The following is a 57,671-nucleotide window of genomic DNA, read 5'->3' on the forward strand; positions in this document are numbered from 1 at the left end:
AAATTGGGAGACCTCTACTTCCATGATGCTCCTGCTCTGCAATTAAAAAAATTGCCCGCTTTCGCGAACAACCTGAATGCTAAATAATTCAAATTGCCGGCTGCGCACATCAGCTTGGTTCGCTCCGAATGATCCTTCATCAAGGAGTTTTTTTCGAATGCACCCGGTCACTGCTCCGTGTGGTCATACACTGCGGAGCGATTGGTTTTCCTATATCGTTATCATACCATAAAACAGAACAATTATTCTAATTACAAAATAAGAAATCATTGGTTTACCTACAATGTTTTGTAAATCCTTATGGACATTATCCGAATTTAAATACATAATGGATAGCTAAGATGTAGAAAATCCATTTTGGGCTATAATCCTTTCAGCGCTATTCAGCATCTGTTACCAGGCAATCCAACCATAAACTTGCGATCTTTCCAGATTGCTCCTTTGGGGGCGAATATGACTATTATTATAAACAACCTGGACCGGTTGACTTTTCTTACTCATGGAAAGTAATCATGGACAATCCTTTTTTTAGCCACCCTATCCTTAACTCTCCTTACGAATACCCATCACGGCATTGGGAGCTTGATATGGATGGGCAACCGACTCAGCTGATCATTGAGCACCGTCGCAGCGCTGAGTTTATAACCCCAATTCCAAAACCCAGGAAACGAAAACATTCCACCGCTCCATCAACTGAACAATTGGCAATGATCCTCGATGAGGGGGAAGGACTTTCCACCAGCGAACAGCAGTACGACCCCACGGGAAATATCAATCTCGTCAGGAATTTTGTGGACCAATGGCGGATGATCCCCGACCCCAATGATTGGAAGGTGACCCCCGAGACCGCCCGCCTGCTGCAGCACTGGAGAAAGCACCAGTTCGCGGATATCCGCCCTTTCTTCTGCCAGGTGGAGGCGATCGAAACCCTGATCTGGCTGACCGAGGTTGCCCCCAAGGGAGGAAAGCGCGAGAAAGACCTGCTGGAGAGACTGGCAGCCGCGAGCAATGAAGCCAATCCGGGTCTTGAGCGTATCGCCATAAAGATGGCGACCGGTTCGGGAAAAACAACTGTCATGGCGATGATCATTGCCTGGCAGACGATCAATTCTCTCAGGTACCCCACAAGCAACAAATTCACCCGTGGATTCCTGGTAGTGACACCCGGAATCACCATCCGCGACCGTCTGCGGGTTTTACAACCCAACGACCCCGACAGCTATTACGACAGCCGCGAGCTGGTGCCCAGCGATATGCTACCAGACCTGCTTAATGCCAAGATAGTGATCACCAATTTCCATGCATTCAAACTGCGTGAGCGCATTCCACTCTCCAAGGGCACACGCTCCTTGCTGCAGGGTCGGGATGAAGAGCTGAACACGCTGGAGACCGAAGGCCAGATGCGGCAGCGCGTGATGCCGGAGCTGATGGGAATCAAGAACATCCTGGCTATCAATGATGAGGGACATCACTGTTACCATGAGAAGCCAGGTCCTGAAGAGGAGGAACCACTGACCGGGGATGAGCGCGAGGAAGCAGAAGCGAATAACGAGGCGGCGCGCTTGTGGATAAATGGCTTGAAGACCGTCAGTACCAAGATTGGCTTGCAGCGCGTGCTTGACCTTTCAGCTACCCCATTCTTCCTCAGGGGCTCCGGTTATGCGGAAGGGACGATCTTCCCCTGGACGATGAGCGATTTCTCGCTCATGGATGCCATCGAGTGTGGGATCGTCAAACTGCCGCGGGTTCCTGTGGCGGATAACATCCCCGGGGGTGACATGCCCAAGTTCCGCAATATCTGGGAGCATGTGGGGAAGAAGATGCCCAGGAAAGGTAGGGGAAAATCCAAAGATCTGGACCCGCTCAGCCTGCCGGTGGAGCTGCAGACTGCTCTGGATGCCTTGTATGGTCACTATGAGCAAACCTTCGCTCTCTGGCAGCAAGCCGGCATCAGCACGCCACCCTGCTTTATTATCGTCTGCCAGAACACCTCCATATCCAAACTGGTATATGACTTCATCTCAGGCTTTTTGAGGGAAAACGAAGATGGGTCGTCGGAACTGGTGCCGGGACGATTGGAGTTATTCTGCAATTTTGATGAGTATGGTAATCCATTAGCGCGCCCGAACACCCTGCTGATCGACAGTGAGCAGCTTGAATCGGGTGAAGCATTGGACCCAAACTTCAGGAAGATGGCAAGGGATGAAATTGAGCGTTTCAGGCGTGAGATCCTCCAACGCACCGGTGACCAGCACCAGGCAGAAAACATCACCGACCAGGACCTGCTGCGTGAAGTGATGAACACCGTCGGCAAAATGGATCGTTTGGGAGGTGGCATCCGCTGCGTGGTCTCAGTTTCCATGCTGACCGAAGGTTGGGATGCCAACACCGTCACCCATATCCTGGGGATCAGAGCATTTGGAACCCAATTGCTGTGCGAGCAGGTGGTCGGGCGTGCCTTACGGCGCCAATCTTATGACCTGGATGAGGAAAATCTCTTTAAGGTGGAATACGCCGATATCCTGGGGATTCCGTTCAATTTCACTGCCAAACCGGTCATTTCCAAACCGCAGATACCGCGTCAAAATGTTCATGTGCATGCAATGCGACCGGAAAGGGATGCGCTCGAAATCCAGTTCCCACGCGTGCAGGGCTACCGGGTGGAGCTGCCCAATGAGCGCCTGGAAGCGAAATTTACCGAAGATTCAACCCTGGTGCTAACCCCTGACCTGGTGGGACCATCCATCACCGTAGATGCAGGGATCATCGGTGAAGGAGTGGATTTAACTCTGAAATATTTGGAGGACGTGCGCCAATCGACCATTCTATTTCAACTCACCAAACGCCTGCTGTACACGCACTACCGCGACCCAGATAAGGATCCCGAGCTACACCTATTCGGGCAGCTCAAACGCATCACCAAACTGTGGCTGGATAATCACCTGGTTTGTAAAGGTGGCACCTACCCAGCCCAGCTGATCTACCAGGAATTAGCCGACATGGCATGCCACCGCATCCATACTGCCATTACGCGCCGTTTTGAGGATTCCCAGCCTATCCGGGCCGTGCTTGACCCCTACAACCCAACCGGGTCGAGTATGTTCGTCAACTTTTATACCTCCAAACCCAGCCGCTGGCAGACCGACTCGCGTAAATGCCATGTGAATTGGGTGGTGACCGATAGTGATTGGGAGGCTGAACTGTGCCGAGTGGTTGAGTCGCACCCACGCGTGCGGGCTTATATCAAGAACCAGGGACTTGGGCTGGAAGTGCCTTATCTATACGGCTCGCTGGTACGCAAATACATCCCCGATTTTATCGTTCAGGTGGACGATGGGCACCCAGACCCGTTGAACCTGGTCATCGAGATCAAGGGATACCGGGGAGAGGATGCCAAGGAAAAGAAAGCCACGATGGAGACCTACTGGGTGCCAGGGGTAAACCACCTGGGCACCTATGGGCGCTGGGCGTTCCTGGAGCTCAAGGATGTCTATTTGATAATGGATCAATTTGCCAGCAAGGTTGATGAAGAATTGAATAAAGCCAGCCAAAACACGCTGGTACCGTCATAGAGGTAAATCAATGGCAAGGAATAACCACAAGACGAAAAAATCTGTTGAATCTATCAAACACACCGAGGCTTCACGGACGCACATCCCTACTGCAGAGTTCCAGTCCGTGTTGAGTGAGGAGCTGCAAAGCCCAATCCAGGTTGCTTACCAGCGCCGGAACCCAGACCTGGACCCGCAGCTGGTGTGGCGGGGCAAGGACTTGCAGGATTGGTCTGATCTGGTCGTGCAAGCCCCACCGCTCTATATCCAGGAGAAGATCCAGCCCAAGGTGCTAATTGACGACCTGCTTCGCCATACCGAGAAAGCGGAGAAAGCCGGTATCCCCCAACAGCTGGATATGTTTGCGGATTTCAACGGACTGCCCAGTGAAGCCGCCAAAACCGAGTTCTACCAGCACGAGGCTAACTGGAGCAACCGCATGATCCTGGGTGACAGCTTGCAGATAATGGCATCACTTGCTGAAAGAGAAGGTCTACACGGGAAAGTGCAGTGTATTTATATTGACCCTCCATATGGTATTAAATTCAATTCAAATTTTCAATGGTCAACAACCAGCCGAGATGTGACGGATGGTAAAGCGGATCACATCACCCGCGAACCAGAGCAGGTAAAAGCATTTCGTGATACTTGGCGAGATGGTGTTCACTCTTACCTTACATACCTTCGTGATAGATTGACCATCGGACGTGATTTACTCACCGAATCTGGAAGCCTAATTATTCAAATTGGTGATGAAAATGTACATAATATAAGGGAATTGATGGATGAAGTTTTTGGGACAAGTAATTATGTTGCTACTATTTCATTTACAAAAACTAGTGGTCAAACAAAAACTAGTTATGTACCGATAGCATCTGATTATTTAATTATCTATGCCAAGAATAGCAATGTAATGAAATATCGACAGATTTTTGTTCCCAAAACTCTTGGAGGAGAAGGATCGAAAGAACATAGGAATATTGAGTTAATTGACGGCACAACGCGCTCGACACCAATTACCCAGGATGAAATCAGAGATCTATCTTCCCTACCTATAGGTTCTCGTGTCTATGCAACAGGCCCGATAGTTTCACAGGGATCGTCTAGGGAAGGATCTGCTGATATACAGGTAGAAGCTGATGGTAAAAAATTTGTACTTAGTTGTGGACCTCGACGACATTGGTCAGTCGGTGTAGATGGCACAAAATTATTATGGAAGATTGGACGCCTTGTTCATGCAGAAGGATTACGGATTTTTAAACGGTTTTTCAATGATTTTCCTTATTCACCATTAACGAATGTATGGACAGATACACGTGGTGAAACTGATATGAGTTATGTTGTACAGACATCGACTCGTGTAATTGAACGTTGTATATTAATGTTGACTGATCCAGGCGATCTTGTTCTTGATCCAACTTGTGGCTCTGGAACAACTGCATTTGTAGCAGAGCAGTGGGGAAGAAGATGGATCACAATTGACACATCGCGAGTGGCTCTAGCGTTAGCACGTGCTAGAATTATGGGTTCAGTATTTCCGTATTATATGCTTTCAGATTCACAAATAGGGCAGCAAAAAGAAGCTGAACTTAATCATAAAGGTTTTTCAAATAATCCAACATATGAAAATATCAGGCAAGGTTTTGTATATGAACGTGTTCCCCATATTACATTAAGTTCTATTGCAAACAATAGTGAATTATTTGTGATTTGGGAAGAGTATCAGCATGAATTTAGTTTACTACTCGATCAAATAAATCTGCTCCTACATAAAGGTTGGCATGAGTGGGAAGTGCCTAAAACTGTAAATATTGATTGGCCTCCTCAAGTAAAAAAAATACATGAAAAATGGTGGCAATTGCACGTCGACCGTCGAAAAGCAATCGATGCATCTATTGCTGCTAACACAGATAATGAATACTTATATGATCAACCGTTCCAAGAAAATCGAAAGGTTCGGGTAGCTGGACCTTTTACAATTGAAAGTCTCTCACCTCATCGCGTCCTAGGGGTGGACGAAAATGATGAGCTGATTGATCAAGTAGCGGAGGGGAAAACCGGCTATGCCCCTGGGCAGAGCTTCGAGCAAATGATTCTAGAAAACCTCAAAACTGCCGGTGTGCAGCAAGCGCATAAAGAAGACAAGATCAATTTCTTCTCCCTCACCCCCTGGCCAGGGTATTACATCTCTGCCGAAGGGCGCTACTTCGAGGGTGATGAAGAAAGAGGCCGCGAACGACGGGCAGGGATTTTCATCGGTCCAGAATTTGGCACCGTAGGTCGGCCCGACCTGGTGGCTGCAGCGCGTGAGGCGGGAGATGCCGGCTTCGATGTGCTGGTAGCTTGCGCGTTCAATTATGATGCACGTTCCACCGAGTTCAATAAACTAGGTGCCATCCCGGTGCTCAAAGCGCGCATGAATGCCGATTTACATATGGCGAAGGACTTGAAAAGCACAGGCAAGGGCAACCTGTTCGTCATCTTCGGCGAGCCGGATATCGATATTCTGGAGGCGGAAGATGGGCAGATCCAGGTAAAGATCAATGGGGTAGATGTATTCCACCCCGATACAGGCGAAGTGCGCAGCGATGGCGCTGAAGGAATCGCCTGTTGGTTTATTGACACCGATTACAACGAAGAGAGCTTCTTTGTTCGGCATGCTTATTTCCTGGGTGCCAACGACCCCTATTCCGCCCTAAAGACCACACTCAAAGCTGAGATCAACGAAGAAGCCTGGGAATCACTCCACAGCGACACATCACGTCCCTTTGATCAACCTGCCTCCGGTCGCATCGCGGTCAAAGTCATCAACCACCTGGGGGATGAGGTGATGAAGGTCTTCAAGGTGAGATGATGGAATTCCGCATTGCTGACACGTTCGTCGACAGCCTGGGCAAGCTGAGCAACCCCGAGCAGAAGGTGGTTAAGACCACTGTGTTCGATCTGCAGGTCAATCCCGCCAGCCCGGGTATGAGCTTTCACAGACTGGATCGTGCACAAGACACCAATTTTGCCTCAGTGCGCGTGAGCGATGATATCCGCTTGATCGTCCACCAGGGGGAAAACAGCCTGTTGATCTGTTACGTCGGTCACCATGACAACGCCTACCAGTGGGCGTCCAGGCGCAAGCTCGAAACACATCCAACTACCGGCGCAGCCCAGCTGGTGGAGGTGCGAGAAACCGTTCAGGAGATCATCATCCCCTCTTACGTGGCTGTTGAGATGCCCAAACCTCCACTGTTTGCTGGTAAATCTGAAGCTGAGCTACTTTCCTACGGTGTCCCTCCTGAATGGCTGGAGGATGTGCGCTCTGCCACCGAGGACAACTACCTTGACTTGGCTGATCACCTGCCTGCAGAAGCCGCTGAAGCGCTGCTTGAACTGGCGGTAGGAGGCGAACCTCAACCTTCGCCGGTACCTGCAGCTGTTCTAGATCCCTTCGATCATCCCGATGCACTCAGACGGTTCCGAATCATGAGTGGGATGGACGAACTCCTACGCGCTCTTGAGTATCCCTGGGAAAAATGGACCATCTTCTTGCATCCTGAGCAGCAAAAGATTGTAAGCGGAAATTATAGCGGTCCGGCACGCGTTTCCGGCTCGGCAGGGACCGGCAAGACGGTAGTTGCGCTTCATCGAGCTATCTACCTGGCAAAGATGAATCCTGAGTCAAGGATTCTCCTGGCAACATTTTCCGAGACCCTCGCTAATGCCTTAAAAAATAAAATACGAATGCTGATTCAAAACCAGCCGCGCTTGGCAGACCAGATTGAAGTCTATGCGATGAACGCTCTCGGTGAGCGGCTTTATAAATTAAATTTGGGGAATGTTCAAATTGCTTCCGCTGAAACTATCCAGGCATTATTATCTGAATCTTCGAAAATGGTCGGAGGGCACACCTTCAATCTTCACTTTCTAACTACAGAGTGGAACCAAGTGGTTGATGCATGGCAATTGAATACTTGGGAGGCTTATCGCGATGTTTTACGGCTGGGCCGTAAAACGCGACTCACGGAGCCACACAGAAAAACTCTATGGTCGATATTCGAGCTAACCCGGTCTGCACTGAAGGAACATGTGCTGATTACCAATGCAGAGCTTTTTAGCCAATTGGCAACGTTTTTCTCAGCAGGTCAACGGGCACCCTTTGATTTTATAGTAATCGATGAATCCCAGGATATTAATATTCCTCAGCTCAGGTTGTTAGCAGCGCTTGGTGGCGATCATCCAAATAATCTTTTCTTTGCTGGAGACCTGGGCCAACGAATTTTCCAGCAACCATTTTCATGGTTGGCATTGGGAGTGGATGTGCGTGGCCGATCGAAGACCTTACGTATCAATTATCGCACCTCGCACCAGATTCGCACTCAATCTGACAAACTGCTTGGCCCTGAAATTGCCGATGTGGATGGCATCACTGAAACACGCAGCGGAACGATCTCTGTTTTCAATGGACCACCCCCAACGATTGAGTCATTTGGCGATGAAGCCTCTGAAATAGAAGCGGTCGCAGTCTGGCTTAAAGAGCGTATTGATGATGGTTTACATCCTGAAGAAATCGGGGTTTTTGTTCGATCGGATGCTCAAATTTCAAGGGCAAAAGCTGCGATTGAAAATGCTGAAGTTACCTACAAAGTACTTGACCAGAAGATTGAGACAATGGTTGGACATGCGTCCTTATGTACGATGCATCTGGCAAAAGGTCTTGAGTTCCGGGCAGTGGTTGTAATGGCTTGTGATGATGAAGTCATACCTTTGCAGGATCGGATAGAACAGGTAACGGACACATCGGATCTGGAAGATGTCTATAACACCGAACGGCACTTACTCTATGTAGCATGCACGAGGGCACGCGACCATTTGCTGGTTACCGGCGTGGAGCCAGCATCTGAGTTTTTGGATGATATGAGGATGTAGCCATTCATATGCAAGCAATACGTCTTATTGGCAGGGGTCACCAGCCAGCAATATAATTCACAGATATATGTGGAGCTATGAGCATGTTTCTTATGTACGATAAGTCCGTGAAACCACCTGAAATATATGATGGATTTTAATGGTGTTTATAAAAAACCGGCAGTCAGTTGCAGTTAAATCAGGTAACTCGAACCTAGGCGCAGATCAAGAACCTATCAATGAATCTTTTTCGATAAAGCTAGTAATCTTGAAGCATGTTGGGTATCCATTGGTTCTTCGACATGGTTGTTTTTTATGTTTTTATTGTTGAGAAGCTCCGGATCCAAATTGTGGAGATCCTTACTTATCCTTCTTGGCACGTAGGATTAAATGGCAAGCAAGGACTTCGTCAATGTCACTGCGCTGCTTGCATCCGGCGCATAACCATCTGACCCGAGCTGTTTAGCATATGCTTCATTTAGTGGTGCTCCACCTACAATCACCTTGACCATGCTGCGTTTTCCTGCGGCGGTTAATGCATCGATAATCTCTTTCATATTCGGCATCGTGGTGGTTAACATTGCAGAGAGGGCAATAATATTTACGCTCTCTGCTATTGCAACGAATTCTTCTTTATCAACGTCGGCTCCCAAATCCATTACGTCAAAGCCCGCACCTTCCAGCATTAATGCCACCAAGTTCTTCCCGATGTCGTGCAGGTCACCTTTGACTGTGCCAACGGCAATTATTCCAGTAGCTTTAACACCATCCACGTTCAAACTTGGTTTGAGTGCAGTTAACCCTACCTGCATAGCACGAGCAGCAACTAACATTTCTGGTATGAAGCACTCGCCAGCCTCAAACTGCCGCCCGATTTCAGCCATAGCAGTAATCATACCTTCATCGAGCACTGTCTTTGCTGCGAATCCAGAATCCAGAGCAGAGTGAATGTTTATCACAATTTCATTCTGTTGACCATACAAAATATTCTGATAAATTTCCTTAATTATTGGATACATTTAGAAATCCCTGATTCTATCGATGGCATTTTACACTTGTCCCTCATTTGTTCACACGGCCCAATATTATGATAAATATTTGGGATTTTCTCGGAAATAGTAAAAATTATCAAAATCCTTATCCTGGCTATAAAAAGGGCTGTATTTTCATATCTGACTATAGAAATATTCCTTCACCGGTAATTATGGTTTGGATATTGACAATAACCAACGTAAAGCCAGATCATAATCACACCACTCATGTAGTTGCCAGCGTTCTATTTTCCCGAATTCGGTTATTCCGTGGGTAAATGTATGATTGAATTCTGCAATTGGAGAGGTACTTGAAACTCCCTTAATTAATTGGTACAACCTATAGGAATGAATTGCTTCCTGCTCTGGAACGATCAGGTCCTTTTCACTCCAATACAATAAGATCGGTGTATTCGTCAGGTTACCAAAATAATGTATTGGACTACGTTCATTATATAACTCAGGAACCTTATCTGGAGATCCACCAACTTCGTTAATAATTTTTTGATCGGTACCAAACGCTCGGATGTCTTCAATCTCACTGGTAGCTAATGATCTTTGCCAGAAAGCAAGATCGATAATTGGATTAAATGCCACGACAGCTGCGACAACCTCCGGATGAGCTCCTGCCAGAACCAAAGCCTCCTGCCCTCCCATGCTCAGTCCGCAGGCGTATATTCTGTGGCGATCGATTAATACCCCGATCGCTTCGACCTCATCAATTAATTGAACCATATCGGATATTTGTTCAGGGGAGGCAAGTGAACAAAGCTCAGCTGCCCGGTGATGTCCATGCGGCATCACAATCCCGACCCCGTATTGCTCCGCCATACCGTACCAACCTGAGTGATATCCCCGAGATAACCCTTTCAAACCAATATGGTAATCTTCTCCTGCTGTCCATGTAATCGGATGAGGCGCGAGTACCAATGGAATCTTTTGTGAAAATAATTGCCTGGGAATATACAGATCTGCGATTTGTTTTGAGTGATCTGCCGCGGAAATAAAATTCATCTTTTTTATTATCGAACGATCTGGAGGCAAATCTGTGGGGGTAGGATTATATAACACCATACTCATTAATGATCCAATTTAAAATTCAGAGGAAATCTACCTTTTGTATACACCATATTCATAACATGTATCGAACATAGCCAGGATATTTTCTGCTGGGATCATATTCTGTATATTGTGAACATTTGCAAAAACGTATCCTCCGCCCGGTGCCAACGCATCGATATTCCTTTTAGTATGGTCAATTACTTGCTGTTTTGTTCCAAAAGGTAAGATGGACTGGCAATCACAGGCTCCTCCCCAGAATACGATATCTCTACCAAAATCATGCTTCAAGCCTATTGGATCCATTCCGACCGAAGAGATTTGAATAGGGTTGAGAATATCCACTCCCACCTCGATCAGGGAGGGGATAAATGGTCGAGCTGCTCCGCAACAATGGAAGAATATCTTCGCTTTTGACATGGAATGGACTATGTCAAAAAGCTTCTTGTATAATGGTTGCACAAATCTCTTATACCAATTCGGGCTGATTAATGGTCCATTCTGACTGCTTAGATCATCCCAATAAACATACACATCAAGGATATCACCGATCTCCTCAAGCATACGGATGGTTGTTTGAGAATAAAGCTCATACATCTTGTTTAATACTGTTTCAGAGAATTTTTGATCACTACCGATCCCGGTAAACCATTCAATCATGGGCATGATACGGGCCGGCTGCTCAAATATACCGCCCCCAAACAAGGGACAAACCATAAGGACACGATCTTTGTTTAGGACTTCCAGGCAGTTTTCTCGCAACCCCTTAAAACGTCCTTCGTCGAGAGGATCAGGCCAGGCATCATGCTGAAGGAAATCGTTTAATTCTCCCTTTTGAATCGGAAATTCCCGAAAATCAAAATAATGCCCGCCTTTGGGATGAAACAACCTCGTACCCCACTGATCCAGGTATGTATCGTATTTCTCACCATGCTCAAATTTCAAGGTATATGTATCCGGGTTTCCTAAATTAACCATCGAAGTGTCTGAGTGCATTCTTTCAATTACTGACTCATCTGGAATGGCCAACCCCATGATTGCTGCTCCGCCGAGATCGAAAATTGTCTGTGCGGTCGGTTGGAGGCCAATCAATTTGCGCACTTCGTCATATGCCTGCCAACATATGCCAGAAACGGTTGTCCCGGAGAAATCAATCGGAACGCGATCAGGTTCCTTATGGTCCAAACTGGATATAAGGCGCTCTCTAGAGTTCATCAGGTATTCCTTGAAATAGTCAGGTTAATTTATTATGTCGCGAAATATGTGGTTTTCACTTAACGCGATAAATATCTTCCGATATTTAAGAAATATTTTTTCGTAGATATCAGCATTTTCCTTGATCGGCTCTATGGTTTCCTTTATCTTTACAAAGTTTTGTGAGGCTGCCTGGATGTTCTCATACTCGCCTATGGCTACTGCTCCGCACATGGCTGCTCCCACCAGGGCTGCATCCGTGGTCAATAAGGTCTTGATCGGCTTGTTGAGAATGTCGGTGTGCATCTGGTTCCAAATTCTGTTCTTGGAGCCGCCTCCGACCAAATGGACGGTATCTATTTGTACGCCGGCTTTATTAATTGCGTCAAGAATCCATCGAATTTCTAGAGAGATTCCCTCTAGCAGGGCATGGATCAAATGCTTTCTTTGATGATGGAGATTTAAGCCAACAATGGTGGCCCGGGCATTTTGATCAATTATTGGAGCTATCATCCCATTAAAGGTCGGGTAGAATATCAAGCCATTCGAACCAGGCGGTACATCTTGAGATTCTAGAATGAGAAGATCGAAAGCATCAAGATCCGTTTTTCTTTGCAGCAAGGTTTCCATATCGCCGAGCTGGTCTCTAAGCCATTTGAATGCGATACCTGATGCTTCGGTGTGACCCTCCATCTCCCACCCCTGTGGATCCACATGTGCTGCGCAATTAATGATTCTTAATGGATCCCTTAAGGGACTAGACAGATAGGCTTGAACGCCTGTCCCGGTACCAATATTGACCATCACCGAACCTGGTTCGACGATTCCGCAACCAATTCCGGCACACTGGCCATCCCCACCTCCGGCTACCAGTGGAATTCCAGGAACCAGGTTCATCTCTTGAGCGGTTTGTTTTGATAAATAGCCTACGATCTCGGTTGCATCGACTAACTTTGGCAAATGATCGATAGGAAAGTTCAATCGATTTGCGAGTTCATTGCTCCATTCTTTATGATCAATATCGCATGGGAAAAGGTAGGTTCCGAGGGATCGATCGCACACTAATTCCTCACAGCCCAACCATTTTAACCACAGTGTTTGGGGAGGAGCAATCACCTTCAATTTATTCCATATTTGACCACCCTGCTGCTGGAACCACAACAACTTGCTCACGCCAGTGATATAGGTGATTGGATGGCCGCTGACATCATAATACGGAGCGTTCCCAATCAACTCATTCATTCGGTGGGTTAATTGGACACCTCGTTTGTCCATCCAGACGACTTGATCGCTTAGCGGATTTCCGTCATGATCCAAAGGCACTACGGTTCCTCGCTGGATGCTTAGGCTTATGGCTTTTATCAATCGCGGTTCATACCCAGCCACGCTTTTTTGTACAGCCCGCGTGAGAAGAGACCATGTTTTGTGGGGGCTTTGTTCTACCCGATCTTCCGATAAGAACAATAACTCTTGCTCGCTTGATTCAATGTGGAGCAGTCCACCCTCACTAGAAAACAGGCCTACTTTAAGAGCAGTAGTTCCTATATCAAGCGATAGTATCAACGGCTCTGTGGATTTCATCCTTCACCCCTATAATTTCACCTACACTTCAACTTGACGTAATCGAGTAAATAAGAATCCTGTAAGGATTCCAACGAGAATAACAAATAGAATAGAGGCAGCCGCTGCCTGTCCAAGATTAAGTTTTACAAAACCTAAATAAAAAATATAGAATGCGAATGTCTCGGTAGAAGATCCCGGTCCTCCTCTAGTTAAGATAAAAACCAGATCATATGTTTTAAATAAATCGATCGTCCGTAGGGTGGCAGTAATAACGATCAGTGATGTCATAAATGGCAAAGTCAGGAAACGTATTCTTTGTATACCACTGGCCCCATCGATTGTTGCTGCTTCAAAGGGCTCTTGTGGTAGCGATAGAAGGCCCGCATAAAATAGGATCATCACAAATGGAGTCCATTGCCACACTTCAACAAATATTATCGTTAATAATGCCGTTGAACTATCCGCTAACCAAGGCCGGCCACCGATACCAATAACATTTAGCAAATAATTTACTATGCCTAAATCAGGATGTAATAATAACTTCCAAATAAGACCTACAGCAATAGGTGATATCATCATCGGTATTAATAGTATCGAGACAAATATATTACGAAATTTGGAGATTTTCATCAAGCAAGAAGCCAGGATGAATCCTAATACCAATTCTAGGGAGAGTGCTAAGGCAGTAAATTTTATTGTAGTCCACATCGTGGAATAAATTCTTGGATCCGTCAATACTTCCTTAAAGTTGTTTAATGCGTAAAAAGTCCTTTGATCTGGACGATTTAACATATATTTCGTAATGCTGGTATTAATTGCATATATCAAAGGAAATATTGCCACCACAAGCATAGCGATAACAGCCGGAATTATCAAGGAGAATTTAATTTTTGAGTATCGCATATCAATCAATATAAAAAAGGTATAAAAGGATTGGGATGTTGATGTCATAAACATCAACATCCCATTTTGTAATATATTGAGCTTAGCTACTATTTATTAAGCAATGGATCACCTTTAACTATTTTATTCATCTCTACTGCTGCATCATCCATAGCTTGATGCGGATCTTTCTCCCCTGCCAATGCTTGTGATACATTCAGTGATAGGATATCAATTAGCTGTTGGGATCCGCAGAAGATCGGGAACGGTTTGCCAGTAGCAATCCATTCCTTTATCGCTGCCTGCCACGGATACTTTGCCATAACCTCAGCATCGTCAAACACATCCGTGCGGGTAATACCGCCACCTGCTAAGCCTCGCTTCTTAGCAACATCAAATGATTCTACCCATTTGAGGAATTCCCAAGCTGCCTCGGGATTTGGCGCGCTTTTCGGAATTGCCCAACCCCAACCTCCCTGCATACCATGACCTCCAGGTGTCACTGCTAAACCTAATTTTCCAGCAACCTGTGAGTTAGCTGGGTTATCCAATACGGGAGGCATTGGGCTATAGGTAATGATCATTGCAGCGTTACCCTGTGAGAATAATGCCACCTGTTCGTCAAAGTTATATCCTGTAGCTGCTGGTGTTGTTGCATTTTTAGCAAGATCGAGGAGCACATCAATCGCGTGCATACCCTTCTCATCATTTACGGCTGCATTCCAGTTGGAATCATAATACCAACCATCTAATCCGAATAGCAGGTGAGAATACTCGCCGTAGGATGGGAAGCGAGCAAGCTGCATCGCTGTTCCATATTGGTCAACCTCTCCATCACCGTTGGTATCCCGGGTCAGGAATTTGGCTACCTGAGCATATTCATCTACGCTTTCAGGAACTTTAAGGGGAACATTATAAAGTCTTTCGTATTCTTTTTGCAGGACGGGGTCATTGAATATGTCGGTGCGGTATACCAGACCCATGGAGTATTGATAATAAGGTAGCATGTATGTGGTTCCGTACACCGAACCAATCATTTCCCATAATGCAGGTATATAAACAGAAGTATCGAAATTATCTCGAGCGACGTAATCACCAATAGGTGTAAGCCAATCGGCACAAACAAATTCACCTACCCACTGCTTATCAACCTCAATTACATCATAGGCTCCCTGCCCAGCTGGCAATGAGAGCTGAGGAACGAGCTTTTCATGCATACCAGCATAGGTCACTTCTTCAACGATGACCTTTATACCAGTCTTGGCTTCGAAATCTGGAAGCTGGTCCCTCCAGTAGTTCAGGTCCGGTACTGTTTCTTGGAGGGTAGTAATTGTCACACCTTCGAAAGGCTTAGTGGTCGTCGATTGATTACCAGCTGTTGCAACCGGCTTTGTAGCCTGGACTTCGGTAGTGGGTGCTGGCGGCAAAGTAGTAGCTTTATTGCACGCTGCAAGGCCTAGAAGTAAGCTCAGGATAAGAATAAGACTTACAACAGCCCAACACTTTCTCAGAATTTCTGATTTAGTAGACATTTTTTCTCCTCACATAGTTTTTTTGATAGGCTGATGTTATCGTTACTGTAGATAGGATCTGATGGGTTCTATAGGCTAACTCCTTTCTTTATTTAATCGCACCTGCGCTTAACCCTTTCACTAAGTAACCACGGATTGAAAATGCTAAAAGTGTTACAGGAATGATCATCACAACTATAGCAGCGCTTAGTGGACCATACTGTACACCTCTCTGAGTAAGATAATTTGACACTGCTATCGGTAACGTTCGTGTATTATTGCCTGTAAGGATTAATGCCATTAAAAATTCATTCCAAGAAAAGAGGAAAGACAATATAGCAGTGGCTGCAATTCCAGGGGCTGCTAATGGCATATCTACGTATAACAATGCCTGCAGCTGTGTTGCACCATCGACTAAGGCAGCCTCTTCCATATCCCTGGGAATTACATCAAAATAACTAATTATCATCCATATCGAAAATGGAAGAATAAAAGATAGGTAAGGGATAATTAGCGCCCAATAGGTATCAAATAGTTTAAATATGTTTGCAAGTAAAAATATAGGTATTAGGATCGCTATTGCTGGCATTGTCCTGTTATTAAGTATCCAACCCTTAAAAAAACCACCTCCAGTTTTATATCGAGAAATTGAATATGCAGCAAATGAGCCAAATAAAATAGCAAAAAAAGTTGTAGTTAATGCAATTATTGCGGAATTTAGAAAATACCTCGCAAAGGGTGTATCTCGAAATATTTGTTTATAATTTTCTAATGTTGGAGTAAAAAGCCATTTAGGAGGAATTTGATATGCTAAAACTGGTTCCTTTATCGAAGTCAAAGCTATCCATACAAGGGGAAATAGAACAATAAGGGCTGCTATGATTAAAACAAAATATGCCAATATCGTTGTAATCTGGTTGCTTTTTTTCTGCCCCAACAAGATTGGAAGAGATAGTTCTCTTTGAACATTTAGTGGCTTGTGGATCGTTCTCTGATTTCCTCTTTCCATGTAATTTCTCCAATCAAATCAATACTTCATAAATAACATCGATGCACTTGAGAATTGTTTGTTCTCCAGCAGGCACTGGTCGAATCGTTATTTCATTGAAAACATCCAGGTCAATTATTTTTTTTATTTTTTCCCTGACTTCATCAGGCTCTCCAACAATGGCTAGGTTTTCATACAATTCCGACGGAATTAAAGGTGCGGAATTTTCAGGATCCCGATAAAAGCTACGGGATTTATAATCATTTTTCCCAAGCACCTTCAGAAACTTGGAAGACATTTCAAAATCGGGCAGTTCGTCTAAATATGCTAACCCCGGATAGCTTGCCCGCATTGCTGATAATATTATTGGCGCTACGACTCTTTTTGCAGCTGATTTATCGGGATTTACGGCCACATCGACTCTTAATATCATGTATATATCCGATAAATTTCTTCCAGATTTGTTAACGCCTTTTTTTACATTCTCCAACGCAGCAAGGATCATTTGAGGACTTGAGATATTTGCTAACATTACTGCATCGCCGATCTCTCCTGCTAAACTCTGGACAAGGTGTCCATACCCAGTGGCGATCATGATGGGTACCTGCTCTGTCGGTGTAAAATCCAGTGAACGGTCGTTCAGGCAGATGACTTCTCCCTGGTAATCAACCATTTTTCCTGCCAGTAATTCCCGGATGATAAACACCGCTTCTCGGATAGCGATTGCCGGCCGGTTCCGTTCGACCCCGATGGCTTGGAAACCTCTGCCACCAGCTCCTATTCCAAGCCAGGTTCGGTTCGGGGCTACCTCTGCAAGGCTTGCAATCGCTGCCGCGGTCATAATCGGATGACGGGAGTAGGGATCGGTCACACAGGGTCCCAAGGCGATCGATTGGGTATGCTGGGCAACGAGGGATAAACCAATATAACAATCTTTAAAGAATTTCTCATCCGGATACCAAAAATGAGAGAATCCGCGATCCTCAACCTGCCTAGCAATACTTACCAGCTCAGAAGGTGAATAGATCGATTCGATCAAGACGCCGTATTTCATGTTTCCCATTATCTTAATTACACCTGATATTTTCCATTTTGCAATACCATCTTGCCATCCAAGAAAATCTTACCTTCCGAGCGTAGATCCTTAATCAAATCCCAATGCAAGGACGAGTGATTTGTTCCATTGCAAATTTCAAATCCACGACCAATAGCAAGGTGAATTGTTCCCCCGATTTTTTCATCAAATAGAATGTCGGAACAGAACCGGTCTACCCCATAATTTAAACCAACCCCAAATTCACCAATAAATTGAGCGCCAGCATCCATGTTGATCAATTCATTCAACAGCTGCTCGTTCGTATCGGCCGTTGCTTTAACAATTTTTCCGGATGAGAATTGCAAATTTATCCCTTTCGCCATCTGACCGGCATAAACCCCGGGAAATTCAAAATAAATTTTTCCTTCAAGAGAGTTTTCAATGGGAGAAGTAAAAATTTCTCCATCAGGCATATTGAAGTGACCATCAGCAACGATATATTTTCGACCGCGTGTGGAGAAACGAAGATCAGTATTCTTCCCAAGAATCCGAACGCTTTCTGCATTCTGGTAGACCTCCTTGATCTCACCGTAGCGAACCGATTCTTTCTCCCAATCAATTAGTGTTGCATTGAAGAAGAAACTCATCATTTCATCCATGCTTGTTTCAGCTTGTTGAGCAAAGGATTCATTGGGTACACGCACTAAAACCCAGTGCTTAACATGGTTGCGCATGGCTGAGATTGTTCCCATAGCGCGTTTATGAGCGACTATTTTTTGAGCCGGAATACTGCTGAATTCGTGTGGGTTACGCGCGCCGCGCAATCCAATATAAGCATCTGCCCAATCCATCCCGAATGACTGTAAATCAGGGACCCAATCCAATTGTTCGTCAGAACCGTAAAGCATCAGATCTCTCTCAAGATAGGCAGATTGAAATTCAATATTTGGCAAGCCACCAGCTTTGATCACCTCTGCATAGACCGCTCTTGCCAAAGGGAATGTATCCGCTTCCATCATGGTAATTTGAACCTTGTCCCCTTTTTTGATCTTCGTCGAATAGTTCACGAGAATATCAGCCAATCTTTGCCATTCAGATAGATGCATATCGAACTCCTGGAAGAATCGGATGTCGTTTATTTCAAGTTGCCATTTACGTATAAGGGTAAAAGCTCATTCAGACGATTGCTTAGTTTCATCTGCATGAGGATGGAGATAGCTGCATAAGGATGGACCAAACCGATCTCCGTTATCACAGCTGTGATGAGTTCTGGGGGAGTCATATCAAATAAATGACCAATGACTTTGATATGGTCCGGGTATTTATTCTTAAGAATATCATCACGTTTAAGGGTCTCAATGATATAAGGTAGGCCAATCAAAGTGGCAGGGTCAAACTTCAAGGTATCTGCAGCAACATAGAATGGTATTCCATGGGTTTTAGCAACCAACGCAGCTGGATAAGTACCGACTTTATTCAAGACATATCCAGTCGACGAAACTGAATCGGATCCTACGAAGCATAAATTACATAGAGGGATGATCTCTCCAATACAAGCATCAACAGAGACCGAGATAGGTATCCCTGCTTTTTCCATTTCATCCACAGTCCAGAAGCCTTCATAGGTTGGGCTTGATTCGGTTACGATGATCTCAAATGACTTGCCTCGTTTTTTAGCCTCCCTGAAGATACCCCAGACAGACGAGCTCATGCTCCAGGTAAATACAACATCCCCATTGTTAATCTTTTCAGCGCCATATTTCCAAACTTTGCTGATTGCTGAGTTCGCCCAGATGATAAACTCATCACAGCTTTGGATAAAAATGTGTCTTAGCTCATTAACTGAGATATCCGTTGCATAAGCTTCTTCTAGCCTGCCAAGCACACGGTGTAAGGCATTCAATGGCGGAGCTAGGGAAGGCATTACTTTAAGAATCTGAATAACATCCTCGTCTATCGTTTCTACCAAATCTTCTCGACTTGTAAAGGTTGTCTCTGAGACCATCTTTGATAAAGCAATGATCAGCTCTTTTGCTGTATCAGCAGCCCCACCTATTTCATCATTTTTAATACGCTGTGTTACCTTAAGGATCTCTGGATGATTTGACATTTTAATTTCCTTCATCCTAACTTATGTTTTAATCTGAGTTGATTCATATAACTGTTGTGGCTTGATTTCTTCTTTTTGCATCCTTACTTGATTCACAATAGCCATAAATTCTTTCACTCGAGAGAGATCGATTGCATTCCAGGTATAACCATCAACTTTCAAACTTGAACCGACAATAACTCCATCTGCAACCTCCAGGTAACTGGCTATATTCTTTGAATTTGCACCTGTGTTTAGAAAGACAGGAACACCATTTGTTGCTTTTTTTAGTTCCGTAACAGCTTGGAGATTGGGGACATCTCCTGCCATCGGTCCAGATATCAGGATTGCATCTGCAAGACTTGAAACCACAGCACTCTTTGCCCTTAAGGCTAGACTACGCGTCCCTAATGAAGAAGCAAATTCCGGTACAATATTATTGAACACATATACATTCTCAGCCCCGATTTGTCTTCGATAACGCATAACTTCTCCAGCATTAGGAGCCCAGATTCCCATATCGGATTCATATGTTCCGGTTATAACTTCCCGAATAAAGGAAGCTCCCGTGGCGTGTGCGATGGCGATAGCAGCAAATGGGTCCCATAAAAAATCGATTCCAAACGGAATCGATTTTGGTTTCACTTCTGTGGCAACACGGGTCATTGCTGCAACCTGCCCGATATCGGCTTTCAAGACGTACGGACGATCATCCTCATTGCACAACATAATAGCATCCACTCCACCCTGAATCAGATTCTCAATATCCTTGCGAACCCAGTTTATCAAGCCTTCTATTCCAAGTTCGTTATCATATTTTGGTGTGCCTGGCAGGGCTGGGACATGCGCCATAGCAATGACGGGTTTATCAACAGCAAACAATTTATGTAAGAACCCCATGATCTATTTCCTTTCTTCAATTATTCTTCATGATAATTATTATTGAGCAATAATCACTTCAATGCCGATGTCTCGAAAAGACCTGATCTTATCCTCTGCAGCGGTGATATCAGTAATGATCATATCAATATCGGTTATTGAACCGATTGTTGCAAAGACTGATCGTCCAAGTTTCTCGCCTTCTGCAACTACAATCTTCTGCCTAGCCGTCTTGAGCAATGGTTTCTTCACCAACGCATCTTCCAGATTGTATTCCGTCAAACCGCTTTTTATATCTATTCCACCAACACCGATGAAGGCCTTATCGACTTGGAATTGGCTGAAAGTTTCCTGTGCAATGTGGCCAGTCATTGATAATTCCCTAGCGCGGACAATACCTCCAGCCAGAATGAGACGAATATCATTCGCCAGTGAGAATTTAGATATTATCTCATTGGCGATCGGCAGGCTCGCGGTAATGATCGTCAGGTTGCGTCGATCTATAATAGCCCGAACGATCTGTAAGGTCGTTGTTCCGACATCAAGCACAATGCTATCTCCATTAAGTATCATATCCGCTGCTGCCTTGCCGATTGCTTTTTTTGCCTGGGTAGCATGAGAAGAACGAATACTATAAGGCGGTTCGTAGCTGCGTCCTAGGTTGCTGACGGCGCCTCCATGGACGCGTCTTAGCAATCCCGATTGCTCGAGTATTTTTATATCTCGCCTGGCAGTCATATCGGACACATCGAATAGGCGGACAATCTCTCCAACGGTTATTTTCCCGTCAGATGCAATGAGTTCAAGGATCTTCTGATATCTTTCTTCTTTTAGCATCGAATACTCGTTGTTCTTATTTGTTTATATTATACAAAAATAATATATAAAGTCAATATGAACTAACATTAATTTGAGTATTTACTAACTAAACACGACTTCTCAGCCAAGGCAAAGCCGTTCTCTATTGCCTTGATATTTAGTTGGATCAATGCCTTATGACGATCTGGCACATGGGTGAGGAGGGCATTCCTGATCATCTCCAATGTAACTACAGGGACGAGGTAGATCATACTACCAATCAAAACCATATTCGCCAAGCGCACGTATCCCAGATCTTCTGCAATTTGATTGGCGGGAACAAGCAACGAATTTATGTCATCCCGCTCAAGTTCTCGGTTTATTAGGGAGGAATTGGCGATGATTACACCATTCTGCTTGGTGAGTGGTTCATATTTGTCCAACGAAGGGAGGTTCATTAAGACCGCAACATCCGGATTACTAACCAGCGGAGAGCTTATATCAGAATGGGAAATGATTACTGTGCAATGGGCAGTGCCGCCTCGCATTTCCGGACCATAAGAAGGGATCCAGGTTACCTTTCGACCAGCATCCATGGCGGTGTATCCAAGCATCTGCCCAGCGAATAATGCACCCTGTCCACCAAATCCCGAAATGATGATACTTGTTTCGTTCATATTCGATCCTTACCCCTTCACCTTGGAGATCTCACTGTTGACCTTATAGTCCCCGATCGGATAGAACGGCAACATACGCTCCTCAATAAAACGAGAAGACTCTTGAGGGGTCAATCCCCAGTTCGTTGGACAGGTCGAAAGCAATTCAACCATAGAAAACCCCAACTCTCTTTTTTGGTTTTCAAAGGCTAAGCGGATTGCTTTCTTAGCCTTACGAATGTTCAGCGAGTCATGCAAGCTTCGCCTAACTACGTACCCAGCTCCATCCATGGTGGCGAGGGTTTCTGCCATCCTGACCGGATACCCTGTTGTTTCCACATCCCGACCATTCGGTGATGAGTTGGTCACCATACCAGGCAGGGTGGTCGGAGCCAACTGGCCGCCAGTCATCCCGTAGATTGCATTATTTATAAAGATGACTGTGATCTTCTCTCCCCTCACAGCAGCATGCATAATTTCACCCATTCCGATCGAGGCTAAATCGCCGTCCCCCTGGTAGGTATAAATAAGTCGCTCGGGTAGGACGCGTTTGATGCCGGTAGCCATTGCTGGAGCACGACCATGTGCGGCTTCAACATAGTCATGGTTGAAATAGTTGAAAGCAAAAACCGAGCATCCAACAGAAGCAACACCAATAACATTACTTCCAATATTCATTTCGCCTAGAACTTCAGCAATGAGTTTGTGGGCTGTTCCGTGGGTACAACCAGGACAATAGTGGACCACTTGTGAATTCAACAAGCTTGGACGCTGGTAAACAATCTGAGTCGCATTATTGACGTCCATTATGCCTCCCCCGATCTCATTCGTGCCAACCTGGCTATCCAATCGCGACGAGGTTGAATCTTTTCGGTCGCCTGGTTTTGAGATAAACGGTCAATTTCCTTTTCAATTTCGTTGGGGAATGGTGTCATGCCTCCCATCCGCCCATAGAAATCAATTGGGACTCGTCCCTGAACAAGTGAAATGACATCCTCCAACATCATCCCAGAATTCATCTCAACGACCAGAATCCGTTGTACTTGCCTCGAAATTTCTCTCATTCTTTGCTTTGGAAAAGGCGCTAATGTGATCGGGCGGAATAGCCCCACCTTTATGCCTTTTTCGCGTGAAGTTTGAACTGCCGAGAGTGCAACCCTGGCAGCAGTACCAAAGCTGATGATGGCCAGGTCGGCATCCTCCATGAAATATTCCGTGTACCTGACTTCCTGATCTGCTATTTCTAGTGAACGTTGAACCAACCTGATATTTGTTATTTCCTCGGTCGATGGATCAATATGGATGGATGAAAGGGCATTGGGCTTTCTTCCAGAAAGACCACTGACAGCCCATAATGGTGGCTCTTTTGGCAAATCCCGCATCGGAGGCATTAAAACTGGTTCCATCATTTGTCCGATGTTCCCATCGATTAGCAGGAAAACTACATTGCGATACTTATCGGCCAGATCAAATGCCAGTGTCATCAGATCGACGCCTTCTTGTACGCTTGCTGGAGCCAGCACGATGGGAAAATAATCTCCATGCCCTCCTCCTTTGACCACCTGGTTGTAATCCCCTTGCGAAGGGGATATGTTCCCTAGCCCGGGTCCGCCTCGCATCACATTCACGATGACCGCAGGAACTTCAGTGCCTGCGATGTATGAAACCCCCTCCATCATCAAGCTAATTCCTGGGCTTGATGAAGCCGTCATTACTCGCTTACCAGTACAGGCTGCTCCATAGACCATATTGATTGCAGCCAGCTCACTCTCTGCTTGAACAAACGCACGACCTAGCTCGGGCATGCGTCTCGACATATATTCCAGGAATTCGGTTGATGGGGTGATAGGATACCCAAAAAAACCTTCACACCCAGCCCGAATGGCAGCCTCTGCCAATGCCTCATTGCCTTTTAAGAATTGAGTTTTTATGTTATTTTGCATTCTCGGTAGTTGCATCTCTGTCACAATTTTGTTGCCGACCGATAAACAGTGATAGCAGCATCTGGACAGACAATCGCACACACGATGCAGCCAGTACACTCTCCGTTTATCAGTTTAGCCGGGTGGTAGCCATGTGGAGTCAGGCTCTCAAGATCGAGGTTGATAGCAGCCTTTGGACATTCGATCACGCACAATCCACATCCTTTGCAATGATGGTGATCCACAATAATCCAACCATTTCTTGGCATGTAAATCTCCTGAGTGAGAGCTAATTCTTCGAGTTTATTCAGTATGGACTTTTAGATTCAAGTTTCTAACCTTCAAAGGTGGCAAGAAAACTGCTTATTAAATTGTCTTTATAAAAAAAAGGAGAAATAATTGGTACTATTTGTTTATATTATACATAAATACATACAAAAGTCAATAAATTCAAACATTATGTTATAATTCATCTTGACGGATGTCTAACAATGGAGAAAGACAAAACCAGAGAGTACCGATCTGCACTTATTTCAGGTATTTGTTGTTACGCCACCTAACTGAACCTATTATACTCTGCTGCTGATCTTGTCTGAATCTTATGGCATAATTATTATAGAAGTATTTATACAAAAGCGATGATTGAAACGAGTAAGCCTGGCTGCCTGTCAGCGAACCCGGAAGTAGTGTGAGCCGGGGCAGAGCGATAGGCTGAAAATCCTTATTGAGCTGCAATCTGAAAGCAGACTGAACTGCAATTAGGAACGCCGGAGTTGCTAACCGTTAGCCGTAGCATATGGCTTGTGATCCATTTTTTGGATGACTACCCATACCCGGAGGTGCTCGCCCTCATGGGCGGGAAACAGGGTGGTACCGCGAAGAGTGAATGTAGCTCTCGTCCCTGAGATATGACGAGAGCTTTTATTTAAAGGAGAAGTTATGGGATTTAATGAGGTTCCAAACAAAATCAATTTTCAAACTCAAGAGCTTGAAGTTCTACAGTTCTGGAAAGAAAAACACTCTTTTGAGAAAATGGTCAATATTCACAAGGGCCAGCCAAAGTGGTCGTTTATCGATGGGCCACTAACTGCAAATAATCCAATGGGCGTTCATCATGGATGGGGACGTACATATAAAGATTGGATGCATCGCTTTCGCACGATGCAAGGTCATGAGTTGCGTTACCAGTGTGGATTCGATTGCCAGGGGTTATGGGTTGAGGTAAATGTGGAGCGCGCCTTGGGGTTTAAATCGAAAATGGATATTGAGAAGTATGGTCTTAATCGATTTGTGCTCAAATGTAAGGAGCGTGTATTGCGTTATGCAGCTATCCAGACGGAACAGTCCATACGATTAGGTTTCTGGATGGATTGGAACAGCATCGAGATGCTGAATGACTTGGCGGATAAGCTAATGGATAACCCATCTCAGAATATCACAGTTCAAGGAAGGAATGGCTCGTATACCGATACGGTTGAGCAGGTAGTAGGACATCTCGGTTTACCTGAGCTGGGTGGATCTTACTTCACATTCTCCAACGAGAATAACTTCATGATCTGGGGCTTCTTAAAAAAATGTTGGCAAAAAGGTTGGCTGTATAAAGGCGATGATGTGATGCCTTGGTGCCCACGTTGTGCGACAGGCATAAGCCAGCACGAGATCGATACTGATGGATACCGGAATCTTACCCACCGGTCAATAACGCTACGCTTTCCTCTGGTGGGACGTCAGAAAGAATCATTGCTGGTGTGGACTACAACACCATGGACGTTAAGCAGTAATGTTGCTGCTGCTGTCGGGCCCCACCTAACCTATGCCAAGGTGAGACAAAACGATGAAGTGTTTTATCTCTCCAAGGGTACCCTCCACATGTTAAAAGGACCATATGAAGTACTAGGAGATATCAAGGGTGCAGATATGGAAGGTTGGGTATATTCGGGACCATTCGATGACATCGAACCAGCTAAAAGACCAGGGGGCTACACCTACCTCACTAAGTTAATCCGCGACGTTGAACGAAATGCAGTGCAGGCGCATCAAGTGATCCTATGGGATGCAGTGGGAGAGGAAGAGGGCACAGGCATAGTTCATATCGCACCAGGTGCTGGAGCTGAAGATTTTCAATTAGGAAAAGAGCATCACTTGCCTATTATCGCCCCACTCAATGATGAAGGTTATTTCCTCGATGGGTTTGGCTGGCTAAGTGGAATGCATGTGTCTGAAGTGGTGGAGCCAATCTTTGAGGATCTGCACCGTAAAAACCTGCTGTACCTTGTGGAAGATTATCACCACCGCTATCCGGTTTGCTGGAGGTGTGGTACTGAGTTGGTTTTCCGCCTGGTGGATGAATGGTTTATCAGTATGGGAAAGACCTATGATAAATCACGTGACCAGTTGACAGCAGTAGAAAAAAACGCCTCTTTACGATACCAGATCATGGATGTGGTCGACCAGATCAAATGGATCCCTGAATTTGGCTACTCACGAGAGATGGACTGGTTACGCAATATGCATGATTGGATGATCAGCAAGAAACGCTACTGGGGACTGGCATTGCCTATCTGGGAGTGCCAGGAATGTGGTAACTTCGAGGTGATAGGCGACGAAGGCGAGCTAGAAAAACGGGCTGTTTCTGGCCTGGAGGTGCTAGCTAATCACACGCCACACCGCCCATACATCGATAAGGTTACCATCGCCTGTACCAAGTGCGGAGCTGAGATGAATAGGGTTCGAGATGTTGGTAACCCATGGCTTGATGCGGGCATCGTATCATTCAGTACTTTGAGTTATCGTAAAGATCCAAATTATTGGCGAAAGTGGTATCCTGCTGGTTGGATCAGCGAATCATTTCCTGGGCAATTCCGCAACTGGTTCTATAGCCTATTAGTAATGGCTACGGTAATTGACGGGACACCACCTTTCCTTGAGAATTTCAGCTATGCAACTCTGATGGATGAGCAAGGGAAGCCAATGCATAAGAGCTCTGGTAACATGATTGAATTCAATGAGGCTGCCAGTAAGATGGGCGCGGATACTATGCGCTGGTTATTCTGCCGATTAAAACCAGAGAATGACCTGTGGTTTGGATATAAAGCTGGTGATCAGGTTCGCAAGGACTTCATCATCCCATTGTGGAACGTATACAGTTTTTTCAGTAATTATGCTAGATTAGATGGCTGGCTACCTGTCGGAGAATTTGATCTGGAATTCCCTGAGGGAGCAACTCCTAAGAGCGACAATATACTGGATATGTGGATATTAACTCGCGTAAACCAGGTGGTCTACCAGGTTTCTAAGTATGCTGAGGAATCTGATTCGATGAACGCATCCTTGACCTGTGAAGTGTTCCTGGATGACCTAACAAACTGGTATTTGCGACGGTCACGTAGGCGATATTGGAAATCGGAGCATGATGCAGAAAAGAATGCTGCATATGCCACGCTATACCATGTGTTGGTTAAATTTACCAAAACATTAGCACCATTTATCCCATTCATAACCGAGGTAATATATCAAAACCTTGTGCGCAATGTAAGGTCGGAAGCATATGAAAGTATCCACCACACTACCTGGCCAAAGGTTGATGCCTTAACTTATGATAATAATTTACTGGAGCAAATGGCACTCGCTCGCAAAATAGCATCTCTCGGTCTGAGCGCGCGAGCGAGTGCAAATCTCAAAGTTCGCCAACCACTATATAGGGTTTTAGTTTGTGCCGAAAAAACGATCCTGAGCCCAGAGCTTATTGAAATTGTTATGGATGAACTCAATGTAAAATCTTTTGAGATTGTTGAAAATGAAACAGAATTAGTAAAATATAAGATATTGCCAGATAATAAGCTCCTTGGACCTAAATTTGGCGCACGTTTTCCACGTGTGAGGGAGGCGCTTATGCAAGCCGACCCAGCTATGGTGACCGCTTGTGTGCGGGCTGGAAGGCCGACCAGTCTGATTGTGGATGGCGAAAAAATGGAGCTTGAGCCTGAGGCGATCCTGGTAAGTACTGAGGCGCTCCCAGGTCTGGCAGTTGCAATGGATAAGAATATAACCATTGGCATAGATACAACCATTACAGCTGAGCTAAAATCGGAAGGTTTGGCTCGTGAACTTGTAAGATTGCTACAAGATATGCGTAAAAAGGCAGGTTTTAACATAGAAGACCGTATCACCACTTGCTACAAGGCTCAAGGTGCGTTATTAGAAGTATTTAACACCTGGGGTGAATACATCGCCTCTGAGACACTAACCACCCATTTACTCGATAGCCCTCCTTTGATAGGCGCATATGTGGAGGAACACAAGATCGAATCCAATGTGGTTACTCTGGCGGTAAAACAGGATCCGAAATTGAGACTTAATATTAAGTAGTTGCTTTTTCGCCGTCAATGGATTTCGGTATGAATTCAAGCCTTTGGAAAGGAGGAGCATAAATCTGGCTATAATTTCGCCAGCAGGAGAGTGTTAATGTCTTGTCAGGCTTCTGAATAGTAATAAATTCATTCCTATGTGAACTGGTAGCTCTTTCTGTGGTTCGCCTCTCCTTGCTTCGTACAGGTGCATGTCGGTTGAAATTGGTTGCAATATCTCAACACAATATGGCAATTGTGGATTCAAAATGCTAGATTAGCATCAATTTCGTCACAGTTTTGTATAAATAAGCACCACATGCTGGGAGTGGATATTATCGATAACCAATAAATACCTGATCGCATGACAGTGGATTAATTGATTTTCCCCCATTAGACAGGACTGCAGGCTGCCTTCCCTTGAAGTTAATTAGTAATACAGGTGCTCAGCATTCATAATAAATCGATGCAGATGAGCTGTTATTCAGTGGATTCAGAAGACATATTGGAGAAATATAGCGCCATATTTTGGATTCTGTGGACTACAGAATACCATATATAAGCTAAAGACAACCAGTTCTAGGACTTCGGATCAGACGGTTGTGGGTTCGATCCGTCGAAGAACACGACAGGTAACCCCGCCGGAGGCGCCTAAATATAGGGTTATATGCTCACTTTTCCCCCACATGTAGCCATGTTGGGGAAACTGAGCGAATATTTTAGCGCCATTATTAAACTCAAGAAATGGTCAATGTGAAAAAAACCGGTCTCCAGAATTTTCAGGAGACCGATTATGATCGATTTGATTTAGTAGTCTGCTTATGCTTTAAGTGATTTTAGATCGATCGGGATCGGAGTGAGAATTTCATCCATCAGGCGAGCTGCTCCCTCCTGGGTCCCAGGAATATAGTGAGCATAAGCAGCTATTCGGATCGCCAGAGAGTGACCCAGCATCCCCCCCAAAAAAACAAGAAGATCGTCTTATATATCAGACGAGGGAAGTTATTAGAGGGGCGCTTATCAGCTGTCGTGTCTCTACGGAAGGATTAATGGTAAATATTTGGAGCTCGAATAAATAATCCCGCATCTTTTCCTTTACGATTGAACCGGTAGACGGTGGTTAAAGTAAAATGAGTAAAAAAAGGAATCGAGATCATTGTGCTTAAGTTAGGCTCCATCTCACTATTCTTGATAGCTTTGGTAATTGTAGGCTGCCAAGCCAATCCAATTACACCGATTCAAACTCAAACCAAAACAACTACTGCAACTCAAAATCCCTCTCCGATAGCCACCGAAACTCCGACAAACCCGTCTGCAACCGCGACGTCCACTAAAATTCCACCCTCGCCGACCCTCAGCTTTACCAGGACGCCAATCCCGGCCACATCCACGCCGACTCCTAGTCCTACCCCCCAGCTTACGACGCGTAGCCAGGACGACAAGATCATGGTTCTCGTACCCGCGGGCGAGTTCGTGATGGGCAGCCCAGCTGGTGAGGGGGGCGACGATGAAGTCCCGCAGCACAAGGTCACCCTGGATGGCTACTGGATCGACCGAACGGAGGTGACCAACGCGCAGTTCCGCTCTTTTGTTGAGGCGACCGGCTACAGGATGCCGACGACCTGCGATTGGGGAGATCCTACGTATGCCGATGCAGCTAAAACGAATCATCCGGTAGTGTGTGTGAGCCGGGATGACGCCCAGGCGTACTGCGAGTGGGCTGGGGCGCGCCTACCGACCGAGGCTGAGTGGGAGAAGGCAGCGCGGGGAACCGATCGAAATCCTTACCCGTGGGGAATCGGTTTCGACGGGACCCGGCTCAATTACTGTGACATCAACTGTGAAGGTGAACAAAGAGACCCGACGTACAACGATGGTTACGCCCAGACAGCCCCAGTGGGTAGCTACCTGACAGGCGTCAGCCCATATGGAGCACTAGACATGGCGGGTAACGTGTGGGAGTGGGTGAGCGACTGGTACAACTTCTACTACTATGCCAGGTCGCCTGAGAGCAACCCACAGGGACCTAATTCAGGCCAGTATGGAGTGCTTCGAGGTGGCTCTTGGTGGGGCTTTTTCACCAATGCGCGCACAGGCTTCCGTGCCAATTTGGAACCAGATAAACGCGAGTCAATCATAGGGTTTCGCTGTGTAGTTCCGTTCACGTCTTCTCCTTAGATCTGCTTGCCGATATTGACCTTAGGTGGGATGCATTGAGGGAAGCACTTGCCAAGGTGTAAATTGATTGAGTAAAAATCGGACCGGCTTTCAGAAAATTGACCTGGAGGCCGGTTTTTTTAATCATCAATGTGCACTAAAATTAGGTTGCTCATTTAAAATTCAAGCGATTGGCGAGTGAATAGAATCTATTAATTGTGCCAGATAATCCTGATCGGTCAGCTTTACATTTTGCCAAGCGCTTAGATCTACCTGGATTCTGGCATAGTTAAGGAAGGGCTGAGCGGGTGATCAAGCCGTAACTACTCACAAGGACCCCCTCCGCCCAAAATTCGGGCAGGTGACCCCAGCCACGACGATCGGAGAAATCCCATTCCTTCGGATCGGACGGTTGTGCTTCGCCCGATTATTCATTGGAGGGAGGTTTGAATCCGCTAAGTACTCAAGTTTACAGAAACGCCTCAATCATAGTACATTGCGGATTAAATTGTGGGTCGCCTCTCCTTGCTTCGTACTGTATGCAGTTTGAGTGCAATTTGGGTGCAATTATTGTGCAACAGTACGGTGATAACGGACTCTCTGGACTACCTTACCCCCATATATAGCGGTATATAGTACTTCAAGCCACCATATATAGGCAGCGGACATACTGGACATCCCTCCCTCCTCCCTTCCAGGGAGGGTGTGTTTAATAACTACTCGAAATATAGCAATCGTTTTCGCACGTCATTGTTATTCGTGCTAGTCTGTTATTCGCGTAATTACACCGTAAACGAGCTTTCCTTATCTTTGAGGATTTTTGAAGCGCGTCTCTCTTCATGGTGTATTACGGCTCACTCTGGACTTCCCACAAAATCACAGTCCCGTCATAGGAACTGGAGGCTAACAACTCTCCGGAGGGCGAAAAAGCCAGGTCTGTCACGTAATCCCCATGACCATAGAGAATTTTCAAGAGAGTGCCATCCGCGGTACGCCACAGGCGCACGGTGTGATCGTAGGAGCCGGTGGCTAGGGTATCGCCATCTTTCGAGAAGGCCATCCTCATGACCCCTGCCAGCTCAAGCTGGTACAACCGCTCGCCATCCGCGACGCGCCAAAGCTCCGCCTGCCCTAGATCCATGCCGTCTTCATTTTTGGACACGGTGGCCAGGGACTGCCCGTCGGGCGAGAAAACTACTTGCGAGAATCCATGAGTCCATTCGATGCCGTTAATCGAAAGCACGCGCTTGCCCCCCGGCACTTTCCAGAGCTGGATGGCAGTATCCGGATACCCGAAAATCGCCGCCAAGGCCTTGCCATCGGGTGAAAACGCCAGGTCCTGCACTTCTCCCTGGTAACCTTCCAGCTCACGGATGAGCGTCTCGTTCCCCAGGTCCCAGAGTCGAAGATACCCTTCCAGGTACCCGATTGCCAACATCTTCCCATCTGGCGAAAAAGAAACGCTGGCAGGGACGTATGGCGGTGCTCCTTTCCCCAAGACGATTTCCAGGCTCGTCAATCGCTCCCCGTCTTTCACGCCCCAGAAGCTGCCCTGCGCCCACAGCAGCTGCCCATCCGGGCTAAAGGACACCTTTGCACCACCATACCCTTGATTATATGGATCTTCGATCGTCTTTTCCAGCTGGCCATCATCAGTCCCCCACAAGCGGGCAGTTAAATGCGGATTGCTGCTGGTCGCCGCCAGGGTCTTTCCATCCGGCGAAAAGGCAACGCCATCTACACTGGTACCATATGCCTCGAATGTTGCCACTCTAGCAGCGTTGTTGGGGTCGAAAATGTGAATGGCATCGGCTGTCCAGATCAGCAAAGTCCCTTCGTTGGGCGCGTAGGCCAGCTCGAGCGGAGCTTGTATATCTACCACGGTTTGTTTACCATCTGGGAGCAGCCAGATCATGGCTTGTGGCGCGCCGAGGCTGCCGGCTGGTCCGCGACCCACAATTGCCAGGGAGTGGCCATCCGGGGCAAATTGCAGGCTGGATACTGATATAAAGCTGCCCTCCAGAGTTAGTAAAAATTTCCCGCTGGAAACATCATACAGCCTGATTTGATCCCGGTCGAGCAGTACCAGGGTCTGCCCATCCGTCGAAAATGCGGCTGATTTTCCGCTGAAAGCTTGTAATACCTTATTCTTTACTAAATCGACCAGGCGCACTGCGCCGGCATTCTCGATTGCCAGGGTCCCGTCGGGTGAAAAGCTCGCTCGCTCTCCTTCCCACTGTTTTAAGAGACTCCCGTCCTCGGTGTTATAAGTGTAAATGAGACGATCATCAATAACGGCCAACGGCATGGTGGCGAGCACGCTCCCATCCCGGGAAAATTCCAACGCAGATCCCAGGACTGAAAAGCGTTCTCCGCCATCTGCAACGCTCCAGAGCTGTACATTACCAGGATATAAGCTCACTGCCAGGCTCTGCCCATCCGGCGAAAAGGCCAGGTCATTCACGCTCGTCTCCCAGCCTATCGATTTTTCCCACATGACCGTCTCCTGTTCGAGATCGAAAAGGTAGATGCTCTGCTGCATGTTCTCCTCCTGGACGCCACCGCTCGCGGAGAAGGTTACCGCACGCAGGCTGACAGCCAGGTAGCGTTTGTCAGCAGACAAAACTACCAAGTGTGGAGAGGCAGGCACAACAGTGAACCCCTCTTCAGGGGAAGGGGTGATGGCGGTAAGCTTGCGCAGCGTGCGCGCCTCGTAAAGGTCGACGCCAAGTGTGGTGGGGATGACCAGCAGCTCCCCGTCCATCGAGTAGAACGGCGTCCCATCGACCATCCCCTGCCCCAACCGCTCGAATTGAATTATCTCAGCTGCATTCTGCAGAGTGATTGTTCCATTGGCTATCTCTGTAGGAACCGCTGTGGCACTGGGTGTGGGCGTATCAAGAGCTACCTTTGAAGGCAGTGGGGTGATGGTGCTGGCGGGCGTGTACCGTGCAGTGGGGTTGGACGATTGCGCAGGCTGTGAGCTGCAGCTGGCGAGCACCACTGAAATTGTGATCACAACCAGAGTTCGAAAGATGGTCTTCGTCAGAGCCTCCATAATTTATCCTCCTCCAAACAGCCTGCGCGAATCAGGTGCGGTGGGGCACCCGGCTCGCACAAGGTTCCAGATCCAACCGCTGATCATAGCGATTGTGCGTGGACATTGGGTCTGGTTCTACGGCCTTTCGGTAGGAGGTGGGCAATCGGGGCATAGGTTGGTTTCTGGGCGGAAGTTGAAGGACTGGATTAGTGTGTTATACAGCGCCTCGGCCTGTGTGTGCACATCTGGCGAGCCCTCCATCGGCATGATCGTCAGGTGATACAGGCGGTCGTTATGCAAGACGACCACCTGGCGGTTGATATCCTGTCCGGTGAGGCCATCCAGCATGATCGCCTGCTCTTGATCAATTTCCAGAGAGGCGCGCTTAACCTCCAAACTAGGGACGCTATAATCTGCAATGAGTTGGTCTGCGGCTTGCTCGACGGTCCTGCCGTTTGAAGGCTCGACATGGATGAATAAACTGGGGTCTAATGAGTTCAATACCGAGCGTTTCATCAACATAATATCCATATCGCTTGAAAAAACGATATCATACCCAACCGGGTACTGCAAACAATATCCCTGGATATCGTTTATCAAGAGCCGCGTCTCATCGGAATTTCGGAAGCAAATGGCTTCAATTTTATCAATTACCTCGGCCTGAGTGACCACTGCAGTAGCCATCGGGCTAGCCGGAGCCGGGGCGTCAGTCGGAACCGAGGTGTTAGTTGGAGCCGAAGTGATGGTTGGTTGTTCTGAGCTGGCTGCTTGAGTGCAGGCTGATAGTGCCAGAATGGCAAAAAATAGAATGAAATGTTTGATCTTCATGGCATTCTCCTCTTATTGTCTATCTCTAATTTGAACGGTTGAGTTGGCTCTCATCCATCAGCGCATTTCCTGGGTATATCTATGCATTATTCTCCACGACGAAAGCATTCAACATATCCTTGATTGAAATAATACCGATTAAGTGGTTGCCGGCAGCTACGGGTAGCTGCTGAGCACACTTTTTTTAAGCGAGCGGTGATACCCATGAATCTGATGATGAGAAGCCTCTTTGTTCCTTCGCATCATATCCTGCTGAAGCCTTGCTACAACGATAAAGGTTCCTGCCATAACGATCTATTGGTATGAACCGAGTTTCGGTGTAATTCCCGATTATATACCGGCCTTGAGGACAGGCATGGTTCCCAGCATATTAGTTATTGGCTGATATGTGTCAGACTAAATTATTAGACGTGAAAATTACCTTTTTGTTCCATGATTATTATCGGATAATTCAAATGTGTTGAACATTTTGACAAACCTCGCCCAATGTCAATAATGACTTCATGGAAAGACAACATGTATGACCTGATCCAACGGGTCGCCTTTCTTTGTATGATATGCAGTGCCCTTCGGGAACAATTCGGGAACAGATAGCCTGAAATATCCTGGCGAATCATTGACTAAATCGACGTACTAGATGGCTATATTTGCCTGATTCGGGTACAAGATTTTCCCTTCCGGGGAGGGTGTGTTTAAGGGAATGGAATACCACCCAGAACGTAGTAGATTTATTTTGGTTTCTATGGGTCTATCTGATTTACACCCAGATAGAATTTTCTATATATGCGATTAAACAAGGCACGACCCAGATATTGATGGTTTATGAGAGGGGAAACTCCTTTTCAAAAACTTAGTATCCAGCCTTACTCAGTATTAGTCACCTTGCTTGCGTGAATAAACCTCCCCGCTTCGAAGCCCCATCGTTAATTGACCCTCCACCTGGTTGCCCGTTTGCCAACCGCTGCCCTCAGGCGAGTGATCCATGCCGCAGCAGCATACCAGATCTGATCTATCTGGATGCCGGCCATTGGGTGCAGTGTTTTTTGTTTCACAAGTAAAATAAACAACATTTACGATTAATGACAGGCAATGATGACCTGGTGGGTTGACAGGTACACCCTCCAGGGATTTCTGGGGTTATAGCAAGCAGAAATCCAATTGGCATTCTGTTCTTTGGATCCAACATCACACCCTGGCACGCAATGGGGATATATGACCAAACCAACACGATGGATCCTTGTCACCTTCGATCGCGATAAAAACCGCTTGAGAACGTGGAGTTCACTGTGAGTGACCGGCTGCTTATAACAGGAGCTTCAGGGCTGGTTGGGGCGAACCTTGTCCGTGCACTATTAGCGCAGGGCAGGAATGTACGTGCCTTGATCCATCATGATCACCGAGCTCTGGATGGTTTAGATGTGGAAACCATTTCCGCAGACGTGCGTGACCAGGCATCTCTGGAGCGTGCAATGGCTGGGATTGAGGTAGTCTATCATCTGGCTGGGTCAATCTCTTTGGAGATGGATAGTGGGTCGGAGATGATGGAGATCAATACCATTGGCACTCGCCTTGTGGTGAATGCGTGCATGAAATGCGGCGTGCAGCGCCTGATACACTTCAGCACGATAGACGCTTTAAAAAAGGATAGCCTGGGTACACCCGTGGACGAGGAACAACCGCTAATCGATGCAGATCTCACTGATGATGAGTTAGCACGCATCCCGCCCTATGATTTATCGAAGGCGCGGGCCGAGCGCGAGGTGCTGGCAGGGATTGGGCGTGGATTGGACGCAGTGATTGTGCGACCCACCGCTATGCTTGGGCCATATGATTTTAAGCCCTCACTTATCGGACAAGCATTGCTGCAATTGGCTAACGGGAAGATACCTGCCCTGGTTAAAGCTGGTTTCGATTGGGTCGATGTGCGCGATGTAGTGGCGGGAGTTATGCGGGCTGAACGAGACGCTCCAGCGGGGTCATCTTACATGCTGGGTGGAAATTGGCACACCCTCAGAGAGGTGGCAGTGATGGCAGCAGCTTTCTCACAGCGAAGCGCGCCGCGACTCACCGTGCCTTTCTGGCTGGCAGATTTATTCGCCCCGGTGATGTTAAAGCTGGCAAGCTTTAATAACACACATCCGATTTATACCCGCGTCACCCTCGAAGCCCTGCGCGGTGATCGGCATGTAAGTTCAGCCCGGGCTGAACGCGAGCTGGGTTACACAGCTCGTCGATTATCTGAGACGGTGCGGGATACGCTCACCTGGTTCCAGGAACAGGGCTACTTGCGAGGAGGTACACCTTGAGCCAGGATAAACTGCAATTTGCTTTAATCCTGACTGGAATTGTAGTGGCAGCCGGAGTCTTCGTTGCGCTATTCTTTATCAGTGCGCCATACGGTAGGCACGCCCGTCGTGGCTTCGGGCCGATGATCCCGAACCACCTCAGCTGGATGATCATGGAAACCCCGTCAGTGGTCTTGTTTGCCGTGTTATTCGCCATGGGCAACGCCCCAAAAAATCTGCCCATCCTGGTGTTTTTTGTACTTTGGGAGCTGCACTACATACACCGAGCCTTCATCTATCCCTGGACCATTCGGGATGGTCGCAAAAAGATGCCCGTTGTGGTGATTATGTTGGGATTTGCCTTCAATATTGGCAACTCATACGCAAATGGGCATTACCTGTTCACCCATTCAGGTGGGTACCCGTCGAGCTGGGTGCTGGATTATCGCTTCCTAGGCGGAACGAGCTTGTTTCTGGCAGGCTTAGTTATTAACCGCTGGGCAGACACAAAACTACGTGCGCTGCGCAAGCCAGGTGAGGTGAGCTACAGCATCCCCAATGGCGGCTTGTTTAACTGGATTTCCTGCCCGAACTATCTGGGTGAAATCATCGAGTGGACCGGCTGGGCTCTGGCCACCTGGTGTTTACCAGGCCTGGCTTTTGCGGTATGGACGTTTGCCAACCTCGCTCCACGTGCTCGCTCTCACCACGCCTGGTATCATGCTAACTTCCCGGAGTACCCGCAGCAACGTAAAGCCCTGATCCCCTGGGTCTGGTAGAACATCTGATAGAAAGTAAATTTGTTTTGGCATTGAACAACCATTACGGTTTTTATGGTCCTGCCTTATCCCGGTTTTCCCACCCATAAAAATCAGTAGTTCTTGAAATCGAGCGATTTAGTAGAGTGCTCTAATCGAATAATCATAAATTATGGATTTTCATAATTCACAAACCTGTTATTATGAGGGTTGTTAGCGAGAGAGAAACCACATAGCAGTGACTAATATTTAAGATGTGGTTTAAAATGTATACAACATGGCAAAAGAAAAACCTGCTCCTGCTGAGTTGAGTAAGACCGAAAAGGCTGCCGCACTCATCCTTTCAGGGAAGAGCAAGAAACGTGGTCTGGCACGCCTGATGCCATTTATGGGCCCGGCTTTCATTGCCAGTGTGGCCTACATGGACCCGGGGAATTTCGCCACCAACATCCAGGGCGGGGCGAAGTTCGGGTATACGCTGCTATGGGTGATCGTGGCCACCAACCTGATGGCTATGCTCATCCAGACCCTCTCCGCCAAGCTGGGCATTGCCAGCGGGAAGAACCTGGCTGAGCTGTGCCGTGAAAGCTTTCCCCGCCCGGTGGTCATCGTCATGTGGATCCTGATGGAAATCGTAGCCATGGCCACCGACCTGGCCGAATTCCTGGGTGCGGCGCTGGGTTTCTACCTTTTGCTTGGCATTCCCTTGTGGATCGCGGGTATTATCACTGCCATTGTCACCTTTATCATCCTTGGGTTGGAGCGCTACGGTTTCCGGCCGCTTGAGGCGGTTATCACAGCTTTAATTGCCGTGATCTCCGTAAGCTACCTGATTGAGACCATCCTGGTTCATCCAGATTGGAAACAGGTCGCGTACCATGCGGTGGTGCCCCAATTTGCTGGTCCAGAAAGCGTGTTGCTGGCTGCGGGCATCTTAGGCGCAACGGTGATGCCGCATGTGATCTTTCTGCATTCTGCCCTGACCCAAAAGAGGATCGTGGTACGGACACCTGCTAAGCTGCGCCAGTTGTTTAAATTTGAGGTAACTGACGTGGTGGTCGCCATGGGGGTAGCCGGCTTGATCAATGCCGGCATGCTGATTGTGGCGGCTTCCACGTTTTACCGCACAGGCCTGGTCAATGTCGGTACCATTCAAGAAGCACACCAAACCCTGCAACCCTTGTTAGGCAAAGCCTCCAGTTTCTTTTTCGCTTTAGCGTTGCTGGCTTCTGGCTTATCGTCCTCATCGGTGGGGACCATGGCCGGCCAGGTCATCATGCAGGGCTTTTTGCATGCCGAGATACCCGTTTGGATCCGCCGCGTGGTGACCATGGTTCCATCGCTGCTGGTGATTTTTATTGGGTTGGACCCCACCCGCACCCTAGTCATCAGCCAGGTGGTGTTGAGTTTTGGATTGCCCTTCGCGGTAATCCCCCTGATCCTGTTCACCTCCAGGCGAAAAATTATGAAGGTGCTGGTCAACCACCAGATCACTACCATGGTGGCGAGCCTGGTAGCAATCGTGATAGTTGCGTTGAATATTTACCTGCTCGTGCAGATATTTTCAGGAAAATGACATGACTATTAAAAGTATCCTCGTTCCATTAGATGGTTCGAAGCTATCTGAAACAGTCCTACCACTGGCTTCATTGCTGGCGCAGAAAAACCAGGCCAGGCTGATCTTGTTTCACGTCATTGAGCAGAATGCCCCTGATTCAATCCATGGCGACCATCACCTGACTGACCAGCTAGAAGCGTCTCAATATCTTGACGAGATCTGCCGATCTATGCCACCCTCCATTACTGTGGACCAACACGTGCATTCGAGCGCGGAGAAGGATGTCGCAGATAGTATCGTAGCGCACAGTAAGGAACTGGGTGTGGATTTAATCAGTATGTGCGCGCATGGGCAAAGTGGGCTTCAGAAACGCATCTTTGGAAATATTGCGCAGGAAGTCATTTCGCGCGGTGATGTGCCTGTGCTACTGGTCTCGCCCGAGAAGGAACGCATCGCCGAATCCTGCACCTGCCAGTGTATCCTGGTACCTTTAGACGGCAACCCTGACCATGAAGCAGGTCTTGCCATGGCTGCCGAGCTATCCCGTACCTGCCAGGCCAAGCTGCACCTGGTGATGGTGGTACCTAATTTGGCTTCCCTGCCAGGTGAGCAGGCAGCCTCAGCGGCGTTGCTACCCGGTGCTGCGTCTGCTTTGCTTGAGCTTGACTGTGAAGAAGCTGAGCTTTACCTGGCGCAGCTAATCGGTGAGCTGTTGGAACAGAATATCAACGTCACAGGTGAAATCCAACGGGGTGATCCCGCCAAGCAGATTGTCCGTTCCGCAAGAGCATTTACGGCTGACATGATCGTCCTGGGTACCCATGGGAAGACAGCCTTGGATGCCTTCTGGTCAGGGAGTGTGACCCCCAAGATAATCACCCAGACCCACCTGCCGTTATTGCTTGTCCCTGTTCATGATAGTGAATGATTTATTGATCAAGATTGGAGGCTCGTATGGTAAACGAATTAAAAGCGGAGCAGGCCTATAAAGTATGTGGAAAAGAAAACATTGGTTGCGATTCCAGCCAGGAGTTATCCCCACTGGAAACCATTGTCGGTCAAGACCGTGCCATCCGCGCCATGCAATTCGGGTTGGGCATCAAGGAGAAAGGTTTTAATATATACGTCTCTGGCATGCCGGGCACCGGGCGAACAACCGCCGTGAGGCGATACCTTGAAGAAATGGCTGCCACAAAACCGGTGCCTATGGACTGGTGTTATGTCAACAATTTCGAGGATGCTTATCACCCACACGCATTGAGCCTTCCCGCCGGTCGGGCAGTTGAGCTTCAGAAGGGCATGGAGCACCTCACCAAGCTGGTCTTCCAGGAAGTACGTAATGTCTTCGAGAGCGAAGAATACGCCAAGCACAAGGATGAAGAGTTAAAAAAGTTCCAGCAGCAAAAGCAGCAGATCCTGGAGCAGGTCAGCCAACAAGCCAACCTGGAGGGTTTCATGCTACAACCGACCCCCATGGGGGTGGTGACCGTACCGACGCGTAACAACAAACCTATGAGCGAAGAAGATTTCATGAAGTTATCCCAAAAGGATAAGGAAGCCCTGCTCCAAAAGCAACAAAAGGTGCAGAGTGCGCTTGAGGCGTCGATCCGCCAGTCCAAGCTCCTCGATAAGGATGCTATGGAAGCTGTCGACCAGCTCGACAAGCAAATTGCCGCGTATGCCTTGCGTAGCTGGTTCGATGACATGCAGCAAAAGTTTGCAGACCTGCCAGAAGTGACTCAATTTATTGAAGCAGTTCAAGCAGACTTGCTTGATCAGGTGGAGTTGTTCAAGACAGACGGGCAAGAGGAAACCCCTGCGTTACCCTTTATGTCCCAACCCAAGACTTTGCCAGTCAAGAAGTATGCGGTAAATATCCTGGTGGATAATTCCAGGCAGAAGGGTGCACCGGTCATCGTCGAGACCAACCCCACCCACGAAAACCTGTTTGGCAGGATCGAGCAGGAAGCTCGCTTTGGTGCCCTGGTGACAGATTTTACATTGGTGCGGGGTGGAGCCCTGCACCGGGCCAATGGCGGCTATATCGTCCTCCCTGTTGAAGACGTGCTACGCAGCCCATTCGCCTGGGAGGATTTAAGCCACGCCCTGGCAAACGCCAAGATCGAGGTTGGCGATGCCACGGAAAAGTTTGGGTTTTCCACCAAGAGCTTGAAACCTGAGCCGATCCCGCTGGATATCAAGGTAATCTTGATTGGTAGCCCGGATGTTTTCCAGCTATTAATGACCTATGAAGGGCATTTCTCTGAGTTATTCAAGGTGAAGGCGGAGTTCGATATCTCCATGGACCGTACCCCGGAGCACACGCGTGAGTATGCCGGTTTTGCCACCATGCTGTGCAATCTTGAGCAGCTCAGGCACCTGGACGGCACTGCCCTGGCGCGCCTGGTGGAGCACGGCTCACGCCTGGCTGAAGACCAGGAGAAGCTCTCCACCCGTTTCAGCGAAATCTCGGATGTGATCCGGGAAGCGAATTACTATGCCGGTTTGGATGGGGTAAAAACGATCTCAGCTCAGCATATTCGCAAGACCATCGAAGAGCGCTACTACCGTTCGAACCTGATCCAGGAACGCCTGCAGGAGATGATCCAGCGCAAGGTGATCAAGATCGACATCTCTGGCAAAAAAGTCGGCCAGATCAATGGGCTCTCCGTGCTGGGGCTGGGGGATATCAGCTTTGGCCAACCCAACCGGATCACGGTCAGCCTCAGCCTGGGCAGGGAAGGCGTGGTGAATATCGAGCGCGAAGCCAAGCTTTCCGGCCCGATACATACCAAGGGTGTATTGATCCTTTCGGGATACATGGCCGGGCGATACGCCAAGGATAAGCCGCTCAGCCTGTCAGCCCGGATCGTGTTTGAGCAGAGCTATGGCGGCATCGAGGGTGATAGCGCTTCGAGCACCGAATTGTATGCCCTACTCTCAGCCTTATCGAACCTGCCCATCAACCAGGCAATTGCGGTAACCGGCTCCGTCAACCAGAACGGCGAAGTTCAGGCCATCGGTGGAGCCAACGAGAAGATTGAAGGATATTTCGAGATTTGCAAGGCAGCAGGCCTGACCAGCGAGCAAGGCGTGATGTTGCCAGCCAGCAATGTGGCAAACTTGATGCTCAAAGAAGAAGTGGTGGAAGCCATCCGTGAGGGTAAATTTCACCTGTGGCCGGTGAGTACGATCGATGAAGGGATTGAAGTTTTGACAGGTGTGAGGGGGGGCGAGCGCCTGCCGGATGGAAAATTTGAGCCTGAGACAGTGAATGCCCTGGTCGATCAGCGCCTGCGTGAGATGGCGGAAGCCCTGCAGCGATTTGGGAAGCAAGATAACAACAAGAGTCAGGAAGCAGCTAAAAACAATGACGCAGGTTGATACGCTTGGTATCCTGGAAATCCTGGACCAGCACCTTGGCTGGTATCCCTTAATGGAGCTGCAGGATGCATATAAATTGATCTACCAGGCGGTGCTTGGCCCTGAGCACCTGATCGGTTCCCCCGAAGAATTTTCCCGCTATCTGGAACTGGAATATGCCTCACTCCAGGCTGATGCCGCACAGCATTTATTTGAGCCGATCCGGGCAGATGGTTCGCTTTTTCGCCTCAACCTGCGAGCTTATAAGGCACGAGAATTGGGGCTTGCCGGATTGGTGACTCCCTTAATGATGACTGCCCAGTTCATCCAAGGCACACAATCGGAGCTACGTCTCACCTGGGGAAGTTTCACCCAGCTGTGCTTGCAGGGTTATGTGCGCCATTTTGAGCCCGAGGAAGTTGAATTGCTCGACTGGCAGCTCATCGAGCAGGATTTCCCTGCCTTGCACCACTCAGAAGCCTACCGGCGCCTTTACCAGCCAGCCTACCGGTTAGTCTCAGCCGGGTTAATCCCTTCCCTGGGCATGCCTGATGAGGCTTGAAGTCACCCCCGACCGCGGGCGCCTGAGTATCACCCTTCCAACTTTACCGGGCGAGGATAGCGATACCCTTACCGCTTGGGTTAGTTTTCGATTTCCAGGAGAGGCTAAGCTTAATAAGACTTACCTGCACAGCCAGGATTGCAGGGTCGAAGAAGAGGCATTTATAGACGTGCACGGAGCCGGCACACAACGCACACTGCGTACTCAGCCAGGTGGCGCTGGGCTCAGTCTGAGTTATTGTATTCGCAGCTACGACCAGCGACCTTTCCTTTTGATACGGATCTCGGCGCTGAACGAGGGATCAGGGGCGATACAGCTGCAGGAGTTCTGCCTGGCAGAAAGCGTGTCTGCCATGCAGATTTTATCCTTTGATCACCCGTCCAGCTTGCGCTTTTTCAAGGTGGGCTGGCATGGCTGGGATTTCACCGGGACGAAGCTGCCCGGAACGCGTAATGCGTGTTCCTGGGCTGACCGGTTGACCAGCGCATCTTATTCCAATCCAGTCACACCCAAGCCTCACCGCCCGGATGAATACTGGTCGGAGGGCTGGGGGATGCTGGCTTCAGCCAAGGCCTGCCTGGTGGCTGGATTGGTTTCAACTGCCAGCCAGTTTGGGCAGGTATATTCCTGCACTCGCCCGCATGAAACTGCCTTTCGCATGGTCACCCAGCTGGATGGGGTATGCCTGAGCCCTGGGGAAAAGCGCGATTCGGAGTGGGGTTTCATCCAGCTCGTCGAGCTACCTCACCCTGAGCCCATGGCTGAATACGTGGAAGCCGTGGCTCGCCAGATGGATGCGCGGGTTCCTGCCACCCCGCCCCCCATGTGGACGCACTGGTATCACTTCTACCATGATATCAGCGAACAAAAGCTGCTCGAAACAGCGTATGTGCTGGCAAGCCATCGGAGTGACCTGCTATTCACACTGATCGAGCTAGATGATGGCTACCAATCTGCCTGGGGGGACTGGACAACCACCAATGATAAATTCCCGCATGGGCTGAGCTGGTTGGCGGAGCGGATCAAAGCCGGAGGTTTTACCCCGGGGTTATGGCTGGCGCCGTTTGTCGTCCACTCCAGGTCTCGCATTGCCCGGCAACACCCCGACTGGCTGGTGAAAAACAAGCGAGGCAAGCCGACCTTTGCCGCTTTTGTTTACAACCTGGTTTTAAATGCCCTGGACCTGACCAACCCTGAAGTGCTCGATTATCTGCAGCAGTTGGCCTCTGAGCTGACTCACAAAATGGGCTATGAGATGCTGAAGATTGACTTTATTAACTCTGCTGCCCTCCCTGGCAGGCGGATGAATCCCAAATTAACCAGGGCTGAGGCACTGCGTGCGGGGTTGCAGGCAATCCGGCAAGGGGCAGGCGAGCAGGTATTCCTGCTTGGAAGTGGCTGTCCTTTCGGACCGGCCATAGGTCTGCTGGATTCCATGCGTATCGGCCCGGACACAGCCCCATCCTGGGAGCCGTATTTCAACTGGTTGACATGGGCAGGACCACTGGTTAAAAGCAATCCGTCCATGCCGTCGTTACGTAATGCCTTACGGAATACGCTCAACCTGAGCAGCCTGCACCGGCGCTGGTGGTGGAACGATCCCGACTGCCTGTTGGTGCGGGAAGGCGATACGCGTCTGACCGAAGCAGAGGTGCAGAGTGCCATCACCCTGGTGGGACTAAGCGGGGGCTTGTTCGTGGTGAGCGATGACCTGCAAAAAGTGAGCACCGCACGTTTGCGGTGGGTGAGTAAGCTTGTTCCCAACCTGGGCTTGCGCGGATTAGCTCTGGACCTGTTGGAGTCGGAAATGCCAACATCATACCGGGCGAAACTGGAGCAAGGCGGGCAGGCCTGGCAGCTGGTGGCGTTATTCAACTGGGCTGACCAGCCGGCGGATATTAGCTTGCGCTTTTCCGACCTGGGGTATCCCGTTGGAACCCGGCTGCACTTGTTTGACTTCTGGCAGGGAGCGTACCAATCCACGGAAGCACCAGAAGTAGTCTATGCGAGCATCCCTGCACATGGCTGCAAGCTGGTGCGGGTGTGCAAGGCAGGGGAAGGTATCCAGGTCGTGGGAGACACCTTGCACATCTCCCAGGGAAAGGAGCTTGTTTCCTTGCGCATAGTCGACGACAACCTGGAGATCGTGACGATGGAGATGGGGAGGCATGTGCAAGGTGAGCTATGGCTCAGCTTGAAGGAAGAGCCTGGTGGAGCGCTGTTTAATGGGGTACCGGCTATGCTAGAGCAGCAGGATGAGGGAGTGTATTTAGTAAAAATTAATCGCTAATGTTTAGATGATAAAAATGTAAAAACCAATGAATTTTGGTCTTCCCACACCCTCTGTGATTAAATCCACAATGTTGATTTGTTGATAAAGTTATTGTAAAATGAAAATATGAAATTTACATCGGATCAATAAAACAATTCAGGCGGGTGTTCAGGTAATAATAACCTGAACCTCTCACTAGCAATCATCCTCGACCGCTGACATGTGTTAGCGGTTTTTTGTTGGTGGAGAGAAGCTCAACAGACATGATCTTCTATAGTAAGGAGGCCAGCAATGGACACCAAAGGTTACATAAAGAGCATGCTGATTGCAATTGATGGCTCTGAACATTCGTTTGCAGCGGTCAAGTTGGTCAGCGATTTACCAGAACAATCCCTGCCCAGGGGAGAGAGTTGTCTTGTTACCGCGTTAGGTGTTTTGCTCTTGCGAAATGCCTCCGATCACTATATCTACATGGCTCCTTTGAAACAAGCTCAGAAAATTCTTGAAGCAAAAAGCTACCAGGTTGTTATTGATCAAATCCTGGGTTATCCTGCAGAAGTGATCACAAATTATGCTGACTCGCACTCTGTTGACCTGATTGTTTTAGGTGCAAAAGGGTTACGAGCAACTTTAGGTATATTGCTTGGAGGCGTGGCACAACAAGTCGTGGAATATGCATCTTGTCCTGTACTGGTTGTACGCTCCCCATATCACGGAATAAAGCGGGTATTGTTAGCTGTCGATGGATCAGAATTCAGTCAGTTTGCGGCTCATTATCTGGCAAATTTCCCATTCCCGCATGAAACTCAGATCGATATTGCTCATGTTTTGCCACCCACTCCTATCCTCAAACCGGATTACCTGATTCGTACATGGCAGTTGCCTGAAGAAATTGTCCAAGAATACTCGACCATGAAAGAAGAAGAATTACAGAAAATATATCAAGAAGAAGAGGAGAAGGGGGAAAGATATCTACGACAGACGGAAAAGTTGTTGAACTCTACTGGAAGACAAACGACAAGCGTTCTGTTGAGAGGCGATGCAGCAACTGAGATCATTGAGTATGCCAACAAGAACAGCATCGATATGATCATTGCAGGGTCACGAGGGCTAAGTGAGATGGAGGGCTGGTTACTAGGGAGTGTCTCCCGCAAACTGGTCCACTATGCTCCTTGCTCGGTAATGCTCGTCAAGCGCGCACCGAAACAATTGGCAAAATAGATTGAGGTGAATTATGAAATCAGATGATCAAAAGCGTTTTTCAAAAATTATCCTGGCGGTTGACGGTTCTGAGCACTCCATGGTAGCGACACGTTATCTAACTAACCTTCCGATTTCTCCAAGCTGTAAAATATGCGTTCTCACCGTGCTAGACACACCTCATACTCCAAGACGGCAGTTACTGTTGGCTGCGCTAGAACAGGCATGCGATATTCTTAGAGAAAAGCATACCGACATTGAATACGGTTTGCTTCATGGCCATCCAGCTGCTTCGCTGGTTGATTTTGCGAATGACTACCGCCCGGACCTGATCGTCATGGGTGCTAAAGGATTACGTGCCACCCTGGGTATACTACTGGGTGGTGTTGCTCAACAAGTGGCTGAATATGCTCACTGGCCTGTATTAGTCATCCGCCCATTAAGTCCACCACCTCATCGAATATTGATTGCATTGGATGGCTCAGAATATAGCCAGGCATTATTGGATTATTGCTGCATATTTCCATTGTCACCAAATGATGAATTTCATCTTGTGCATGTAATTCCACCATTACCGCAATATGATGCTCAAGAGACGCCCAGAATTTGGCAGATGGGTACAGAAGTCTTCCAGACGCTACCGATTGACTACAAAGATAATACTGATGAAATTAATGAAAAGTATAAAACCGAAGGGAACGAGATTCTTGAGCAGGGAGTCCGGTTTCTTGCAAGCTCAAAACACAGGATTGAGACTGCTTTACTTCAAGGAGACGCTTCCACTGAAATTCTCAATTATTCACAAAACAATTCCATAGACATAATTGCTGTTGGTTCCCGTGGCTTGAGTGAAGTCAAGGGTTGGTTGCTAGGCAGTGTATCAAGAAAACTTGTCCATTATTCACCATGCTCCGTATTAATCGTAAAACGAAAAGATAGCGATAAGTTTGAAAACGCCTGATTATTAAGGAGGCAGTTATGAATGGGGATGGAAAAATAATTTGGTGTGCTGGCTGTGGAATCGAAATCTCCTGGGGAGCTACCATAAAAGAGGGAAGAGCATACTGCTGTGAGGACTGTTCTCAGGGAATACCGTGCTTGTGTGCCGAGAGCCAAGAACTTGATCTTGAGATGAGAGGCAAGCATGGTTTAGCAGGTGAGAATGTCGGATCGACTGGATAGTGCAACAAAAATCAACGACGCAGTGAAATTAAAACCCGATAAACCAAGCAAGCGTATTTACGGTTATCGATTCTTCACAATTAAATTCGTAAAAATTATATAATTAATCCACCGATAAATGACTGTCATTAAGTCCTACAACTCGTGGTTGGTCAAATAAAAGCGATTATTCTGATATCTATCCGGTTACATTAATCAAATGAATATCGTTGAAAATCAGCAAGCGAATATTGCGACACAAAAAAGACAATTGCGTCGAAGGTGCCGTCAAATTCGAGAGGAATTAGGAGAAACAGCTCGGCAGCAAGCCAGCCAATCGATCTGCGCATGGATCGAAAACTGGCCGGTTTTCGAAGCCTCTGATACTATCCTGACGTATATGCCGATGGCTGGTGAAGTTGATCTGACCCAGCTCATGGAACGCCACGCCCACAAGCAATGGGTGCTGCCGCGCATAATCACCGAAGGTATCCACCAAATGGTGTTTCATCCCTACCAGCCCGGAAAGCTGGTCAGCCATCCGTTTGGCATGCAAGAGCCATCCGCAGATTTGCCTGTGATTCCGCCTGGTGATATCCAGCTGGCATTGGTGCCCGGTGTGGCTTTCGACCAACAAGGTTGGCGCCTGGGGTATGGAGGCGGCTATTTCGATCGCTTTCTAAATAAATTCGCCGGTGTCAGCCTCGGAGTAGCTTTCCAGGCAGTGCTGTTTGACCAGCTCCCGCACGGGGAAAACGACATAAGAGTACAATGGATTGTTACCGAAATTGGACTACTGGAACCCGTCGAAATGAATTGACGGATCACTGTTTTCACAGCCAAATTGATCACAGCATATTGGACTTTCGCTTAAGCTTGCGGATCGAGGTCGCCTACTGTTATGTTGGTCTATCCAAGTTTGTCTATCCCATAATGGATAGCCATGATCGCAGCCTGTGTACGGTCGGGGACTTCTAGCTTGGTTAAGATCGCACTTACATGATTCCTTATGGTTCCTTCGGATAAATGTAACTGTTCTGCGATCTCAGCATTCGAAAAACCATGAGCAATCAGGTGAAGGACTTCTACCTCACGCTCAGTTAATTTTTCGGTGATTAAAGTATGTGGTGCTACCTGACTGTCGGTAACCTTTTCCAGGATTTTACCAGCGACCATCGGATCAATATACGATTTCCCATGCAATGTACCATGGATGGCTTCAATCAGCTTCTCCCGAGGGATGTCTTTCAACAGATAACCGCAAGCCCCAGCCCGAATTGCATCAAAAACCCATTCATCGTCTTCAAAGGTCGTCAAAACCAGCACCTTCACCTCAGGTGACTTGCTGACGATACACCGGGTAGCTTCCACACCGTTCATACCAGGCATTTTCAAATCCATGAGCACCAGGTCAGGCTGTAATTCTGCAACCAGCTCAACTGCTTCTGTGCCATCCTGGGCTGATCCGACGACTTCAATATCCTTTTCCAGTTTTAGCAGCAGTTCCAACCCATCCCGAATGATGGCTTGATCATCGCAAATCACAACTCTCATTGCAGACATCCTTTAATCGTCAGGTGAATATTTGTCCCCTGCTGGGGTTGGCTGTTAATGGTCAATTCACCCCCAACCAATTTCGCACGCTCCTGCATCCCGGTCAAGCCGAAATGCCCGGCTAATGAATTCACCTGCGGATTGAAGCCGATACCATCATCCTGAATTACGAGATCGATATCCTTATCAAGATTTTTTAAATGAAAGATTAATTTTGTTGCACGAGCATGTTGGATGATATTTTCGATCGCTTCCTGGATGATGCGGTAAAGCGCCTGCTCAACATTGGGCGGTAGGAACAGATCTCCAACCGGAAACGAGCTTTCGATTACAAGATTACCCCTTTGAGCGGCATAATCCAACAGATTTTGAATCGCACCCTGCAGGCCAAGGTCATCCAGTGGGCTTGCACGCAAGGCCTTGATCGCCCGGCGTGTCTCCTGCAACCCGGTCCGCGTGGCTTCCAAGGAGCTGTCGAGGATAGATTTCGCCGTCTCAGGCTCCACATCCCAATAGGCCTTGATCGTTTCCAACTGCACTGACAGGCCACTCAAGGTGTGAACGACCGTATCATGTAACTCGCGTGACATTCGATTACGCTCACGGCTTAATGTCAGGTTTTCAAACGTGCTTGCGTAATGGGCCAATTGTTTATTGGCGACTTGTAATGAAGCATGTTGTTTGCGCAGCAGGTTTATGAGCTGGTTTATGAATATACCGACAACGATAAAACAAACCGTCCGGACTACGATGATAAAAAAGAAATCTGGCTGACGTATTTGTTCCGAAAAGCCGAATGCATAGACTATCCCAACTTCACCTAAATTAACTGCCAGACTGTACAAGATTATGGCAGTAAGGTTGTAATTCCAGGCGACCAGAGCCAGCGCAATGAACAATACGGGTAACTGCCTGAGGATCATCCCTTCCAGGTTCGAAAGAGGTGCGGGAGGCAGGTGGATATTGAACAAGGGAACGACCAGGATAGGCGTGAGGGTGATAACCAGGATCAATAGCGGAGAGAATATATTCCACCGCGATGATAACCAATTTGAGTAGGATAATGCAAGAAAAATTATTGCAGGGATGAAATTTACCAGATAATAACTCGGACTTGGGGAAACTGGCTGATTTGAATAAATCACCAAATCAACGACGAACAACGACAACAAGTAGGCTAACCAAATCCACCCTGCAATTTGAAAAACCCGCTTCCTATCTGAATAATCGCTGATCATTGCCAAATCATATCATATCGTTCTCGAAAGCCCTTGTGATTGAAGTCATGATTGAAAAAGGAATAAATATGACTGCTGTCATGAATACGACGGGTCAATTTAATATGGACTTTACAAAAATCGTGATTGTGGACACTCACGCCCAGGCTGACCTATTTATATAATGACTTTATCACTGCTTTGGAGATAAATATGAAATATACAAACCTATATCAATGTGTCATAATCATTGCGCTTACCATTTCTCTTGTAGCTTGCGGTTTACCAAGCACAGGCAACAACCAAGCGGAAGTAATTGGCTCGACACCTACAAATGCCCTTCCTATTGGAGAGCAATTCAAGGTAACCGCAACCACCGACCCTTCAGATCAACCAGTAAACTTGAACCCTAATGATGATGAAAGTACAAGCAGCTTTGTATTGAGCAGTCCAGTTGTGGATGAAGGCGGGGAGCTGCCAGTCGACTATACCTGCGATGGTGCGGGAGTGACGGTACCCCTCAGCTGGACAGGTGCACCAGCGGGAACACAAAGCCTTGCTTTACTGATGGATCACATCGCCAGCCCGACTGATATTCACTGGTATTGGATCTTATTGGATATCCCCGCAAATATCACCAGTTTATCGAAGGATACCACCGGAATTGGGGTGCTGGGGACAAACAGTAATAATGACCAGACCGAATATTCGCCTCCTTGTTCAAAAGGACCTGGTTCGAAGACCTATACCTTCACAGTCTATGCTCTGTCGTTTGAGCCACAGCTGTCAATTCCCGCCTCCCAGGTAGATCGAGATACATTCCTGGATGCAATTCAAGGGATAACCCTTGCCAGTGCTCAGCTGAATGTCACTTATGCGAGGCAATCTGAGGCGATCACGGAAAGCCAGCCAACTCCGATGGCTTCCAGTCGTGGAGGGCAGCAAGAGAATCGATCCAACCAGAATCAAGGCGGGGGTAAGCCTCCGCAAGAAGCGATCGCTGCGTGTGAGAATAAACAGGAACAGTCCGCTTGCGAGTTTACGGCTCAAAAAGGGCTCGAAAGCGGGGTGTGTGAGACTGTGCAAGATGAGTTGGCTTGCTCACCAAAGCGAAGTGCAAATGACACCCCCCAGGAACCTGGAAATGGCGGGCAACCCAGTTCAAGCCAACCAGATGTTGATAAGGAAGGTTACACGATTGAGCAAGCCATTTCGGATAAAGCCCAGGGCATGACCATCGCTTTCGATGCATTGGCATTTCTCACCGGCGACCTTGGCGCAGACTCGTTCTTTCCACCAGGCAAGGTGGCAGACTTTTGGGGTTTCCAATACCTGCGCGATAACGACCCCAGCCAGATGGGGCATGCCGGAGATTTCTTAACCAGCGCGGCAATGAATATGCTCAATGTCTTGAGTGTTGACCAGCGTGCTCGCCTGGTGGCCTTGGCAGAAAACCAGGTAGATTCGATTAATAAGTACGGTTATATGCGTTTTGTGTTAATGAAAGCTTTCCAGGATATGCTAGAAGGTAACCTGCCTGCTGGGGCAACCAGCCTGGATGTAAATGCAGTAAATGCTTATTCTGCAGAGCTCTATCAGCTCGATGGTGAAATCAGCTACGAGCGCGCCCAGCTATATGGGCAGATGATTAATGACTTTACAGCAGATCAGCAAGCATACCTGGATGCGATGGAAAACAAGGGGATGCTGGACTGGCCGACCGTTCAGGAACCGTCTGATATGCGCTCGCTGGATCGAGAGATAAAAGTAGCTGTGATGACTTATGCTGCGGATATGTACAGCTGGTATGCAGGCTCTATCGATGCCGATGTGTATTTTTGCCCTGAGCGGCATGGCACATACTTCGGTTCTTTCTACCTCAAGGATATTAAAGCAATGAGTGACCCGGGTTATGCCATCCCAACAGATATGACTGGTAATCTTGGCGATGAAATGCTAGCCACATTGACGTCCGATCAGGCACAACTGATCACTGGACTGGTCGAGATCCAAAAACCATCCCTGTTGAATATTGTCGAAACCCGTCGGCAAGTATCGATTGAGTTGCGCAAATTTCTAGAAGGCGACACTGCCGATAAAGCTACCGTCCTATCATTGATGCAGCGTTATGGTGAATTGGATGGTGAGATTATTTACAACATGGCTGTACACTTTTCAGATGTGAATCAGTCGCTTACCAGTAGTCAGAGAGCCGCATTGGATGCGATGCGTGAGGAGTTGCTTGGAGAGCTTAGCCATCCAAATGGCGCTTACCTTTACTCACAAGCAATATCCATGCCTGAAATTCCCGATACGGATTTCTTGTTCAAGTAAACTATGACCAGAACCTTGAGCTTCTTACTCCTTGGGGTAAGAAGCTCAAGGGGGATAGTAGGGATAAATTTTATGAGACAATACTTGATCATTTTCCTAACTATGACTCTTATACTCACTGCCTGCAGCCCTGTAGTCAATGAGAGCTCACAGCGGATTGCCATTCCCACAGCCAGCCTATCGACTGAGATTCCGTTGGAAACACCTGCGTATGTATCCCCAACGGTAAAGGGTGCGTATAATCTGTCGGATTTCATCGCCACCGGGATCCTTGGACGGCCTACCGACACATCCGTCACTATGAGCGTAGTTCCTAAAATGGCGATGGCGCTTTATTGCGAGTATGGTACATTCATGGGGACATACTCCGCTCGCACCCCCTCACAAATAGCATCAGGGGGTATACCTCTTGAAATTCTCATGGATGGGCTGGAACCTGATACGCGTTACTACTACCGCATCCGTTACAATGATTCAGCCGGTCCAGAACATACTTTTATCACCCAACGTTCAACTGGAGGCAGCTTTACTTTCGCAGTCCAGGCTGATTCGCACCTCAATACAGATAAACATTGCGACCCGGATCTCTACCGGCAAACTATGCTCAACATCGCCGTGAGTCAACCTGATTTTCTCATTGACCTGGGTGACACTTTCCGAACTGACAAGCTCAATACGATTAATCCCGAGACAATATCTCAGCTCTACATTGATCAGCGCCAGTATTTTGGTCTGTTATCGGCGTCAGCCTCGTTATTCCTGGCCAATGGTAACCATGAAATGGAGTGGGGCTGGCTCCTAGATGGCAGTGCAGATAACCCGGCTGTCTGGTCAGCTAATTTGCGTAACCAATATTTCCCCGAACCAGCACCGGATAATTTCTACTCAGGGGATACGAATATTGTCGAAAATATCGGTATGCTGCGGGATTACTATGCCTGGAAATGGGGAGAGGCCCTGTTTGTGGTCATCGATCCCTATTGGAGCACTATCACTGACCCCAAGAAAAGCCGCGATAATTGGGATTGGACTCTGGGAGAGACCCAGTACCAGTGGTTCCGCCAGACGCTCAAAACCAGCAATGCGAAATACAAGTTTGTTTTTACCCACCATCTGTTGGGTGAAAACCGGGGTGGCATAGAAGCTGCTCCTTATTTCGAATGGGGTGGGATGAACCGTAATGGCAGTTGGGGTTTCGATACATACCGGCCAAGGTGGGGAGTGCCTATCCACCAGCTTATGGTCGATAACCATGTCACAGTTTTTTTCCAGGGACATGACCACCTATTTGCAAAGGAAGCATTAGATGGTTTGATTTACCAGACTTTACCGATGCCCGCCAATACAAATGATGCTATTCCAAACCAGGAATTCTATCCGTCTGCGACTATGCTTCCTGGCTCGGGGTATTTATTAGTGGAAGTCTCACCAGAGCAAGTAAGTGTGAGCTTTGTTCGTTCTTTTATCCCGCAAGAGGAGAAACCTGACCAGCATAACGGACAGGTCGATTACACATACACAATAACACCCTCGGGTCACTAGAGTCATCCAACTGCCTGCTGGCCAAAGAGGCAGCTATGTCGTTGGAGCTGTAGTTTGTGCTGAGCTTTCCTGAAGGTTTGCCGATATGGCAACAAACAATCACTACTTTTACGCTTTTCACATTGGTTTTGTCAATAAAAACAAGGAGTAGGAACAAAAAGACCGATTTCTGATATCTAGCCATCAAAATAACTGAAGGTAGATATCCACATGGTTGGAATGATATTTTATTATTTAAAAGTAACACTCCCCATTCTTCGGCGTATTTTCATCACATCATGGATTGATATAATCAGACTAAGAACAGTATGGACGACCCGAATTTATCCAGCCGTAATGCGATCGCGTGATTATCATCCTTCATATTTATTGGCTTGTTACTGATCAGTCTTAAACTGATGTACAGCTACCCGGTGCTTGTCTTGGCGTACTCAATCGTGATGTTCTTTTTTGGTGTATCAGCGTTGGTTTACACCTCTATTTAAATCAGGCGTCACCAACCGTTCTACGACTACAAGCCGATGGTCTTTTGGGGTAGAACTACCAACGGCAGGAAACTCAGAAATACATTTACCATAATCAATATCATCGGCTTATGGCTGGTACTGAGCGGGGCAGGGTTGGCTTGCCTAAGCTATCTCAGGATTGAATAGCAGATGATCTGTTCTCGGGCAAAAACCTGACTGTCTTGTAAACCTTTTCAAGACAATCGGGTCTTTTAGTGATCAGTGTCAAGACAAAATCTTATAGATGTGCCGCCAGCCAGTTCTCCACGTCGGTAAGGACGGCTTCATGCTCCGGCTCGTTGAAGACCTCGTGATATAGGCCTTCGTAACGCTTGATGGACTTATCTTTAGAGCTGGCTTTGTCGTAAAGTAGCTGTGTCCCATCCGGGTCAACGAGCTTATCGTTGTTTCCCTGAACAACCATGAAGGGAAGCGTGATTTTCTCAACCTCAGCAGTGACCCGTTTCATGGCGCGCAGCATTTCAGCTGCCAGGCGGGCGGGAGTTTTCCCATGAAAGACGAGCGGATCATTGACATAGGCTGCGACCACCGCAGGATCGCGCGAGACCCCAGTGGCATCCAAAGCAAGAAGGCCTGCTTTGGGGGCGATGGCAGACAAGATCTTGCCCATGGCTATTGTGGATGAAGAAATATTGGCTGGTACCTTGACACTGGCCGCCGAGATCACCGCACCACGGAACTTGTCCTGGTTGTCGAGTAAGTAATAGCAGCTGATCAACCCACCCAGGCTGTGCCCAACAATGAAGATGGGTTTGCCTGGCTGCCAGCTCTTGACCATGTTGTAGTAGATCGTCAGCGGCTCGGTGAAGTCTTCGAAGCGGGTAATCACCTCGCGCTCGCCATCCGATTTGCCGTGACCAATATGATCCAGGCTGTAAACTGCATACCCGAGCGGCACGAAGTGATTCACGACGTTCATATACCGCCCACTATGCTCGCCCAGCCCATGCACCACGAACAAAATGGATTTAGCTTCCCCGTCAGGTAGCCAGGCCTGGTAATAAATGCTGGCTTCATGAGCGTCCTTGAAGGTACCTTCCTGATGATTCATTTGTCCTCCTTAATATTTTTCATGTATCAATATCCATTTGGATATAAAAAAAAGCAAACCGCGATGAATGTTCAAAAGCAAACCGGTTATTCACACCATCGATTATCCGTGTTGGCCGCCGAGCTTAACCAAAATAAGACCAGGGCCTGAATATGGATTGGATGAGCTGTATTAAACTAAAGTTTACTAACTCGTTCTAAAATGGGATGCTTGCTTATTGGAATTATTATAGTACAACTTCGTCGTGCTATGGGTCATCTGAATGCCCTCACCAGCGTTCTTGATCAACATTGCTTGGATTTCACACGCGTAATCTGACCACCAGATATGAAAATTGCAATTTTTACCTCTTTGGCAGGTCTGTTCATTACGGGTAAATACCCTGTGCTGTTCTTTACGAGATTAAAGGGGTACCATGCGGTACAATTAGCCCCGAGGTGGAGATATGTTCGGACAAACAGACCAACTGAATTCGCGACTTGCCATGATCAAATCGATCCTGCCGGTGGATTTACAGCATCCATCAGTGCTTAGTGTCATACAGCTGGCATTGGCAGAGGACCTGTCTGCCGAGGGTAAACTGGAAGCCCATCCTGCCCAGGGAGATGTCACCAGCATGGCAACCATCCCGGCCGATGCCAGGTTGAGTGGCTATTTTCGGGCGAAAGCCAATGGAGTGGTGGCGGGAATGCCGATCGCTGAAGCAGTGTTCCAACTGGTCGATCCTACCATGACCTTTCGGTCTTCCACGAAAGATGGCTCGCAAGTTGAAAAAGGCCAGATACTGGCAGTGGCACAAGGTAGTGGCAGAAGCCTGCTGGCTGGTGAGCGGACAGCGCTAAACTATTTAGGGCGGCTCTCAGGGATTGCCACTCTAACCCGCCGTTTCGTCGAAGCCGTCAAGGGTACCAAGGCGATCATCCTCGACACGCGTAAAACTGGACCGGGCTTACGCATGGTGGATAAATACGCGGTGCGCATGGGCGGGGGACAAAATCATCGCGTGGGGCTGTTTGACATGCTGCTAATAAAAGATAATCACATCAGTGCAGCAGGTGGGATCAAGCAGGCTGTCACCCGGGCCCGCGAGCTATTTGGCAACAGATTTGCCATTGAAGTGGAAGTCAAGAACCTGTCAGAATTAGACGAAGCCATTAATCTGCATGTCGACCGTATCATGCTGGATAACATGGACCTGGATACGATGCGTAATGCAGTGCAGATGACCCGTGGGCGTGTCCCACTGGAGGCCTCAGGGAACGTCAACCTGACCAACGTGCGTCAGATTGCAGAAACTGGAGTGGATTTCATCTCGTCAGGGACTCTCACCCACTCTGCCCCCACTCTTGACATCAGCATGAAAATAGGATAAATTATGTCCAGAATCTATGGTTGATGCATAGATTTGGAATTGGAGCGCGTGAAATGACTGTTGAAACGATGTATCAGGATATGAAAAGCAAATTGGAACGGGTGGTACCCGATTTTGAGCTACGTTATAAGGCTGAGTTGGCGGAAGAGATCAACCAGCTTAAAAAGGAAAGGAACGCGGTTATCCTGGGGCATAACTACATGGAACCGGCATTGTTTTATTCCATCCCCGATTTCCGCGGCGATTCGCTAGACCTGAGCCGTAAAGCTGCCCAAACTGACAAGGATGTCATTGTCTTTTGCGGGGTACGCTTCATGGCCGAGACGGCCAAGCTGCTCAACCCGACCAAGACAGTGCTGCTCCCCTCCGAAAAGGCCGGCTGCAGCCTGGCAGCCAGCATCACTGCCCAGGATGTGCGTGAGTTACGGGCTCGTTACCCGGGTGTGCCAGCCGTGGCGTACGTGAACACTTATGCGGATGTTAAAGCCG

Annotated in this window: 43 protein-coding genes and 1 pseudogene (2 of these 44 running past the window's edge); 21 read left to right on the forward strand and 23 right to left on the reverse strand. The window is 47.7% G+C overall.

Annotated elements, in window-relative coordinates; all coding sequences use genetic code 11:
- Positions 1–24 carry the 5' portion of a hypothetical protein gene (locus C3F13_14095; GenBank protein ID PWB51563.1) on the reverse strand. It extends 789 nt beyond the left edge of the window, so 24 of the gene's 813 nt are visible here — the first part of the coding sequence; the start codon lies at positions 22–24; its stop codon lies beyond the left edge, outside the window.
- 488 nt (positions 25–512) lie between these two features.
- On the opposite strand from C3F13_14095, the gene C3F13_14100 reads away from it, so the two are divergent.
- From C3F13_14100 to C3F13_14110, 3 genes are read left to right on the forward strand one after another with little or no spacing between them, the layout of a single operon-like run.
- The gene (locus C3F13_14100; protein ID PWB51564.1) at positions 513–3,572 is read left to right on the forward strand and encodes a restriction endonuclease; all 3,060 of its coding nucleotides are present in this window, start codon (positions 513–515) and stop codon (positions 3,570–3,572) included.
- 10 nt (positions 3,573–3,582) lie between these two features.
- Complete coding sequence (locus C3F13_14105) at positions 3,583–6,405, forward strand: site-specific DNA-methyltransferase (protein PWB51565.1); 2,823 nt, start codon at positions 3,583–3,585, stop codon at positions 6,403–6,405.
- On the forward strand, positions 6,405–8,468 hold the full coding sequence (locus C3F13_14110) for a DNA helicase (GenBank protein ID PWB51566.1): 2,064 nt from the start codon (positions 6,405–6,407) through the stop codon (positions 8,466–8,468). Before C3F13_14105 ends, C3F13_14110 begins: the two co-directional genes overlap by 1 nt.
- Positions 8,469–8,833: 365 nt before the next feature.
- On the opposite strand, the gene C3F13_14115 is transcribed toward C3F13_14110, so the two are convergent.
- The 16 genes from C3F13_14115 to C3F13_14190 all read right to left on the reverse strand — a co-directional run bounded on the left by C3F13_14115 (position 8,834) and on the right by C3F13_14190 (position 24,324).
- Positions 8,834–9,466, reverse strand: coding sequence for a cobalamin-binding protein (locus tag C3F13_14115; protein PWB51567.1), 633 nt, complete (start codon positions 9,464–9,466; stop codon positions 8,834–8,836).
- Between the two features lie 183 nt (positions 9,467–9,649).
- On the reverse strand, positions 9,650–10,558 hold the full coding sequence (locus tag C3F13_14120) for a hypothetical protein (protein ID PWB51568.1): 909 nt from the start codon (positions 10,556–10,558) through the stop codon (positions 9,650–9,652).
- 30 nt (positions 10,559–10,588) lie between these two features.
- Positions 10,589–11,752 (reverse strand): hypothetical protein, encoded by a 1,164-nt coding sequence (locus C3F13_14125; protein ID PWB51569.1) that lies wholly within the window; start codon positions 11,750–11,752, stop codon positions 10,589–10,591.
- A gap of 24 nt (positions 11,753–11,776) precedes the next feature.
- On the reverse strand, positions 11,777–13,312 hold the full coding sequence (locus C3F13_14130; GenBank protein PWB51570.1) for a hypothetical protein: 1,536 nt from the start codon (positions 13,310–13,312) through the stop codon (positions 11,777–11,779).
- A gap of 21 nt (positions 13,313–13,333) precedes the next feature.
- The gene (locus tag C3F13_14135; protein ID PWB51571.1) at positions 13,334–14,257 is read right to left on the reverse strand and encodes a sugar ABC transporter permease; all 924 of its coding nucleotides are present in this window, start codon (positions 14,255–14,257) and stop codon (positions 13,334–13,336) included.
- A 29-nt stretch (positions 14,258–14,286) separates the two neighbouring features.
- Positions 14,287–15,708 carry an ABC transporter substrate-binding protein gene (locus C3F13_14140; protein PWB51572.1) on the reverse strand — a complete coding sequence of 474 codons (1,422 nt, stop codon included), beginning with the start codon at positions 15,706–15,708 and terminating at the stop codon, positions 14,287–14,289.
- An 88-nt stretch (positions 15,709–15,796) separates the two neighbouring features.
- Positions 15,797–16,696 carry a carbohydrate ABC transporter permease gene (locus C3F13_14145; GenBank protein PWB51573.1) on the reverse strand — a complete coding sequence of 300 codons (900 nt, stop codon included), beginning with the start codon at positions 16,694–16,696 and terminating at the stop codon, positions 15,797–15,799.
- A gap of 13 nt (positions 16,697–16,709) precedes the next feature.
- The gene (locus tag C3F13_14150) at positions 16,710–17,738 is read right to left on the reverse strand and encodes a hypothetical protein (GenBank protein ID PWB51574.1); all 1,029 of its coding nucleotides are present in this window, start codon (positions 17,736–17,738) and stop codon (positions 16,710–16,712) included.
- 8 nt (positions 17,739–17,746) lie between these two features.
- Positions 17,747–18,817 (reverse strand): aminopeptidase, encoded by a 1,071-nt coding sequence (locus C3F13_14155; protein ID PWB51575.1) that lies wholly within the window; start codon positions 18,815–18,817, stop codon positions 17,747–17,749.
- Between the two features lie 29 nt (positions 18,818–18,846).
- A complete protein-coding gene (locus tag C3F13_14160) occupies positions 18,847–19,836 on the reverse strand; it encodes a hypothetical protein (protein PWB51576.1) in 990 nt (329 codons plus the stop codon).
- 6 nt (positions 19,837–19,842) lie between these two features.
- A complete protein-coding gene (locus C3F13_14165; GenBank protein ID PWB51577.1) occupies positions 19,843–20,700 on the reverse strand; it encodes an SgcQ protein in 858 nt (285 codons plus the stop codon).
- Between the two features lie 39 nt (positions 20,701–20,739).
- A complete protein-coding gene (locus C3F13_14170; protein ID PWB51578.1) occupies positions 20,740–21,516 on the reverse strand; it encodes a DeoR/GlpR transcriptional regulator in 777 nt (258 codons plus the stop codon).
- A 68-nt stretch (positions 21,517–21,584) separates the two neighbouring features.
- Positions 21,585–22,154 carry a 2-oxoacid:ferredoxin oxidoreductase subunit gamma gene (locus C3F13_14175; protein PWB51579.1) on the reverse strand — a complete coding sequence of 190 codons (570 nt, stop codon included), beginning with the start codon at positions 22,152–22,154 and terminating at the stop codon, positions 21,585–21,587.
- Positions 22,155–22,163: 9 nt separating this feature from the next.
- On the reverse strand, positions 22,164–22,940 hold the full coding sequence (locus C3F13_14180; protein ID PWB51580.1) for a 2-oxoglutarate oxidoreductase: 777 nt from the start codon (positions 22,938–22,940) through the stop codon (positions 22,164–22,166).
- Positions 22,940–24,076 (reverse strand): 3-methyl-2-oxobutanoate dehydrogenase subunit VorB, encoded by a 1,137-nt coding sequence (locus tag C3F13_14185; GenBank protein PWB51581.1) that lies wholly within the window; start codon positions 24,074–24,076, stop codon positions 22,940–22,942. Before C3F13_14185 ends, C3F13_14180 begins: the two co-directional genes overlap by 1 nt.
- A 20-nt stretch (positions 24,077–24,096) precedes the next feature.
- Complete coding sequence (locus C3F13_14190) at positions 24,097–24,324, reverse strand: 4Fe-4S ferredoxin (GenBank protein ID PWB51582.1); 228 nt, start codon at positions 24,322–24,324, stop codon at positions 24,097–24,099.
- Between the two features lie 670 nt (positions 24,325–24,994).
- On the opposite strand from C3F13_14190, the pseudogene C3F13_14195 reads away from it, so the two are divergent.
- Positions 24,995–25,453: pseudogene (locus tag C3F13_14195) on the forward strand (isoleucine--tRNA ligase).
- Positions 25,454–29,669: 4,216 nt separating this feature from the next.
- Here C3F13_14195 and C3F13_14200 read toward each other — a convergent pair.
- Complete coding sequence (locus tag C3F13_14200; protein PWB51583.1) at positions 29,670–29,849, reverse strand: hypothetical protein; 180 nt, start codon at positions 29,847–29,849, stop codon at positions 29,670–29,672.
- On the opposite strand from C3F13_14200, the gene C3F13_14205 reads away from it, so the two are divergent.
- Positions 29,848–30,579: a hypothetical protein gene (locus C3F13_14205; protein ID PWB51584.1), complete on the forward strand. Its 732-nt coding sequence runs from the start codon at positions 29,848–29,850 to the stop codon at positions 30,577–30,579. The two genes, C3F13_14200 and C3F13_14205, sit on opposite strands and share 2 nt — an antisense overlap.
- 826 nt (positions 30,580–31,405) lie before the next feature.
- On the opposite strand, the gene C3F13_14210 is transcribed toward C3F13_14205, so the two are convergent.
- Positions 31,406–33,616 (reverse strand): hypothetical protein, encoded by a 2,211-nt coding sequence (locus C3F13_14210; GenBank protein ID PWB51585.1) that lies wholly within the window; start codon positions 33,614–33,616, stop codon positions 31,406–31,408.
- Positions 33,617–33,733: 117 nt separating this feature from the next.
- The gene (locus C3F13_14215) at positions 33,734–34,426 is read right to left on the reverse strand and encodes a hypothetical protein (protein PWB51586.1); all 693 of its coding nucleotides are present in this window, start codon (positions 34,424–34,426) and stop codon (positions 33,734–33,736) included.
- 872 nt (positions 34,427–35,298) lie between these two features.
- On the opposite strand from C3F13_14215, the gene C3F13_14220 reads away from it, so the two are divergent.
- From C3F13_14220 to C3F13_14275, 12 genes are all read left to right on the forward strand, one after another.
- Positions 35,299–35,484: a hypothetical protein gene (locus tag C3F13_14220; protein PWB51587.1), complete on the forward strand. Its 186-nt coding sequence runs from the start codon at positions 35,299–35,301 to the stop codon at positions 35,482–35,484.
- Positions 35,485–35,700: 216 nt separating this feature from the next.
- A complete protein-coding gene (locus C3F13_14225; protein PWB51588.1) occupies positions 35,701–36,732 on the forward strand; it encodes an NAD-dependent epimerase in 1,032 nt (343 codons plus the stop codon).
- A 122-nt stretch (positions 36,733–36,854) separates the two neighbouring features.
- Positions 36,855–37,490 (forward strand): 3-oxo-5-alpha-steroid 4-dehydrogenase, encoded by a 636-nt coding sequence (locus C3F13_14230; GenBank protein PWB51657.1) that lies wholly within the window; start codon positions 36,855–36,857, stop codon positions 37,488–37,490.
- A gap of 256 nt (positions 37,491–37,746) precedes the next feature.
- On the forward strand, positions 37,747–39,045 hold the full coding sequence (locus C3F13_14235; protein PWB51589.1) for a divalent metal cation transporter: 1,299 nt from the start codon (positions 37,747–37,749) through the stop codon (positions 39,043–39,045).
- 1 nt (position 39,046) lies between these two features.
- Positions 39,047–39,955 carry a hypothetical protein gene (locus C3F13_14240; GenBank protein ID PWB51590.1) on the forward strand — a complete coding sequence of 303 codons (909 nt, stop codon included), beginning with the start codon at positions 39,047–39,049 and terminating at the stop codon, positions 39,953–39,955.
- A 26-nt stretch (positions 39,956–39,981) separates the two neighbouring features.
- Positions 39,982–42,411, forward strand: a complete 2,430-nt coding sequence (locus C3F13_14245; GenBank protein ID PWB51591.1) for an ATP-dependent protease — start codon at positions 39,982–39,984, stop codon at positions 42,409–42,411.
- Positions 42,398–42,952, forward strand: coding sequence for a hypothetical protein (locus C3F13_14250; protein ID PWB51592.1), 555 nt, complete (start codon positions 42,398–42,400; stop codon positions 42,950–42,952). Before C3F13_14245 ends, C3F13_14250 begins: the two co-directional genes overlap by 14 nt.
- Complete coding sequence (locus C3F13_14255) at positions 42,942–45,242, forward strand: hypothetical protein (GenBank protein PWB51593.1); 2,301 nt, start codon at positions 42,942–42,944, stop codon at positions 45,240–45,242. The genes C3F13_14250 and C3F13_14255 overlap by 11 nt, the downstream gene beginning before the upstream one ends.
- 273 nt (positions 45,243–45,515) lie before the next feature.
- Entirely contained in the window at positions 45,516–46,445 is a 930-nt protein-coding gene (locus C3F13_14260; protein PWB51594.1) for a hypothetical protein, read from the forward strand.
- 13 nt (positions 46,446–46,458) lie between these two features.
- Entirely contained in the window at positions 46,459–47,385 is a 927-nt protein-coding gene (locus C3F13_14265; protein PWB51595.1) for a hypothetical protein, read from the forward strand.
- 17 nt (positions 47,386–47,402) lie between these two features.
- Positions 47,403–47,606: a hypothetical protein gene (locus C3F13_14270; GenBank protein ID PWB51596.1), complete on the forward strand. Its 204-nt coding sequence runs from the start codon at positions 47,403–47,405 to the stop codon at positions 47,604–47,606.
- Positions 47,607–47,805: 199 nt separating this feature from the next.
- The gene (locus tag C3F13_14275) at positions 47,806–48,405 is read left to right on the forward strand and encodes a 5-formyltetrahydrofolate cyclo-ligase (GenBank protein PWB51597.1); all 600 of its coding nucleotides are present in this window, start codon (positions 47,806–47,808) and stop codon (positions 48,403–48,405) included.
- 89 nt (positions 48,406–48,494) lie between these two features.
- Here C3F13_14275 and C3F13_14280 read toward each other — a convergent pair whose 3' ends face one another.
- Complete coding sequence (locus C3F13_14280; GenBank protein PWB51598.1) at positions 48,495–49,148, reverse strand: DNA-binding response regulator; 654 nt, start codon at positions 49,146–49,148, stop codon at positions 48,495–48,497.
- A complete protein-coding gene (locus tag C3F13_14285; GenBank protein ID PWB51599.1) occupies positions 49,136–50,377 on the reverse strand; it encodes a hypothetical protein in 1,242 nt (413 codons plus the stop codon). Before C3F13_14285 ends, C3F13_14280 begins: the two co-directional genes overlap by 13 nt.
- A 192-nt stretch (positions 50,378–50,569) precedes the next feature.
- On the opposite strand from C3F13_14285, the gene C3F13_14290 reads away from it, so the two are divergent.
- Positions 50,570–52,690 (forward strand): hypothetical protein, encoded by a 2,121-nt coding sequence (locus tag C3F13_14290; GenBank protein ID PWB51600.1) that lies wholly within the window; start codon positions 50,570–50,572, stop codon positions 52,688–52,690.
- A gap of 3 nt (positions 52,691–52,693) precedes the next feature.
- Entirely contained in the window at positions 52,694–54,232 is a 1,539-nt protein-coding gene (locus tag C3F13_14295) for a hypothetical protein (protein ID PWB51601.1), read from the forward strand.
- A gap of 744 nt (positions 54,233–54,976) precedes the next feature.
- Here the strand turns inward: C3F13_14295 and C3F13_14300 are convergent.
- Complete coding sequence (locus C3F13_14300) at positions 54,977–55,810, reverse strand: alpha/beta hydrolase (GenBank protein PWB51602.1); 834 nt, start codon at positions 55,808–55,810, stop codon at positions 54,977–54,979.
- Between the two features lie 484 nt (positions 55,811–56,294).
- Here C3F13_14300 and nadC point away from each other — a divergent pair, with 484 nt between their 5' ends.
- On the forward strand, positions 56,295–57,182 hold the full coding sequence (nadC, locus tag C3F13_14305) for a nicotinate-nucleotide diphosphorylase (carboxylating) (protein PWB51658.1): 888 nt from the start codon (positions 56,295–56,297) through the stop codon (positions 57,180–57,182).
- A gap of 53 nt (positions 57,183–57,235) precedes the next feature.
- A protein-coding gene (locus C3F13_14310) for a quinolinate synthase NadA (protein ID PWB51603.1) crosses the window boundary here: on the forward strand, positions 57,236–57,671 show its 5' portion. It continues 617 nt past the right edge of the window; only the first 436 of its 1,053 coding nucleotides appear in the window; it begins with the start codon at positions 57,236–57,238; its stop codon lies beyond the right edge, outside the window.

Source organism: Anaerolineales bacterium, assembly GCA_003105035.1.
GTDB lineage: Bacteria > Chloroflexota > Anaerolineae > Anaerolineales > UBA4823 > FEB-25.

What these genes read in the sequence shown, in the direction of transcription:
- C3F13_14100 (PWB51564.1), top strand. Translation starts at nt 513, where the DNA reads ATGGACAATCCTTTTTTTAGCCACCCTATCCTTAACTCTCCTTACGAA.
- C3F13_14105 (PWB51565.1), top strand. Translation starts at nt 3,583, where the DNA reads ATGGCAAGGAATAACCACAAGACGAAAAAATCTGTTGAATCTATCAAA.
- C3F13_14110 (PWB51566.1), top strand. Translation starts at nt 6,405, where the DNA reads ATGGAATTCCGCATTGCTGACACGTTCGTCGACAGCCTGGGCAAGCTG.
- C3F13_14115 (PWB51567.1), bottom strand. Translation starts at nt 9,466, where the DNA reads ATGTATCCAATAATTAAGGAAATTTATCAGAATATTTTGTATGGTCAA.
- C3F13_14120 (PWB51568.1), bottom strand. Translation starts at nt 10,558, where the DNA reads ATGAGTATGGTGTTATATAATCCTACCCCCACAGATTTGCCTCCAGAT.
- C3F13_14125 (PWB51569.1), bottom strand. Translation starts at nt 11,752, where the DNA reads ATGAACTCTAGAGAGCGCCTTATATCCAGTTTGGACCATAAGGAACCT.
- C3F13_14130 (PWB51570.1), bottom strand. Translation starts at nt 13,312, where the DNA reads ATGAAATCCACAGAGCCGTTGATACTATCGCTTGATATAGGAACTACT.
- C3F13_14135 (PWB51571.1), bottom strand. Translation starts at nt 14,257, where the DNA reads ATGTTGATGTTTATGACATCAACATCCCAATCCTTTTATACCTTTTTT.
- C3F13_14140 (PWB51572.1), bottom strand. Translation starts at nt 15,708, where the DNA reads ATGTCTACTAAATCAGAAATTCTGAGAAAGTGTTGGGCTGTTGTAAGT.
- C3F13_14145 (PWB51573.1), bottom strand. Translation starts at nt 16,696, where the DNA reads ATGGAAAGAGGAAATCAGAGAACGATCCACAAGCCACTAAATGTTCAA.
- C3F13_14150 (PWB51574.1), bottom strand. Translation starts at nt 17,738, where the DNA reads ATGGGAAACATGAAATACGGCGTCTTGATCGAATCGATCTATTCACCT.
- C3F13_14155 (PWB51575.1), bottom strand. Translation starts at nt 18,817, where the DNA reads ATGCATCTATCTGAATGGCAAAGATTGGCTGATATTCTCGTGAACTAT.
- C3F13_14160 (PWB51576.1), bottom strand. Translation starts at nt 19,836, where the DNA reads ATGAAGGAAATTAAAATGTCAAATCATCCAGAGATCCTTAAGGTAACA.
- C3F13_14165 (PWB51577.1), bottom strand. Translation starts at nt 20,700, where the DNA reads ATGGGGTTCTTACATAAATTGTTTGCTGTTGATAAACCCGTCATTGCT.
- C3F13_14170 (PWB51578.1), bottom strand. Translation starts at nt 21,516, where the DNA reads ATGCTAAAAGAAGAAAGATATCAGAAGATCCTTGAACTCATTGCATCT.
- C3F13_14175 (PWB51579.1), bottom strand. Translation starts at nt 22,154, where the DNA reads ATGAACGAAACAAGTATCATCATTTCGGGATTTGGTGGACAGGGTGCA.
- C3F13_14180 (PWB51580.1), bottom strand. Translation starts at nt 22,940, where the DNA reads ATGGACGTCAATAATGCGACTCAGATTGTTTACCAGCGTCCAAGCTTG.
- C3F13_14185 (PWB51581.1), bottom strand. Translation starts at nt 24,076, where the DNA reads ATGCAAAATAACATAAAAACTCAATTCTTAAAAGGCAATGAGGCATTG.
- C3F13_14190 (PWB51582.1), bottom strand. Translation starts at nt 24,324, where the DNA reads ATGCCAAGAAATGGTTGGATTATTGTGGATCACCATCATTGCAAAGGA.
- C3F13_14205 (PWB51584.1), top strand. Translation starts at nt 29,848, where the DNA reads ATGGTTCTCGTACCCGCGGGCGAGTTCGTGATGGGCAGCCCAGCTGGT.
- C3F13_14200 (PWB51583.1), bottom strand. Translation starts at nt 29,849, where the DNA reads ATGATCTTGTCGTCCTGGCTACGCGTCGTAAGCTGGGGGGTAGGACTA.
- C3F13_14210 (PWB51585.1), bottom strand. Translation starts at nt 33,616, where the DNA reads ATGGAGGCTCTGACGAAGACCATCTTTCGAACTCTGGTTGTGATCACA.
- C3F13_14215 (PWB51586.1), bottom strand. Translation starts at nt 34,426, where the DNA reads ATGAAGATCAAACATTTCATTCTATTTTTTGCCATTCTGGCACTATCA.
- C3F13_14230 (PWB51657.1), top strand. Translation starts at nt 36,855, where the DNA reads ATGATCCCGAACCACCTCAGCTGGATGATCATGGAAACCCCGTCAGTG.
- C3F13_14235 (PWB51589.1), top strand. Translation starts at nt 37,747, where the DNA reads ATGGCAAAAGAAAAACCTGCTCCTGCTGAGTTGAGTAAGACCGAAAAG.
- C3F13_14240 (PWB51590.1), top strand. Translation starts at nt 39,047, where the DNA reads ATGACTATTAAAAGTATCCTCGTTCCATTAGATGGTTCGAAGCTATCT.
- C3F13_14245 (PWB51591.1), top strand. Translation starts at nt 39,982, where the DNA reads ATGGTAAACGAATTAAAAGCGGAGCAGGCCTATAAAGTATGTGGAAAA.
- C3F13_14250 (PWB51592.1), top strand. Translation starts at nt 42,398, where the DNA reads ATGACGCAGGTTGATACGCTTGGTATCCTGGAAATCCTGGACCAGCAC.
- C3F13_14255 (PWB51593.1), top strand. Translation starts at nt 42,942, where the DNA reads ATGAGGCTTGAAGTCACCCCCGACCGCGGGCGCCTGAGTATCACCCTT.
- C3F13_14260 (PWB51594.1), top strand. Translation starts at nt 45,516, where the DNA reads ATGGACACCAAAGGTTACATAAAGAGCATGCTGATTGCAATTGATGGC.
- C3F13_14265 (PWB51595.1), top strand. Translation starts at nt 46,459, where the DNA reads ATGAAATCAGATGATCAAAAGCGTTTTTCAAAAATTATCCTGGCGGTT.
- C3F13_14270 (PWB51596.1), top strand. Translation starts at nt 47,403, where the DNA reads ATGAATGGGGATGGAAAAATAATTTGGTGTGCTGGCTGTGGAATCGAA.
- C3F13_14275 (PWB51597.1), top strand. Translation starts at nt 47,806, where the DNA reads ATGAATATCGTTGAAAATCAGCAAGCGAATATTGCGACACAAAAAAGA.
- C3F13_14280 (PWB51598.1), bottom strand. Translation starts at nt 49,148, where the DNA reads ATGTCTGCAATGAGAGTTGTGATTTGCGATGATCAAGCCATCATTCGG.
- C3F13_14285 (PWB51599.1), bottom strand. Translation starts at nt 50,377, where the DNA reads ATGATCAGCGATTATTCAGATAGGAAGCGGGTTTTTCAAATTGCAGGG.
- C3F13_14290 (PWB51600.1), top strand. Translation starts at nt 50,570, where the DNA reads ATGAAATATACAAACCTATATCAATGTGTCATAATCATTGCGCTTACC.
- C3F13_14295 (PWB51601.1), top strand. Translation starts at nt 52,694, where the DNA reads ATGACCAGAACCTTGAGCTTCTTACTCCTTGGGGTAAGAAGCTCAAGG.
- C3F13_14300 (PWB51602.1), bottom strand. Translation starts at nt 55,810, where the DNA reads ATGAATCATCAGGAAGGTACCTTCAAGGACGCTCATGAAGCCAGCATT.
- nadC (PWB51658.1), top strand. Translation starts at nt 56,295, where the DNA reads ATGATCAAATCGATCCTGCCGGTGGATTTACAGCATCCATCAGTGCTT.